Genomic DNA, 57,671 nt, shown 5'->3' with positions numbered 1-57,671 from the left:
CACGAATCATGCCGGCCATCGGGCCAAAGTGGTATTTGATCGCTTTAAAGATACTTTGACGGTACTCAATTGCGTCCTCAACATCATCTGCAAATGAAAGCGTCGTCGTGCTCAGCAACAAGGCGGCTGCAGCAGTTAGTAGCGGCTTTTTCATCATCACGGTCTTCCTTTATGTCGTTAATAAAAATGTCGCTCTCTTTTCAGAGTTAGCTCATCTGTAAGCCAACAATGGCGAAGCGATCATAGTGGATCAGTTTTTTATTTTTCTTGCCGTGCTCGCAACACAACAAGAAAACCTACATTAATAATATGACTAATTTCCTTTTACAAGGTTCCTGTCATTAACGTAATTAACATGACAATTAGACCTATTATAGACACAAAAAAAGCAGCTTAAGAAACTGCTTTTTTATTGAATGGGTCGTATGAACCATGAGTTACTTTGGCATAAATCCATTAAAACCTTCAGCTGTGATTTTTTCGATTTCTTCACGCGCTTCTTGTAAGGCTTTCATATTATGGGCGCTGGCGCTATTTAGAGTTTCCTCTAGTTCCTTTGCATAGGCCTGCTGCAAGGTGACTAAGTCGCTCGGCGTTTGGCACTTAGTTAGCTCTTTGGTTTGCTGAATGGTCGCTTCTATACATGAGTTCGTACAATCCATTTGATGTCGCGTTAGCTCTTCTAACATCTTGGTTTGCACATCAATTAATGCTTTGAACGGCCCCATTGATTCGGTCATTTTTTTACTCATATCCTGAAACATAGTGTTGTTACTCCCTCTTGTGCACATCTTTAACGTGTACTTGGTTATACTTAAGCACGCTATTGAGTTTTCAGCAAACATGTATAGCCCTTTATAACAATTTATTGACAGGAACCAATAATGCGCATACTTCACACCATGCTTCGCGTGACTGATCTGGAGAAGTCCATCGCTTTCTACACAGAAGTGCTGGGCATGACACTGCTACGAAAAAACGATTACCCAGAAGGGCGCTTTACTTTGGCCTTTGTTAGCTTTGGTCCCGAATCACAAGAAGCTGCCTTAGAGCTCACTCACAACTGGGATACCGACAACTACGACCTTGGTAACGCTTACGGACACATCGCTATTGAAGTGGATGATGTTTACCAAGCATGCGATGCCATAAAAGCCCGCGGTGGTGATGTGGTCCGAGAAGCCGGTCCAATGAAAAATAGCAGCTCAGGTACAATCCTCGCATTCGTTAAAGACCCTGACGGATACATGATTGAGCTACTAAGCCCGCAGCGAAAAGATTAAGAAAAGATTAATCGACATCAATATTCCGGCTAGTAATACAAAAACGAGATGGCTTTTTAGAACCATTTCTATATATTAGCACGATCTAATTAATGACACCTTGGTAGCCACTCACTAAGGTGTCATTTCTACCATAAAGTAGCTTATGTATACTGACGCTCTTTATACCCAGACAAATTGTAAGGTAGAACCTGACATGAACAGAAAGGTGTTATTAGGCATTTTAGGCCTAGTGATGGGATTACAGTCCATTTCAAGTATGGCTGCCGATATTTCTACGGCTGAAAAAGCCATCGAATCGCGTGATTACGCAACCGCTATTAGCGAGTTACAGCCACTTGTTAAAGAAGGCAACACCGATGCACTTAACCTGATGGGCCAGCTTTACGAAAACGGCTGGGGTGTAGATCAAGATATCGCTTTAGCCGAAAAGCTATACGACCGCGGTGCTCGTGTGGGTCATATAGGTAGTGTTAATAGTTTGCGCGCACTCAAAAACAAAGCCTACCGCATCGAATTAGCAGGCTTAGCGCCGCAACTGGAAGCGGGAAATCCGTCAGCTCAAAACAGAGCCGGTGAGATGTATGAATTTGGATATGGCGCTAAACGCGATGGCGTAAAAGCATTTGAATTGTATAAAAAAGCCGCTGAGCAAGGCCTAATTGTTGCGCAACACAACTTAGGCCGCAGTTATAACTTTGGTACAGGCGTAGAACAAAACTTTGAGGAAGCCGAACGCTGGTATCGTATTGCCGCACGCCAAGGCCATACTGATTCTATGTTCTACCTAGGTACTCTATATTCAAATGGCTATGGTTCAGACACTAGCCACGAACAAGATATTATTGCCTACGCCTGGATGCATAATGCATCAGAGCTTGGCAACCGCACAGCCAAAGCCATTGAGAGCCGCTTATTAATGAAGCTTAAAGACTCGCAAATGGCTGAAGCTAACTCGTTGGCCAGTGAATACGCAGAAGACTACGTAAAACCGTTCAAGTAACCCGGTACCACCGCCACGAGTTTTTGTTTCTTTAACACGTCATTTGCAGAGGAAATCGCAATGAAATGTAATGTTGGTAAAGCAGACAAGATCGCCCGGATTATCATTGGCTTATGCATTATTGCCGCCGGTGTTTATTTCAACTCGTGGTTCGGTGTTATTGGAGTTGTTCCTATAGTTACCGCTATACTGGGCTGGTGTCCGCTGTATATTCCTTTTGGGATATCTAGCTGTAAAAAATAAACACGGAGCCTCCTAATGATTGGCAGTCTCCCACAAACGGCGATGTAATAGATCGCCGTTTTGATGTAACGGATAAAGTCATGCCACGCCAATTAGACCAAACAGGCACTCAACAAGCCTCACTAGCTAAACGATTTGCTGCTCTGATTTACGATTTGTTAGTTCTGATAGGCTTACTCTTCTGCGTAAGCGCTTTGTGGATTGTGTTTAACAACGGAGAAGCCGTTTCTGGCCCGTTTTACAATACATCTTTGTTTTTAACCGTCTTCTTATTTAACGCATATTTTTGGACGCGCTCCGGGCAAACCATCGGTATGATGGCATGGCGATTACGTGTTCAAACGGTTGATGGCTACACCCTAAATTGGACGCAATCATTAATTCGCTTCTTTAGCTCATTATTCTCTATTGCGTGTTTTGGTGCAGGCTATTGGACGATGCTACTCAATGACGAACGCCTTACCTGGCATGATCGTTTTTCAGATACCCGCGTTGTTGTTTTACCTAAGCGCGAAACTAAAAAACAACCTAAATAAACAAGCATGGTAGCTCCTTCGCTAGCTAGCCCTGCGCAGCAATAGCAGCCCCACCGCAAAGCAAATTAAAATGGGGATTAACGAAGCAAGCAGTGGTGTAAACCCTAAGATTGCGCTTGCCGGAGATAACAGGTCTTGCGAAAACTTAAAGATTAACCCGACCACCACGCCGGCAATCACCCTTTGCCCAACAGTTACACTGCGTAAAGGGCCAAAAACAAACGAGATCGCAACTAATACAAGCGCTAAAATTCCTGCAGGCTGGAGCACTTTACTCCAGAAGGCCAGTTTATACTGTGTCGCATTTAGACCTTGCTCACCCAGATAACGGGTATATGCCCATAATCCACTGATGGATAAATCCACAGGCTCGACGACGATTACCGACAACAATGTGGGCGTAAGTCCTGATACCCAATGTTCGGTTAACTGCTCGTCAACCTCTGTATGATCCTCAAATAACCGCGTACGCTGAATATTTTTAAGATCCCACCCATCACCTGTAAAGCGACCTTGTTCAGCAAAACTGGTACTAATCAGTCGATTACTCTCATCAAAATCAAACCGAGTAATACCAAAAATCGTCCCTTCTAAATCAACCGCATTGATATGGATAAACTGATTATCTTGACGATGCCAAATACCGTGCTTTGACTGCAACGCCTTACCACCAGATTGCGCTAAAGCTCGGGAGCTTTCTGCTATTTGCTCGGTTTTAGGTACAACGAACTCCCCCAAAAGCAGCGCAGCCACTGCCAGTAATAAAGCAGGCTTTAAAACGGAAATAACAATCCGACTAATTGATATACCCGCGGCCCTCATGACCGTTAACTCGCTATGGCTAGCTAACATACCTAAACCAACCAAGGCCCCAATCAAACTAGCTAAGGGCATAAATTCATAAAGCTGGCTTGGGATTCGCAAGCCCAAATAATAGAGCAAATCACCGATTTGATAGGTGTCGTTTAAGTCCTCAGTCTGATCAACAAACTCAAAAATAATATCTAAACCAACCACCACTAATAAAATGACGAAGACAGCAGAGAGCACCTGCGCAGCGACATAACGATCTAAGCGTGTAAACATTAAGACTTACTCCGCTTAAAAGAAGGCATCGAGGGCAAACGGTTCATCAAACTCTCCCAAAAATGACCTGCAAACAACATCGATAACGCCAGTGATAAAAATGCGGCATGAATAAGCCACAGGGTAAATAACGGCAAGTCCCCGTCCTCCATTTTACCTTTCGCCGACGTGAGTAACGTGAGATACAACATATATAGCAAGATAGAAGGCACGAGTTTCGCGTAACGACCCTGCCTAGGGTTTGTTTTAGCCATTGGGACTGCGATCATAGTTATGATAAGCACCAAAAACGGCAGCGACAGGAGCCATTGAATTTCGGCTTTATGTTTAACAGAATCAACAGCCAACAACTCGGTTATGGTCAGCGCATTAACATCGGCACTGCGTCGACGCAAATTAGACGGAGGTAATTGGAAGCCATACTCATCAAAGCTAACAGCTTGATAGTTCGCTTGTCCAGGCACCCCCTCATAACGAACACCATCCTCTAACACTATATAGCGCAAATCGCTATTTTGCTCATCCACTTTACGGCCGGAATCAGCCATCACCACACTAATTTGCCCTGTTTTTTCATCGCTTTCAGACACAAAAATCAAGCCCAGTGCATCACTACTTTCCGCTCCACTGGTATAAATCGTTCGATGGCTACCGGAAAAGTTCTGAAAGCGCCCTGCGCTAAGCATATCCAGCTCACTGGCCTCACTCTGCTTTTGATAAAGAATGTCCATTTTTTTCCACGCATAAGGTGAACCATACATCCCCAAAAAGGCTACCAACACAGCAACCCCTAATGCGGCCCCTAATGCATAGCCAGTCAAACGTTTAGGGCTAACCCCTCCTGCCTGTAAAACGACCATCTCACTTTCGAGGTACATACGCCCATAAGCAAGCAACACCCCCAAAAATAAGCCCAATGGCAAGATAAGCATGAGCATGCCCGGTACTCGATAAGCCACCGACTGCAACACAAACTCAGGCGACAATTCTCCAGCCGCGGCATAGGTTAAAAACTTAATTAAACGGCCACTGACAATGACCAACGTAAGCACGGCGGTAACCGCTAAGGTGCTCATTAAAATCTGACGAGATAGATAACGAAAAATAATCAAAACAAAATGCCAGTCAGGTAAAGGGTTTGTGAAACAAAACGCGAAATAGTTTATAGTGCCAAGCAACCGATTTTGCCTGAAACTTAGGACGGCATTATCACTCAAAGCCGGTGTAAAGTCTTGTTTGGAGCGATCATGGATTTTGAAATTGTTAACGGTTCAGTAGTCTCACTAGAAACCGAATGTTTAGTTATTGGTATCGAAGCGGATGCACAGCTATCTCCTTCAGCAGCGGCAGTCGATCAAGCCTCTCATGGTTTTATTAGCGCACTCACAGCGGCAGGCGACATTAAAGGAAAAACAGCAGAAACATTGTTACTGCAAAAAATTGATGGTGTAACGGCTAAGCGCATCTTACTAGTAGGTTTAGGTAAAGCGGACGAGCGTCACGACCGCAACCAAAAGAAAATCATCAAAGCCATTTTAGCCACGGTGAAAAGCCTTAGCTTAACAGGCATTACAGTAGCGCTAGACGGGCTCATTTCAGAGCAAGATGACACCTACCGCCAGGTGCGCCAAATTGCTCAAGTTGCTACCGCTGAGCTATACCAATACGACCAAACCAAAAGCAAAAAAGCCGACCCTTATGTCATTGCACGTTTTGAAATTCACCTAGCAGACGATGTTACTGAAGAAGGCGAAGGTGCATTAGTTGACGCCACTGCTATTGCAAACGGGATGAATGTTGCCCGCGACTTAGGCAACTTACCGGGTAATGTATGTACGCCTTCATACTTAGCACAACAGGCCATTGAGCTCGCTAACCAATACGACTCTGTCACCTGCGAAATTCTAGACGAAGACGCGATGGAACAGCTCGGCATGGGATCATTGCTATCGGTAGGCCGTGGCAGCGTAGAACCTTCACGCTTAATTGTTGTGAAATACAACGGTGGCGACGCGGATATGCAACCCCATGTTTTGGTGGGTAAAGGCATTACCTTCGATACCGGCGGTATTTCGCTCAAACCTGGCGCCAAGATGGATGAAATGAAGTTCGATATGTGTGGTGCTGCATCCGTCATGGGAACCATGAATGCGGTCGCTGAAATGGAGTTGCCAATCAACATTATTGGTGTCATCGCATCGGCTGAAAACATGCCAAGCAGTAATGCAACCAAGCCGGGTGATATTGTCACCTCTATGTCAGGCCAGACTATTGAGATCCTCAATACTGATGCCGAAGGTCGTTTAGTATTGTGTGATGCACTGAGCTATGTCGAGCGTTTCAACCCTAAAACAGTGGTTGATATCGCTACACTCACCGGCGCTTGCATCGTGGCCTTAGGTAATGTTGCTTCAGGGTTATTAACCAATGATGACGAACTCGCTGCCGAGCTAACCTTAGCGGGCGATTATGCGGATGATCGTACATGGCGCTTACCTTTGTGGGATGACTACCAAGAACAACTGGATAGCAATTTTGCAGACATCGCCAACATAGGTACTGGCGGTGCAGGTACGATTACGGCAGCCTGTTTCTTATCTCGCTTCACTAAAGCGTATCGCTGGGCACATTTAGACATCGCCGGTATCGCGTGGAACAGTGGCGGCAAAGAAAAAGGCGCGACCGGCCGTTGCGTTCCTTTGCTAAGCCAATACCTGCTTAACCAAGCGGCTGAAGAAGTAGCCGACGATGATGAGCACGATCACGCGCACTAATCATCAATAATTTTAACGGTTCCTACCGCGTCTAAAGCGTCAGGAACCGTTACTATTCCTATTTCCAGTAAAACCGATTTTACAGAGACAACCATGGCGCAAGCTGACTTTTATATTTTACCAGCTGCTGATGAAGAGAGCCGCTATCGTTTTTTAGGTAAACTCGCGACTCGCGCTATTGGCGCAGGGCACCAACTGTATGTTTTAACGGACTCCCGACAGCAAGCCGAGATCATTAGCGAACGCTTATGGCATGCAGGGCCAGAGACATTTTTACCTAGCCATTTAGCCAACACCCCAACAGCAAGCCAAGCACCCATTTGCTTAGGCTGGGATACCGCTCATTTCCCACAAAAGCCAGACCTGTTGGTAAACCTATCTTCCCACTACCCCTCGCAAACCAAACAATTTAAGCGCGTCACAGAAATAGTTATTCAACAAGACAATATTTTAGAACAAACTCGCCAGCGCTATAAAAGTTACCAACAAGATGGTATCAAACCCAATATGCATGACATGAGAAACCGATCTTAACCAGACATCGCCGCCGTGTTTACACGCCTACAGCAGGCTCGACTTAATCATGTCAAAGCTGTCCATTAAGCGAGCAACAAACTGATCTTTAGGTCTAAAGCTCCCCTGAGTCTCGTTCAGCAAATCGTGTTTCAAATCATCCAGCATCTTTACCAAACGGCGTTGGTGCAAACCGGTAACGGCCTGTACCGGATCAATAATCACACCCGATAGCGCAGCAAACGCCGCTAAAATTGCCATCACTATGGCCATCACTGCGGCTGTGAGTGCCAGTGAAGGTTCTGGTGGAAAAATTGAAAAATAGACAGTGCCCAGTGTCTCGCCAAAAATGAAATCACGAGCAGCAACGGCTTTACTGACTAATGAAGCCACGATAAAGGCAATCCCCATTCCTCCAGGCGTAAATTTCTGAAATGTAAACGCACCCAACAAAGTACAAGACAAACTATTGGTAATATCGGCGGAGGCGGTTCGTGTTACTTGATATTGATCCAACGCCTCACTAATGAGCGGCTCAAGTGTCCGATTTAATTGCTGATCAGTCAGCCCGTTAGGCGACTGGGCATTATATAGGGCGCGTAACTCTTCCAATATATAGTCGTCTAGTTGGCGTGATTGCCCATCACCGCCTAACAAGTCCTGCTTAATCAAGTTCGCTATATGGATCTGCACCTGAGTCGTCAACCCGCTAGGCGTGCGAGCCAACTGTTTAACACACCAAACGGCAACACGCTGGTTAGGAAACGCCCTCTTCAGTAAAAAACGAATTAAGCACACTAAAGCATAGATAGGTGCCCAAAATAAATTAAGTGGAGCCCGCAACAAATCCCAACCCCACGCCACCTTATTCGTTGCAATCGCACCCGGCCACCCAAAATGCTGACGAATAAAAGACGGAATCCGAGCATGGCATTGTGCAAAATAGCTATCAACACCTCGTTGAATAGCGGCTTCGATGGCCTGTTTTTGCTCCACCTGTGTATCCATTTAGCGCGAAACCTTAAAAAAATTAAGAAAAACGATCATAACTCATCAATTTTACATGTTTATAACTTCCCAGCTCTAACTTGCATGGGTAAAATTTCGCCCCTACTGTCTTATAAGATTGTCAGTTTATAAGAGTTTACACACTATTTATCGGAGCACACCTATGGGCAGGGCCTATCAGAACCGCAAAGAGTCGATGGCAAAAACATCAGACATGAAAGCTAAGATTTATAGCCGTTACGGTCGTGAGATCTATATGTCGGCCAAAACTGGCGGTTCAGACCCTACCGGAAACTTATCGCTTCGATCACTCATTGAACGTGCTAAAAAAGACCAAGTGCCAAGCCACGTTATCGACAAGGCGCTCGCTAAAGCCCAAGGCGGTGCAGGAGAAGATTTCTCTCCAGCGCGCTACGAGGGTTATGGCCCCGGTAACTGCATGGTGATTATCGATTGCTTAACCGATAACCCAAACCGCACCTTTGGAGACGTTCGTAACTGCTTTACGAAAAGCAAAGCCAAAATTGGTACCCAAGGGTCAGTCGCACACATGTTCGACCACGACGCTATTTTCGTGTTCAATGGTGACGACGACGAAGTCGTGCTAGAAGCCCTGATGGAAGCGGATGTCGATGTTACTGATGTTGAAGTTGAAGACGGCAAAGTAAGCGTTTTCACTCCTAACACAGAGTTTTTCGCTACAAAAACAGCGTTAGAAGAAGCCTTCCCCGATATTGATTTCGATGTAGCCGAAATTCAATTCATTCCCAAAGTGTCCACCACCTTGGATAACGAAGACGATATCGCAATGTTCGAAAAGTTTATGGGCATGTTAAACGAGCTGGATGATGTTCAGAACGTTTACCACAACGTAGAAGGCCAATAAGCCGATTCCCTCACCTCAGAGGGAGCTAAACCGCTCCCTCTTTTGTTATCCCCTGAGTTTCCCAACTTTATCCTCACCAATCTGGCGCCATCCCTTCTGTGAACAGGCCTGTGCAGGTATAATCTGCGGTCTAATTTAACAAACATGCACAAGCAGACAGACTAACGGGCTTTATTTACCGTTGTTGCACGTTTTTATCATCTGCTTAACTGCGCTTATAGATATTGATGCGACCCGCTCGCTAAGAGATTACAGCCACCATGGAAAAGACTTACCAGCCGCACGAGATCGAGAAATCCTGGTACAAAATCTGGGAAGACAGCAACTACTTTACACCCAGTGGTAAAGGCGATAGTTACTGCGTCATGATCCCGCCGCCTAATGTTACGGGCAGCCTTCATATGGGTCATGCATTCCAGCACACCATTATGGACTCTTTAGTGCGCTACCAGCGTATGAAAGGTAAGAACACACTGTGGCAAGTAGGTACAGACCACGCGGGTATCGCCACACAAATGGTGGTAGAGCGAAAACTAGCAGGCACCACTGGAGAAACACGTCACGATTTAGGCCGTGAGAACTTCATCGAAAAAATTTGGGAATGGAAAGAAGAATCGGGTGGCACAATTACCAGCCAAATGCGTCGCTTAGGTAACTCAGTAGACTGGGCCAACGAACGCTTCACTATGGACACTGGCTTCTACAATGCGGTGCAAGAAGTCTTCATTCAACTGTTCGATGAAGGGTTAATTTACCGTGGCAAACGCCTCGTTAATTGGGATCCAAAGCTACACACTGCTATTTCTGATCTCGAAGTAGAGAACAAAGAAGTCAAAGGTAAGATGTGGTATCTGCGCTACCCTCTCGCGGATGGCGAAACAACAGCCGCTGGCGACAACTACATTGTGGTTGGTACAACCCGCCCAGAAACAATGTTGGGTGATACAGCCGTTGCTGTTAACCCAAATGACGAGCGTTACACAAACTTAGTCGGCAAATTTGTCGAACTACCACTCGTTGGGCGCCGTATTCCAATTATTGCCGACGAATACGCAAACATGGAAAAAGGCACAGGTTGTGTAAAAATCACACCGGCTCATGATTTTAATGACTACGAGGTTGGTAAACGCAACCAACTTCCAATGATCAATGTACTGACTCTTAGCGCTGATATAAGAGATGAAGGCCAAACCTTTAGCTTTGATGGCCGAGTAACTGATGCCATTGACGGCACCATTCCCAAAAAATACCGAGGCATGGAGCGCTTTGCAGCACGTAAAGCCATTGTTGCAGATTTTGAAGCAGCCGGTTTGTTAGTCAAAATCGATGAAAATGACATGACTGTACCTTATGGTGACCGTGGTGGCGTTGTTATTGAACCCATGCTAACCGATCAATGGTTTGCCGATGCCAAAACATTAGCCAAGCCAGCTGTCGAAGCGGTTGAGAATGGTGATATTCAGTTTGTACCTAAGCAGTACGAAAATATGTATTTCGCTTGGATGCGCGACATCCAAGATTGGTGCATCTCTCGTCAATTATGGTGGGGGCACCGTATTCCTGCCTTTTACGATAACCAAGGTAATGTATACGTTGCGAACAGCGCCGAAGCGGCCCGTGAAAAATACAACTTACCTGCTGATACCGAGTTAAGCCAAGACAACGATGTACTAGATACCTGGTTTAGCTCTGCGTTGTGGACATTTGGTACGCTAGGTTGGCCAGAAAACACCGAGCGTTTAAAAACATTCCACCCAACCGATACCTTAGTCACTGGCTTCGATATTATCTTCTTCTGGGTTGCTCGCATGATCATGATGACCATGCACTTTATGAAAGACGAAGATGGCAAACCACAAGTGCCGTTCAAGACGGTCTATGTTACCGGCCTTATCCGTGATGATCAGGGCGATAAAATGTCCAAGTCTAAAGGTAACGTTCTTGATCCTTTAGACATGATCGACGGTATCGACCTGCCTACGTTATTAGAAAAACGAACGGGCAATATGATGCAGCCACAATTGGCTGAGAAAATTGGTAAGCGTACCGAAAAAGAATTCCCGGAAGGTATCTCTGCGCATGGTACAGACGCACTGCGCTTTACCTTGTCAGCGATGGCAACCACTGGGCGTGATATCAACTGGGATATGAAACGTTTAGAGGGCTACCGTAACTTCTGTAATAAGATTTGGAATGCCGCCCGTTACGTATTGATGAACACGCAAGGTGAGGATTGTGGTGTCAATGGTGAGGCCGTCGAGCTGTCATTGGCTGACCGCTGGATTGCAAGCCGTCTACAAGTGCTAGAAGCTGATGTTACTCGCTATTTTGATGAGTACCGTTTTGATCTAGCATCATCCGCACTTTATGACTTTATTTGGAACGAATACTGCGACTGGTACCTCGAGCTATCCAAGCCTGTTTTATGGGATGAAAACGCCAACATTGAAGCAAAACGAGGCACACGTCGTACCTTGGTACGTGTTCTTGAAGTCGTTTTGCGTTTGGCCCACCCCATCATGCCTTACATTACCGAAGAGATTTGGCAGCAAGTGAAGGGGCTAACGGGTAAGGAAGGCGACACCATTATGCTTCAGCCTTATCCAGTAGCCGACCTAAGCAAGCGGGATGAACAAGCCGAGTCTGATATTGACTGGTTAAAAGGCGTCATCGTGGGTATCCGTAATATCCGTGGCGAAATGAATATTTCACCGGCTAAAGACCTGGATATCCTCATCAGTAATGGCAGCGCTGAAGACCAACGCCGCCTAGAAGAGAATCGTACGTTTTTAACAAAACTGGCGAAATTAAGCTCTATCACTTGGTTAAATGCCGGTGACGAAGCGCCTATGTCAGCAACTCAGTTAGTCGGCGAAATGGAAGTGCTAGTCCCAATGGCCGGATTAATCGACAAAGACGCAGAACTTGCCCGCCTTAAGAAAGAGATGGAAAAGCTCGGAAAAGACGTGGCCCGAGTGGAAGGTAAGCTAAACAATGCCAAATTTATGGCAAATGCGCCCGAAGCAGTTGTTGCGAAAGAGCAGGAGAAAATTGCGGATGCTAAATCAGCACTCGACAAATTAACCGAGCAATACAGCAAAATTGAAGCGCTCTAAAGCTACCCGTTAACGCTCCCTAAAAAAACCGGCAACTGCCGGTTTTTTTATACCTATATTTTTTTATACCTATAATGGCTCAAAGCACTAAGCTTTGATTTTGCCATAATCGACCATTTGATAGCCTTTGGTCTTTTGAAAATCCTTATCAAGCAGCATAACCGTGTCACCGGCTTTAAGGCTATGCTCTGCTTCAACATGCTCAGCTTTAAACTGCTCCCAATGCGCTGAAACGTAATGATGCAAACGCGTATCAAAATGATGCTTTTCAGCAAGCTGCTGACGTAACTTATCATCTATCACATCAACAATTTTCTTCTTCGTTATATTGAAGCTGGTATATGCCACGGGCGGCCAGCCATAAAGGCTTACTAGTACATTGAGGACTTCGTCTGTTTTTTCAGATGGCCCATACAGATTGAAGTGCGATTCTAAATTCTGGATTGCTTGCTGATACATCGCTTCATCACATGGCCCCGACATCGATGAGGCTCCAGCAATCATTCTTACTTGAGGGTTATCCACCATACGTAAAGCAAACTCGGTAAAATCATCATCTTTCTCAATAGCACCGGTTTGGTAAAGGTAATTAAATGTGGATAACTCTCTAGCAATGGGCTCACGCACAACGGTGAAATAATTATATTGGCCGCCCAAAATAGAGTGCACACCAAACGGAAAATGCCCACTAATAAGGTCGGCATCTACAAAATAACGATCAGGACGATCTTGGACATTACTCCACGCACCTTGCCAACCTGGAATAATAGCAATTGGCGGGCGATAACCTTGAATAACCGCTCGCGAATACGCCGACTTTGCTTCTATCATCTCGGCTTCCAGTATAGCGATGACAGTGCTGCCTGCTGTTTTAGGAATATGAAGAAATATAGAAGGGTTTTCACGTTTTTCAGGGGGGATACCTTTCAGCGTGCATCCAGGTAAAAAAACTAGCTTATCATCAGAGAACTGCAGTTCTGAATGGCGGCCCGCCAATGCCGTAATATTTAATTTATCGGCAATATAATTACGTAATTTCCATATCAACATGTTGACATCCATGATGGCTTATTTTGGTTATGGGGAGTTAGGGGCCATAGTACAGCTTATTAAATGAAGTCACTATGAACCGTAGCAATACATTATGCCTTGTCACCCAGCCAAGCTAACAAATTGCGTGCGCAACGCAAAAATTCGATTAGCTTTATGATTGAATCAAACTGACTCGTATAACAGAATACATGAATAAATACAGAGCAGAGGTTTTTATGGACTTAGGTTTATCCGGTAAAAAAGCACTTATTTTTGGCGCCAGCACTGGCTTAGGCCGCGCCATAGCCATTGAGTTTGCGATGGAAGGTGCACAGGTTACTCTATGCAGCCGCAGCGAAGACAAACTTGCGTCATTAGCTGAATCCTTAAGTGAATTAGGTTGTAGTGCTAACTATTTAGTAGTCGATTTATCCTCCAAAAAAGCTAGAGAAAAGCTAGTAGCTAACTTAAAAAGCGCTCAAGATGGGTATGATATTCTCATCAACAACGGTGGAGGGCCTCCGCCTTCAACCACCAGCGAAACAACCACTGAGCAATGGCTCTCATCTTTTAATACCATGCTGTTGTCGACCTTTGAAATTACCCAGGCGGTATTACCTCATATGCGCAAAAATCAGTGGGGTCGTGTTATCAACGTGGTGTCGAACGGTGTTATCCAACCTATACCCAACTTAAGTATTTCTAATACATTACGCGCAAGCGTAATTGGTTGGGCCAAAACACTATCCAATGAAGAAGCAGCCAACGGTATAACCGTCAATTCTATTCTGCCTGGGCGTATTGATACTGACCGGCTCAAAGTATTAGACGCTAACAAAGCGGCCCGCACAGGAGCCTCTGTGGAGTCAGTAACGCAGGCATCACTTAAAACCATTCCTGCAGGCCGCTACGGCAAGCCTGATGAATTTGCTGCCGCCGCCGTATTCCTTGCCAGTGACCGCGCCGGCTATATTACGGGCAGCATGATGCGTGTAGATGGCGGCTTAATTAAGAGCGTCTAATTCAAATCAAGTGTAAAGCTCTCTTCGGGTTGGCTGGGTGGTTCCCACTCAACCCGGTTTCGGCCATTTTTCTTAGCGCGGTACAGCAACTTATCCGCCTTGCTAAGCAAGTGATCCTCATTCAAATCTGCACAGGGGATTACACTTACAACCCCAATACTTACTGTCATCATGATTTCGGCGCCCGCATAAAAAATCTTAGCTTCGCGAAAACGTCCTACAATCAGCTCAGCGATACATACGGCTCCATCCAATGCCGTATTAGGTAACAAAACCACAAACTCCTCTCCGCCATATCGTGCAACTGTATCTTGTGGTCGCCGGACACAACTTAAAATATGTTTAGCGGCCTCGATCAAACAGGCATCTCCAAACTGATGACCATAGGTATCGTTGATATGTTTAAAATGATCTATATCTAATAAGAGTAACGAGATGGGTTCTTTTTCTCGATGGCATTGCCTAAAAGCAAGCCTATATAACTCATCAAAATAACGTCTATTTCCCAGTTTAGTTAATGGATCTGTGGTGCTGAGTAACTTAAGTTTTTCATTCACCTGCTCCAGCTCATAAGTTCGAGCTTGTACTAAATGATCTAAATCCTCATTCGCTTTTTGCTTAGCATCTAATAACGCTTTATGAACCAACGCAAGCTCGGCTCTATTCATATTAATACGTTGAGACAGAGCAAAGGCGTGCAACATGGCCATAAAACTAACACCAATAGACAAGGCATTTTCAGTAAAAAAATTGCTAGGCAGCGCGCCCACTTTTACAAAAACAGTCACCCCTAAACCAATGGACGCAAAAAAAACTGACATCAGCATGTATTTAGCGGGAGGATAACCATCAAGAAAACGAACGATATACACCATAAAATTAATGACGATTGAGCAAAGAACAGCCGCTAGCAACAGTTTTAAAGCAAACACGTAAGGCAGAAAAGACGCGATACAAGCTATGAATAAACCCGCAAAGCCAAAACACCTCATCGTAAAGCCTAAGGTTGGTCTTGAGGTTTTAACAGCCAGTACTTCAAATGCAAACATGCAAGGGAAGTAAATACTTAGGCCCATACACATAATTAAGAAAGTATCGGAAACACGTGGGCTCATAGGCCAAAAAAAGACTCCGGGTATGCCATTCAAACAGGCATAGACCCCCAATAAGCTTAAGTAGAACAGCGAGTAGTTAAGGTAAGCTCTTTCTTTAATCGATATAAATAAAAAGAAGTGATAGACACTAATGGTCAATAGCAGCCCGAAAAAAAGGCCATATAACAAGCTACTTAAATGATCAGACTCGACAAACGATTGACTATCCCAAATAGCTAAGGGGATTTGCATAGCGCCTTTAGATTGAACACGAACATACAATTCGATCTGTTCTGTAGGGTTTACATAAAAAGGAATTAGGTGCTGAGTGTGACGGACAGGTCGTTGACCAACCGGAATCGTATCCCCTGTAAAAAGGGACTCAACACCCGTTTCGCTAACAAAGTAAACCTGTATATCATCTAAAAAAGGGTTATCAACCTGAAGGTAGAGTAGTCGATGCTTATCTAATGGGTTAACTACTTTTGTTTTTATCCAAAACGCGGATGTAGTAAACCCAAAACTTAAGCCATTGCTTCCTGAGACCTTCCAAAGATCCTCTTGCAACATCTCGTCATAAGTTCGTTGAGCGGTTTTATCTTCAAAATACTGGCCGCCAATGCCAAGCTGCTGATGCTTAAAGTCTTCATCCAACACCACATCCGCAAACGCGGGAAATACTGCACTCAAAACCAAGCAAAGTGTGATGAAAACATGACCCCATTTATTCATATAGTTAGGGAATCTCTACTGACTTTCTAAAAAAGTGATTATTAATTGGAGCGTTACAGTTATTGTAGACCCCGATGCCGGTTTTTGCTTATGGCCTTCCCCACATAGATAAAACAAGTCTTAATGAGTGACGACCGTGAATGTTCGGATCTATTAGCAATACTTCAGGAAACACTAGACTCCCAACACGCCAATATTTGCGTTTCTCTTTTTGCTATTAAAAACCTACACCAAAGGCATTTAACACAACAACGCAAAAACGCTCTGGATTATCTTTTACACTATTCCAGCGACTTAACTTATTTTCTTAAAAATTGGATAGCTCTACGCCACGGTGAGTAGGTTAGCTAGCATTTAGCCTTCTATTTGGTCTAACCAACACAGCTTTCATTTGAAATCCCTATACGGTCAGTTTACTGTCATAATCTGTCGGTATACTTTTGGAACAACAAAGGATTGCGTGCAATCCACAGAAAGGATTTATAGTCAGATGAGCATTATTCATTTAGTGGGTGGCGAAAAAGGCGGCGTGGGTAAATCGGTCGTTTCACGCTTGTTGTCACAATATTTTTTAGATCAATCTCTCCCTTTTACGGCATTGGATGCTGATCAGTCTCACAGCACGCTGACGCGCTCTTACAGTGACTACACAAATGCGGTAAATCTTGATCAGTTCGAAAGTGCTGATCAGATCATGGAAAAAGCTATCGAAAACGACCAACAAGTTTTGATCGACCTACCCGCTCAAAGCGAACGCTTCCTTGAGCGCTGGATGGAAGAAAATGGCGTATTAGAAATGTGCGACGAAACGGGCGTAACCCTCGTTTTTTGGTACGTTGTTGATGATGGGCGTGATTCAACGTTACTGTTAGACCAGTTCCTAACTAAATACCAAAACCGCATGACATGTATTGTGGTTAAAAACCAAGGGAGAGGTTCAGACTTCAGCCACCTCGACCAATTGGCCGGGGCTAGTTACGACAACGTAATGATGATCGACTTGCCAGCACTGCACTCGCCTACCATGCGTAAAATAGACAAACAGAGTTTTAGTTTTTGGGCCGCGGCCCACGTAAAAGAGGGTGAGGGACACCTCGGTATGATGGAACGCCAGCGTGTACGTGTTTGGCAAAACAAAGCCTATTCAGCATTCAAGCATGTGTTTGATCAACTTCCCGACACCTATGTAGAATAATTCCCTTATCGACAAAGCGGCTATGAATGCCGCTTTGTATTCCTCCCTGCTCTCCTATAGAATGGCCACACTTTCTGCTCGCCATCTTATACCCCTAGGCTTAAAACCTTAGCCTGGCGATCGATTTATTTTGCTGCTCTCCCAGTTCCTACTGCGGTAATGGGCGGCTATGCCCTCCATGACAACACTGTGAGAACACACAACTATGAGTTTTGATTCCCTTGGACTTTCTGCACCTATATTACAAGCCGTTGCAGAACAAGGATATAACACGCCATCCCCGATCCAAGCACAAGCGATACCAGCCGTTCTAAACGGAAAAGACGTGATGGCTGCAGCGCAAACAGGGACAGGCAAAACAGCAGGCTTCACCCTGCCCGTTCTAGAGCTATTAAGCCGAGGCACCAAAGCGGCACCCAACCATATTCGCGCCTTAGTACTCACGCCGACCCGCGAACTCGCTGCTCAAGTCGGTGAAAACGTTGCAAAATACGGAAAACACCTACCCCTGAGGTCTCAAATCGTCTTCGGCGGTGTTGGCATCAACCCTCAAATGATGCAATTGCGTAAAGGCTGCGACATTTTAATCGCAACGCCTGGTCGCCTAATCGACTTGTACAATCAAAAAGCGGTTAAATTCAACCAGCTGGAAATATTGGTACTGGATGAAGCCGACCGCATGCTAGACATGGGTTTTATTCATGATATACGCCGTATCATGACCTTATTACCCAAACAGCGTCAAAACCTACTATTTTCAGCCACATTTTCTGAAGATATTCGCGCTCTGGCTAAAGGCATTATCAACGACCCTATTGAAATATCCGTCACACCACGAAATGCAACGGCGGCTTCTGTCGAGCAGTGCATACATCCAGTCGACAAACCCGACAAATCTCAATTACTTGCCCACTTAATTAAGCAAAATCAGTGGTCTCAGGTACTCGTTTTTAGCCGAACCAAACATGGTGCAGATCGATTAGCACGTTTTCTTATTAAGAAAAGCATCCCTTCTGCAGCGATTCATGGCAACAAAAGCCAAGGCGCCCGAACACGTGCATTATCAGATTTCAAAGATGGCCGAGTTCAGGTACTGGTCGCCACAGATATCGCCGCTCGCGGAATCGACATCGACCAATTGCCGCAAGTAGTCAACTTTGATTTGCCCAATGTATCCGAAGACTACGTACACCGCATTGGTCGCACAGGCCGCGCTGGTGCTGTTGGTAAAGCCGTATCGTTAGTCTCTGCCGAAGAGTTTAAGTTACTTTCTGATATTGAACGGCTGACGCAAAAGATTATCCCGCGTGAGATTATTAAAGGGTTTGAGCCTGACGAAAGATTGCCTGAATCTCGTCTGCGCCCGCCGGCAGGTGCCAAAAAACCTAAGAAGCCTAAAGATCCATCAAAAAACACATCGTCTCCCAATCAAGGGAACCGAGCACAGGCCCAAAACGGCAACTCAAACAAACCGGCGCAAGGCGATAGAAAGCGTCGTTTTAGGAAACCACGCACAAGTACGACAGCTGCTAAATCGTAAGGCCTGACGTATTTCTGAGAACATCACGTGAACCACTTCCGTGGTTACCACCGGTAACCACGGATTCTCCTTTTGTTGAATTCTCAAATAAGTGTATTCCCTCACTTCCTAAGCCCCCCACCCTTCCTCTGAGATGATTCAATTCTTGTTCTTTTATAGGGCTTAGCTATAGTTACACTATATATGGCGCTCAACCCTTTAGCTCTATACATAAAGATCTAGTCTACCCATACAAAAGTATACTAGCAGATAGAACAATTAAAAAAGCTGATCTTTACCTTCAATTAAACGACTGTGTATTTTCAGCATATTATAAAAGCTATAGCTATTAGGTTACGTAACGGAGTACTACGAATGGCTACCGGGATAAATGGGTCAAAAGATGAAGAAATTACCTTAGTCGGGATTGGGGCAAGCGCTGGTGGTTTAGAAGCACTAACACGGTTTATCCGAGGCCTGCCGCATGGTTTAAAAATGGGCTTTTTAATTGCTCAACATCTCAGCCCTGCCCATAAAACAATGCTGGTAGAGTTACTCACCCGGGAGACAGAGCTTACCGTAACCGACGCGGTCCATGGACTCGCGATACAAGCAGATACCATCTACGTAACGCCTCCAAACAGAAATATCGAAATTAACGCTAATTTTGAGATTATCTTAACAGATCGAGATCTAACCACGTTTGGCCCTAAGCCTTCAATAAATCACCTATTTAGCTCAATCGCCGAGTTTAAAAAAGAACATGCCATTGGAATTATTTTATCCGGCACAGGTACCGATGGGGCACAAGGCATAAGAGCGATTAACGCGGCAGGAGGCATTACTATGGTGCAAGATCCTGCAGATGCTAAGTATGACGGAATGCCCAAAGCCGCTATTGATAGCTGTAATGTAGATATGGTTTTAAAACCCTTAGAAATTGGTAAAGAGCTCCTTGCTTTACAAAATATGCCACGCGACAAGGTTTTGCTCCGTTACTCAGCAAACAGCCAACCAAGTGAGCTAGACAGGATTTTTGAATTACTTTACCAACACCGGCGCGTTGACTTTTCCTCCTACAAAAGAAATACAATAAATCGTCGAATTGAACGCCGAATATTAGCGACTAAGTCTGCTACCCTCACCGAATACTTAGCGCTACTCGAAAACAATGCCGAAGAAGTGTCTGCTTTATATAAGGACATCCTTATTGGAGTCACCCGCTTTTTTCGCGACACAGAATCGTTCACCGGCTTGAGAAGAGCTTTCGCAAACTATTTAGACCGCAACCCAGACTTAAAAGAAGTGCGGATTTGGATTCCTGGCTGCTCAACCGGAGAGGAAACTTACTCTATACTCATTTTATTAAAAGAACTATTAGATGAGCGCGAACAGTGGATTAATATTCAAATTTTCGCGACCGATATTGATGACGATGCGCTATCAAAAGCGCGTCGAGGAATTTACAGCAGTATTTCTTTAGAAGGCGTTCATAAAACGATTCTAAATAAATACTTTAAGTTTTCTGACAATCAGTTTGAAGCACGTAAAGTTCTACGAGAAAGCATTGTTTTTTCATTTCATAACTTATTATCTGATCCCCCATTTCGCAATTCAGATTTAGTCATTTGTCGTAATTTACTCATTTATTTTACTAACGAAGCTCAAGAATATGTTTTTCCGGTTTTGCATTATGCGTTAAAACCAGGAGGGTTATTGTTCCTAGGTAATTCGGAGAACATTCCAGCCGGTATAGAGCTATTTTCAACTATCGACAAATCAAGCAAAATTTTCAAAAAAGTCACCATAGACAAATCAGCTTATGCGCTCACTAATCTAAAACCGACCAAGAATAGCCCTTCAAAACCTAAGCTGGAAAACGCTAACAAAAAAACCGCGTTGAGTTATCTGCAAGATATCATCATTAGCGAAGCCACTAAGCTATTAATCCCGCATGTGGTTGTAACCAATGAAAATATGGATGTCATTTTCAAAAAAGGTGATATTGACTTTTTAACGCTTCCGGATGGCTACGTCTCCTATAACTTATATAAAATGACATCCCCGAGCATCGCTGTCGAGGTTCGTAAAACCGTTCACCAAGCTCTTAAAACGGAACAAGTTAGTAGCAGCCGATATTTTTCATTTACAGGCTCTACAAATGAATCTCGCTTTATAAAAGCTCACGTTGTACCTTATTTACAACACTCTCAGCCTATGTTTGTTATCTACTTTCAACAAGTCAACCTAAGCGAGCTTCCCTATATTGACGTAGAAAAACTAGACTCCACCGCAACGCCGGACAACTTACTCCAGCTGGAACTCACCCATACACGAGAGCATCTACAAACACTGGTCGAAGAACTAGAAACAAGCAATGAAGAGTTACAATCACTTAATGAAGAACTTCAAAGCTCTAATGAAGAACTCCAATCGACTAACGAAGAGATGGAAACGAGTAATGAAGAACTACAAGCCACAAACGAAGAACTTCAGGCTGCCTATGCTGAACTTAAAGACATGTTCGATAATAAAGCAAAGATGGAGCAGCAATTAAATCATTTGAATCAGCGTTACGAGTCCCTGCTGGATAACGTTAATGATGCCATCGTACTCACTGACATTGACGGTAATATATTAAAAACCAATGCCAGTATGGTAGCGATCGCTCAACTCCCGCAAAGCACGCTGCTCAAACAAAACTGGCACGATATCATCTGCAAACTCCCACCAGATAAAAATGAGAGCCACTTAGACCAGCTACTGACCAATAAAAAATATGGCCCTTACCAAGCAGTTATTCATGTAAATAACGAGAAGAAAATTCTCAAGATCACCGATTATCTCTCTACGGGCCAAGAAAGTGATATGAAGATATGGAGCTTTGCTCAAGATGTCACCGAATCTTACAAAGTACTCGCCGAGCTGAAACTAAGTAACCAAAAATATCAAACAACGTTTGAGCAGGCTAACATAGGTATTGCTCACGTAGGCTTGCAGGGTGAATGGCTAAGCGTTAACAGTAAATTATGCGAAATGCTGGGGTATTCACTCGACGAGTTTATGACTCTTACCTTTCAAGAGATTACTCACACGGAAGATTTAGAAGCCGATTTAGAATTACTAAACCAGCTGCTAGCCGGCGATATCACCCACTACTCAATGGAAAAACGTTACTTAAAAAAAGACGGACACATTATATGGATTCATTTATCAGTTGCCCTAGTCAGAGATGATGAAAACAAACCGCTATTCTTTATTTCCGTTATCCAAAATATTGACCAATCAAAGCGCTATATTAGCGAGCTTGAACAAGCGAAAGTGGTGCTAGATAGCACACAAGAAGCTATTTTAATCACCGACCTCGATCTAAATATCATTAAATTAAACAGCGCGTTTGAAATAATGACAGGCTACAAAAAGGATGACGTAATAGGAAAAGGGATTAGTTTGCTGTTTTCCAAAGATATTAATGAGCGCCTCCTTGAAGAAATCTCAAATAAGCTACCAACTCGAGGTCAATGGTCTGGGGAAGTGGTTAGCAAACATCAATGTGATGAGCTGTTCCCTGTTTATATGAATATCAACGCCGTCAAAAACAGCCGTGATGAAGTGATGCGTTATGTTGTCACAATGACCGACATTACTGCGCTTAAAAATAGCCAAGAAGAAATCACTTATCTAGCAAATCATGATGTTCTCACTTCCCTACCTAACCGCTCTTTATTAACCGATCGCTTAAATCATGCGATTGCCAATTCAAAACGCAATGGCCAGATTCTTGCCATTTTATTTATTGATTTGGATCGTTTTAAAATCATCAATGATAGCTCCGGTCACCAAGTTGGAGACAATGTACTTAAAGTTATTGCTAAGCGTTTAACCAATGCCTTACGCAAACAAGATACCATCGCACGAATTGGTGGAGACGAGTTTGTCGCACTATTGGAAGGTATCGATAGCCCATTAAGCGCAGGCAAAATTGCCCAAGGCCTCATCCAACAATTATCGCAACCTGTAGAGGTAGGCTCGCAGAGCTTTAAGTTAGGCGGCAGTGTTGGTATTAGTATTTACCCTAACGACGGCATGACCAGCGATGACTTGCTGCGTCAAGCTGACATCGCGATGTACGACGCGAAAGAAAAAGGCGGGAGTAGATTTTGCTTTAGCTCACAAGATATTTCGAGCTCAGCATTAGAGCGCGCCACACTTGAAAATTCAATTCGCAAGGCACTTAAAGACAACGAGTTTGAAGTCTTCTACCAACCCATTATCGACCTACAAACGGGAGAGGTTGACTCTTTAGAGGCACTCATTCGCTGGAATCAGCCTGAAATGGGACAAATAATGCCCAGCAAGTTTATTCCGATAGCCGAGCAGTCCGATTTAATTATCTCTATTTCAGAATACGTTATACACACAGTAATCAAAGACTTATTAGAAATAGGTGATCGATACAAAGGTACGGTGTCGATCAATTTATCTGCAAAAGATTTTGAAAACGAAGGGTTTTATCGTTGGTTTGCAGGCATTGTGAACAACTATAACTTTCCAGTAGAACGCTTAAAATTTGAGCTAACTGAAGGCTTGATCGTCCCTGAAAACGATGACTTCCAGTACAAATATAAGCGCTTTGACCGCCTTGGCGTTAAGCTAGTTATCGATGATTTTGGCACGGGTTATTCGAACTTGCTCTACCTTCGCAAGATGCCTTTCAACTCCTTAAAAGTCGATAAAGGCTTTATTGCTGACATAGGTAGCAGCAAATCATCTGAAGAAATCATAAAAGCCTCTATTGCCATGGCGAAAGCACTAAACCTGCTAGTGGTGGCCGAAGGTATAGAAACAGAGGAGCAATATATATTCCTCAAAGAGAACGGTTGCGACTACGGGCAAGGTTACCTTTTGGCCATACCCCTTCCAATCGAAGCCTGTTTAGAAAAGATGAATAAGAATTAACTAATAATGTGTAAATCTAATTTCTATACTATTGTTTATATAAATGCGCGTTTGAATACTACTTTATAACAATGGATTTAGTGGCTAATGATGGACAAACATGAATTAAATCAGCCTGCCCCCCCAACATTAGCCAATATCACTGATAAGTTTCATTGGTATCATTGGTTAGTACTACTTGCTTCTTTTTTACTAACATTAGCCGCTTGGTTTGTTAGTTCCGAACAAAGCCACCAAAAAATGGAGCAGCAATACAAGTTCCAAGCTTCGCACTTAATCGAATTGGTCGAGGAGCGCATGAATCGCTATGAAGATACACTGTGGGGGAGCGTTGCAGCGTTAAAGTTTTCTGATGGAGAAATCAACGCCAAACAATGGAAATCCTACAGCGAGCAATTATCCCTCGCCTCTAAATACCCAGGTATTAACGGCATAGGCGTCATCTATTATGTAAAACCTGAGGGCCTGAGTTCATTCATAACTCGACAGCAAAGAGACCAAACAGACTTCCGGGTGCACCCGCCGCACAACAAGCAAGAATTTTGGCCCATCACCTTTATTGAACCACTTGAGTCAAATCGCAAGGCGCTTGGTTTGGATATGGCCCACGAAACCAACCGTTTAACCGCAGCTAAAAAAGCAAGGGACAGCGGCTTAGCTCAAATCACCGCTCCAATTGTTCTTGTACAAGATTCTCAAAAAACACCCGGTTTTTTATTCTATGCTCCCTTCTATAAAACCGAGAACATACCCGACACGTTAGATAAACGCCGTGCCAATTTTATTGGCAACGTCTATGCACCCTTCATTATGAAAAATCTAATGGACGGTACACTTGAAAATGAGAACAGGCTACTCAACTTTTCTATACGTGATGGAAACTACTTACTTTACGATGAGCTGTCGGCTGACTCCACAGACTTTGATCCAGACCCTATTTTTTCAGAGCAACACAAGATCAACCTGTATGGCCGAACGTGGGATTTTAAAATACAAACGTCGCTCCTTTTTCGTTCGCAACACAACAATAATCAGCCTATTATTATTTTACTAGCCGGTATTGCCATAGAGATAATGCTGTTCTCTTTATTTCTTATTTTAGTTAATGCCAATCATCGTGCTGTATCCTATGCAAAAACAGTCTCTAAAGACCTTATTCAAAAGCAAGAAGAGTTAACTGGCGCTTATACCCGCATGAGTAGAGCATTTGACACAATGCTCGATGGCTTAGTTATTGTATCCAACACAGGCATTATTTTAGAGGTCAACAATGCCACTCTTATGCTATTCCACTACCACAGAGATGAGCTAGTTGGACAAAACATACATTGTTTATTACCGACCTCTTCAAACGATGAATCTGAAAACGCAAATCCACTGCTGACAGTCGGTGAACAACGGATTATGGGTAAAAGGAAGAATAATTCTCAGCTGCCCATCCACATACAAATCAGTGAAGACCTGGAAAATAACCAACCTATTTTTATAGGTATTATTCATGACCTCACAGACAAGCATCAAGACGAACAACGATTAGCCGAACAGGAAGCATTGCTAACAACAGCGATACACTCCTCGTTATCCGGCTTTGCCCTATGTGATGTCGCATGCAATTTCACGGAAATCAACGCAGGTTTAGCTGAATGGCTTGGCTACAGTACGGAAGAACTAATAGGTCAACCTGTCAGCACCATTATTGCAGACCACGAAAAAGTACAAACCCAACACGGCCTTGATATGCTAATCAAAGGCGACATTGAATCTATACGTCGAGAGAAACAATACAAAAGAGTCGATGGCTCACTGGTATGGGGGCTTTTATCGTCATCATCTATACGTAACTCGGCAGGCCAAGTAACCTCTATATTTGCTCAGATTCTTGATATTGATCGAGCGAAGCGGTTATCTCTGCAACTAGAAACACGTAATGCAGAACTGGTCAGGAGTAACGCAGAGCTTGACCAATTTGCTTATGTCGCCTCTCATGACTTGAAAGCGCCACTCAATGCCATTAATAAGCTGGCCGGCTGGATAGAAGAAGACTGTGAAGGTCTTTTACCCGAAAGTGCTCAGCAGCACTTTGAGTTGCTCAAAAACCGTAGCAAGCGCATGGGGAAACTCCTTGACGACCTCCTACTCTTTTCGCGCGTGGGCCGTGTAAACTATCAAGTAGAAAGTGTTGGTTTACGCCCATTGGTACTCGACATCGTTGGGCTGATGGATATACCAAGCACCTTTAACGTGACGGTGGCTGATATAACGCTCAACGTCGCCAAAACGCCTTTTGAACAGGTCATACGAAACCTGATAGGCAATGCAGTTAAACACCACCCCAATGATGCAGGTAACATTGCCGTCTTGGCGGAAAAAACAGTCAATGGTTTTACCTTAAAAGTAGCTGATGATGGTACGGGAATCCCACCTAACCTTCATGATAAAGCATTGGAAATGTTTCAAACCCTTCGACCTCGCGACGAGGTCGAAGGAAGTGGATTAGGCTTAGCTTTGTGTAATAAGATAGTGGAATATAATGGTGGATCTCTACATATTGAGTCTACAAATCCAGAATTCCTCGATAAACCTAATCAGCTGTCGGCCGATAACCTAGGGACGACAATAGTCATCTTTTTACCTATTAAGCAAAATATGACTGATTAGATGACACGGAGTCATGTATGGACGACATGAAAAAAGAAGCAACGCTCTTTCTTATTGAAGATGATGATGTAGACGCCCAAACCGTAGAGCGCGCATTCAAAAAACTACGCATTAGTAACCCAATCGTCAGAGCTCGAGATGGTGTAGAAGCGTTTGCTATGCTGGAGAGCGGCGAGGTCACTAAGCCGTTTGTCATATTACTCGATTTACAAATGCCAAGAATGAACGGCTTAGAGTTTTTGGAAGCCGTGCGTGCATCATCTCGCTTTAGGGACAGTGTCATTTTTATATTGACGACTTCTAAATCAGAAGAAGAAAGAACAAAAGCCTATCAAAATTTAATTGCAGGGTACTTCTTAAAAGATGAATCAGGTGAAGGCAGCATGGATGTTTCTGCTCTTCTTAACGGTTACTGGAAAATTTCTTTTTTACCGACGTAAGTAACGTTGTAAAGCAGAGGCAAGCTTAATGCGCGTTTTGATTGTAGATGATGATATTGTAGATAGAGAGAGCGTTAAGCGCTCACTGTTTAAATCATCATTTGACTGTACAATTTCTGAAGCCTTAAACGTAGACTCTGCCCTAGCTGCATGCGAGCAGAATACGTATGACATTATTTTGTTGGATTACCAATTGCCACAACGCAATGGTATCGAGTTGCTTCTAGAACTAAGACAAGCACCTAAGATACGTTACGAAACCATTGTAATGATGAGCAACTCCGAAGATGAAGCGGTCGCTCTACAATGCATTCAAGCAGGCGCTCAAGACTTCTTGCTTAAAAACGAAATCACCGCCACCAAGCTGCGCCGTACAATCATACAAGCCCAAAAGCGCTTTGAACTAGAGCGCGAACTAAAAGATAGTTTTGATCGTGTAAAGCGCCTAGCTGAAAGGGACGCTCTCACGAACCTTGCTAACCGCCATCTCTTCGATGAAACATTCAAAGTAGCCGTCTCAAATAATCATCGTAATCAAGCCTGTTTAGCCCTGATTTTATTTGACTTGGATAACTTTAAGTTAATTAATGATAGCTTTGGCCACGGCGCTGGCGACGGTTTACTGATAAAAGTGTGCAAACGCATCTCGGCGGTTTTGCGTGGAAGCGAGCTTTTTGCTCGCTTAGGTGGTGACGAGTTCATTATTTTACTCACCAACTTAAACTCGCCTTACGATGTAGCTCGAATCGCACAACGTATACAAGTTGCCATGCAAGCGCCGTTTGAGATAGATGGTAAAGAATTTAATGTATCTATTAGTATCGGTATTTCTATCGATAACGCTCAGACTAACCACTCCTCAGAAGAGTTATTAAAATACGCCGACATAGCGATGTACCGATCAAAGCAAAGCGGCCGAGGGCAAATCAGTTTTTTCGAAGAAGCCATGCAACATGAGACGCAACGCAGGCTCGCTCTTGAGAACGGTATCCCAAAAGCCTTAAAAGACAACGAGTTCTTCTTAGTCTATCAACCGGTTTTTTCAGTCGATGATTCCCAGCTATGTGGCTTTGAAGCACTCATTCGCTGGCAGTCTCCAGCGGGGCTAATTCCGCCAGATGAATTCATCCCTATTGCAGAGCAATCTTTCCAAATTGTTGAGATTGGTCGTTGGGTAGCCGAGCAAGCCATACAACAAATAAGCGCTTGGAATAAACTACGTTCAAAAAACAACCTACTCAGCATAGCGATTAATTTATCGCCTACGCAATTAAATGATCTGGAATTTCCAGCTATTGTTAAGCGCATTTGCAATGCCCATCAGTTGGCTCCCAGCCTAGTAGAGTTTGAATTAACGGAAACCGCTATCCTAGAAAGCAACTCCTCTACACTTGCCGTGCTAGACCAATTGGTTGAATTGGGTTGCACCCTCGCGTTGGATGACTTTGGTACTGGGTATTCGTCAATATCTCATTTAAACAGCATACCGCTGACGACGGTTAAATTAGATAAATCGTTAATGCCGTTAAATGAAAAAAGAAATAAAACCGATGCACTGGTAACGGGGTTAGTGCAAATGTTAAAAATTTTGGAGCTGGATATCGTCGCTGAAGGTGTTGAGACTGAACAACATAAGACATTATGCCAAAGCTTAAATGTGACCCGGCAGCAAGGTTATTATTTCGATCCGGGCTTAACAGCTCATGCCGTTACCGAGCGCTATCTTAAATAAGCTGAGCAAACGCCTCATCGTTACCTTTCTCATAAGCTACCCTCAGCCGTTCGGCACCGGAATAGCTGATTGCATATTTCGCTTTAGCTATAATGAAAATTTAGCCACCATACTTTGCAAACGTTGGGCAATTAAACGTATATCGTCGCTGGCAACCACCGTCTCATTCGTAAATTGAATCCCCTTTTCTGTGACGTCACTTACATTACTGACATTTCGGCTAACACTATCAGCCACTCGACTTTGCTCGGATACCGCTGAGGCTATCTGCGTATTCATCTCATTAATGGTTTGCACAGCAAGCGTAATTGCATCAAGAGCATCCCGTGCATTAGCGGCTTTATCAACGCTTTGCTCTGCTTGTTCCTTACCTTGCCGCATGGCTATCGCTGCGCTGTTTGTTCCTTTTTGTAAGCCTTCGATCAAGTTCTGAATTTGCTCGGTCGATTGTTGAGTTCTTTGTGCTAACACTCTGACTTCATCAGCTACAACAGCAAAACCACGCCCCTGCTCCCCTGCCCTTGCAGCCTCTATGGCCGCATTCAGTGCCAGTAGATTAGTTTGCTCTGCAATGCTACGAATAACATCCAAGATTCCGCCAATATTGACACTTTGCTTTTCTAAGTCGCTGATACGTTCCTGAGTTTGCGTAACACTCGAAGCGAGCGCTCTGATGCTCGCTTGTGTATCTTCTACAATATTACGCCCAGTAGTCGCATCATTATTAGCGGTTGCGGCTGCCTGAGCGGCTTGTTGTGCACTATCCGATACATCTCTTACCGATACCGCCATTTGCTCCATTGCTACCATCACTTGATCAGTTTCACTTTGCTGGCTAACCACACCCTGCTGAGACTGGTAAGTGGCATTTGCCATTCGTGTTGTGGCTTGACTCATTTCAGAGCTAGCGAGTGATATTTGGCTGATCATGGTTTTTAAACTATGTGCCGTATTTTGCAGGGCCGTTAGCAAGATACCGACTTCATCTTTACGCTGTCGTGTTTTCGGTATTGCCAAATTCCCGGCTGCAAGGTTATTCGCTATAGTGACAGCCGCTCCTATAGGCTTACTAATAGCTCTCGACATAGCGACGGCAAACACACTTCCTAAAATTAAAGCCGCTACAGTCACCCATAACATCACTCCGATTTTTTGTTCTACTTCAGCTTTTAGCCCAGCGCCTAACTGTGTTTGATCAGCTAAAACCGATTGTTTTATCCCCAAAAGGTGACCAATCATTTGCTGCTCGGCAGCTTCTAGCGCCGCGGTGTCTGACGCCAATGCTTCGGTCATTTGGAATAGGCTGTTTAAATGCTCAATATAAGCTTTGCTTTCAGATTGATAGTTACTGTATTTAACACGGATGTCGGCAGTTGATATATTGCTACCCAACTCTATAGCTAGTTCGTCTACATCATTTTCTATCGACATTAGCGCTCGATTATAGTCTCCAGACAAACCGCTGTTTAAATACTGGCTCGTATATAAACGGGTTGCCATTAGAGCCTGCTGAACTTGTGCCGCATCAAACATCACCATAGAGCTATTATCATCTCTAGCTCGCTCAATGATTTCACTCATACTAAGGCTCATTTCTTCTCCACGCACCAGTAACTTGGAAGAGACCAACTCATCACTTGCAGTAATACGATCAATTAAGCGCTGAACTACGTCTTGATAGGTTTGCATGGCAGCTAAAGCTTGCTGAATGAGGATTTGTCGGTCTGGGTTTTGGGTTATCTTCTGAGCATGGTCGAGTTGAGATGCCAGTTGTGCCGTTGTCTGAGTGTACTGATCCAGCTCGTGTTCGCTATGCGTTATAAGATACGCTTGAAAATCAGATCGCGCACGCAGCATCGTTACTTGAATATCACCGGCAAGCACAGTGATATTTGTCATACGGCTGTATGTCTCTACACCTTTCTCCGCTTTATTGAGCGAACCTATCCCAAAAAAAGAGGCTATGGCCATGAGAATCATAACAACACCAAAACCTAGCCCTATTTTCCAACCTAAGCGAAGATTGCCTAACATCATATGTACCACGGTAGAAGAAGTCAGAGTTCAATCTAGGACAAGATATTGATTTTTCAACGAAGTCAGTACTAAAGAAGGTGCTTCAACGACCTAAGTAGCTCATCAATGCAATGAGTTAATGAGCTAACCAAAACGAAAGCTAGACGCCGTGATACTGCCAAACAGATCTTCTTGATGATATATACATTCAAACGTGTCGTTTTCGGCCGCACCAACAGCAACCATTAATGGGATAAGATGATCTTCACGTGGGTGTGCAAAGCGAGCCATAGGTGCCGATGCCCATTGGCACAAACGGACAGTACGATCTTCTCCGGTAAACGATAAGCTGTGCTGTAACCAATTATCAAACCGCTTTGAAGGTTGTTGCGCGCCGGGATCCATACGACGTAAGTTATGGTAGCTTAGCCCGCTTCCAATGATAAGTACGCCTTGATCTCGCAACGGCGCCAGCAAACGCCCCACATCGATATGCTGTGCTGGATCTAATGAAGCGTTTAATGATAACTGCACAACCGGTACATCTGCATCAGGGTACATAGGCTTTAACATAGTAAACGTCCCATGATCTAAACCTCGCGTGTTATCGAGCTTCACATCCAAACCCGCTGCCGCTAATAAAGCATGGACCTGATCAGCTAATTGGGGAGACCCAGGCGCAGGATAGCTAATATGATAGGTGTGCTCAGGAAAGCCATAATAGTCAAATACCATCCCCGGTCGGCTGGCGGCTGAAATACTAAAACCTTGTGTTTCCCAATGCCCACTAATAACCAATACAGCCTCTGGCGCTTGAGGCAAATTGTGAGGGATTGCACGCAATGAAGCCTCTAATTGAGCAAATAAAGTGCCTTGCTCTTTTTTCATCCACGGCCATGGGCCACCGCCATGTGATAAAAAATAGGTGGGTAAACGCATACCATCTCCTGACCGCTGCTATTAAGAACAGAGAGCAGTGTATATCAGAGCTAAAAAGAACAATCATGCATAGTTATTAAGCAACCATTCCACTAGACGCATACTATTAAACTTGTGACTAGGCTATGTGAAGCCTGTTTAGCCTCAGAAAGGTTACATTGGATGGTAAAAAGCGCGCAATGAGTTATCAACCTCTTGATAACGCTTTAGAAGATTACGAAGATTGTTGGGCAACTCTTTATCGTCCACAAAAATAAACCCCGCCGCCTCATAAAAATCGTGCAGATGCGGTTGCGCAAAACAATAGCTATGCGTTAACCAACCTTCCTTTTCTATGCAATCTAACAACCGGATACCGTAACCTTGACGCCGAAATTCACCTTCGATCCAAACACCCCGAATAATACGCTCACCTGCCTGTAAAGTGATGCGGGCAACCGCAATAATCAGATTAGATGCGTCAATTAATACGGCAACTGTTTCGCCGTTTCGCGGAAAGCCTTCGTAATTATTACGTTTATAAAAAGGGTGCAGCAAACGCCACTGAGAAGGTGATAACGCTACAAAACGGATGTTGTTGGGGCTAGAAGAGTTATCCAAAATGGATACTATCCTTAGTACTTGCTAGTGACTGGGCACGCTTTTTACCGCAAGCGGCCCTTTAATTAGAAAACATAGCAGAGGACTCCTTCCTAAGCTATGCCTCTGATCTCCTGATCAAGGTAAACCATAATGTTTGCCAAAATCTATCGTTGCTTTTAAGAAAGCACTTTACAGGTACTTATCTTCAAGCGACTCATTATAGGTATAGCCCATTGTCAGGAAAGTGCAAAATACAGGCATAGAAAAATGCCAAAGCGTTCTTCCACGGACGACTCCGTACCAAATTGCCTTGGCCTTAATTTTTACCCTAGTAACAGTAAGAAGGTTTTATCTTAGCCGTCATACAAACCGGCTATTCAATGCGTGATTGAATGCGACTAGGTGAACAAAAAAGTGCTTTACTTTTTCTTGATGTCATCATTCATCAAATGCCGAATTTTTATAAAGCCCCACACCATAACACTAGCCATTGCAGCGACACCTAACAAGCTAGGCCACAGTGTTTCAAACGCATAAGGATCAATACCAAACATAATACGTGCCTCTTTTCTTTACGATTTCAGTACAGATTAGAGACCTTATTTGAATAAAGAATTGACCTAACTCAACATTTAGCTGCCGTGCAATACTGCTATCTAAAAACAGAAATAAACCATTGATTTAATTAATAAAAAATAAAACCATCACCCACACCATATGCCGATTACTTGATCTATATCAAACCGCTTTCATTATCGCTTAAGCCTAGCAAATTACCCTATGTTCTCCCTCCTAAAACCCATATATAGCCCTCCCCAAACCTGGCATCAACCTGCAAATCACAAATTTGACTAACGAAAATTAAATACTGGCTTTCAATTTATCAAAAATAGATTTCAATCTATTTATTAACAACTAAAACTATTAATAATCATATAGCCATAAAAATAACTAATAGCGAGAACACCACAAAAAAACCAGTAAAAACAAACAGTTACAAAGCATGAAAAAGCTTATAAAAAAAGACAAGAAAAGCATAAAAAGCCGTTTATTTTCAACAACTTACACAATGAAAAAGTTTGTGAAAATCTTGCCAACAATCATAATTAGATATATACTTATCAATAAGTATTTAAGATTAATCAATAATGGTATAAGACTATGCAGGAACGAGAAATAAAGTTGCTTTTTAATGCGGGTGTTTTTGAATCTTGCCATGCAACGCCCATCGCCATGTCACGCGGATGGACGTTAAAATTTATTGCGAAAGATGAAAACGTGATTACGCTCGACCTTCAGCGCAGTAAAAAAGAAAGGGAGTTTAAAAGCTTAGATGGGGCAGCAGCCGTGGCAAAACGCATAGGTTTTGAGTGGCTAAATGTGCATATTGGAGATATGGAATGGCAAGAAAAGGTATAAAGCGCTTTAAGTAACGCTTCATACCAATGAGATGATTACTGTATCGACTAACCGATGCCGTTTTCGAGCTCAGTCTCAGTAGCTTCTCGGACTGACGTAATCTCTATAGCAAACGTTAATACTTGACCTGCAAACGGGTGGTTGGCGTCTACCGTCACCACCTCGTCACCTATTTCGGCAACGGTTACTACTTCGGGCTGACCTTGTTCATTGGTCATTTCGCACATTGAGCCCACTGCCAAATCAGCCATCCCTGCAAATAGGGCTCTATCTACATCAAATAATTTATCTTCATCATGCAGCCCATAGCCTTTCTCGGGCGGCACACATACATCAAATTTATCGCCCGCTTTATGACCTAACATGGCCTCTTCAAGGCCAGGTACAATTTGTTGTTTCCCATGAATATACGGAATAGGCTCTTCACCTTCGGTCGTATCAACGACTTCGTTTTGATCGTTTTTTAATTCATAGTGAAAAAAAACAACTGAATTATCAGCTACTTGCATGAAATACCTCACTTAGATAGGCGCTGTGAAATCCAGCTACCCAATGTTTTTAATGACTCCACTGAGACTTCGTGAGCCATTGCATATTCGTAAAACTCAGGATCAAAGCCCGTTTGCTTAAGTTGCTGTTTAGCCTCTTCAGCCATCGTCAACGGCACCACATCATCATAGGTTCCGTGCAGAATTAGCACAGGTAACGATGTAGCAGCCGTCACCGCGAGGCTAGACAACGGCCTTGGCAAGTAGGTCGACATCGCTGCTATTCCTCCTATCGAAGAGGAACCTTGCAGCCCTGTTTCATAGGCGACAGCACCGCCTTGAGAAAACCCCACCAGCAAAATACGTTGAGCATCAATGCCTTGTTCGATTTGATCATCCACCATTTTGTTAATGCGTATAATCGACTCATCTAACTGGTGGCTATTTATTTCGCGGCCATTATCCATGCTGATAATGTCGTACCACGAGCGCATCTCAAATCCACCATTAACCGTCACGGGCCGTACCGGAGCATTCGGGAATAAAAAACGAATTTTCAATGATTCAGGCAATAATAGATAAGGCAATGTAGGCGGAAAGTCGGCCCCATCAGCCCCTAAACCATGCATCCAAATAATTGCAGCATCGGGTTGAGCTGCTGTTTCTACCGTAATAACGTCACTCATGGCTGAATCCTTTGTAAATCCCACCCATTATTAGCATTACGTGTGTAAATTAATCGATCATGCAAACGACTTTCTCGGCCTTGCCAAAATTCGAACTTTTCTGGAATAAGACGATAACCACCCCAGCGAGCAGGCCTTGCTACACAATCATCAACCGTATGCTCGGCCAGATCTTCTACCTTAGCCTCAAGAACTTCTCGGGACGCAACAGGATGACTCTGATGCGACACATGAGCGCTCAGGCGGCTCCCTAGTGGACGCGAATTAAAATAATGATCCGCTTGTTCAGGCAGCAGCTTTTCTACCCGTCCTTGAATCCGTATTTGTCGTTCCAGCCCATACCAATAAAATAAGATCTCAGCATAAGGGTTATCAGCTAATGCCTGGCCTTTTTGACTTTCGTAGTCGGTATACCATGCAAAGCCCGACTCATCGAAGTGCTTTAGCAACACAATGCGAGCCGAAGGTCGTCCTTGCTTATCTGCCGTGGCTAACGTCATCGAACTTACATCATCAGGACGCACTTGACGCGCGACGGCAAACCAGTCGGCGAATTGGGCAATAGGGTCGCCTTTCATCATTGATTTTGTAATACCTGTCGCTACGTACTCGCGGCGCAGCGCCGTCAAATCACCTTGCTCTTCTGCCATGGAAACCTCTCCTCTTAATGGCGCTAACTATAACGAAATCATCTCATTAAATCAGTGCGTATACTTACAAAACGCCCTCGTAGTTTCTGATTTACTGCGTAAAGTCAGTTACCTGCAATCTTGCTAACCAAGGTCAAAGGTAAATTCGTACACCCAGCACGCTTAGCTGATTCAAGGTTAGCACCCTCCATGAGTTATCTGGCATACTGAGCTTTGTAAATTTAGGTTAAATGTAAGGCATGTCAGATACGGAAATGTCCACGATTGATCACAACAAGGTACTCGTATGCCCAGCCTGCGACCTACTTATGGAAAACCGCGCGGTTCCTAACCGTCACGAGGCTGAATGCCCTCGTTGCCAAACGGTATTGATATCCAGCCGTCACCATACATTTGAATGGACGCTAGCTTTAGCTATTGCGGGCCTTATTCTGTTTTTTCCTGCAAATTTGTTTCCTATTTTATCCCTTAAAGCTTTAGGTCTTGTGCAATCTGAGACTATATTTGAGTCCGTCGCGGCTATGTATAGCAACGGTCTTTATGTGGTTGCAGGTTTGGTGCTCTTCTCAGCAATCATTATTCCTTTCATAAAACTCGTTTTAATGGCCTATTTGAGTACCTGCTTGTTATTTCACTACCCGGCCCCTTTTCTCGCTTGGGCCATGCGAGGCTATCAACAACTCGATAGTTGGGGCATGCTCGAGATTTACATGTTAGGCGTACTCGTTTCGATCATTAAACTCATTGATGTTGCTGCGGTGACGCCGGGGATTGGTTTATACAGCTTAGCCGCTTTAATTATTGTGACTTTGCTCACCTCAACACAGTTAGATAGCTACCGCTTTTGGCGACGCATAGAACAATTGGAACGCCGCCTATGATCCCTGAAGACTTACGTAAGTCCGCTATAAATTTTGGTATTATTTTATGCCACGATTGTCGCAAGCCCTTTCCAGAAACGATGGACCATCACTCATGCACACGCTGCGGAGCTAGCCTTCATAAACGCAAACAGCATTCCATTGCTTACACATGGGCTTTACTCATCGCCTCTGCTTTTATGTTATTGCCTGCCAACATGCTCCCAATCATGACGTTAACCTCTTTAGGGCAAGGGGGGCCTTCAACAATTCTGGGCGGCGTATTGCAACTGATGGATCACGGCATGATGGGCATTGCGTTAGTAGTGTTGACGGCATCAATCATCATCCCAGTCATGAAAATTATTGGCCTTATTATCCTGCTACTTGCCGTCCAACTAGGCTGGACAACTAATATGCGCCAAAAAATGTGGATGTACCGTTTTGTAGAATGGATTGGCCGTTGGTCCATGTTAGATATTTTTGTAGTAGCCATTTTAGCCGCCATTGTGCAGCTCGGTAGTTTAGCCAGTGTAACAGGCAACTCCGGTGCAACTGCCTTTGGTGTCTCCGTTATACTCACTATGTTAGCAGCCCATAGCTTTGATACTCGGCTTATATGGGATAAGCATTTGGAACAATTAGAGGTTTTTCCATGAGCGACAACACCCCTGTCATTAAACGCCGGCGCACCCCCTCGGCCGTTTGGTTCTTACCCATTTTAGCTGCCATCATTGCCGGCTGGCTGGTGTATCAGAACTATAGGGATCAAGGTGTGCTGATTGAAGTAATGTTCGATTCTGCAACAGGGCTAGAGGCTAACAAAACCAAGGTTCTTTACCGTGGTTTGCCCACAGGGGTGGTCAAAAGCCTAAAAATTGATGAAGACCTGCGTCGTGTGCGGGCGGTCATCGAAATGGTTCCGGAAACGGCCGATACCTTGACCGATGAAGCGCAGTTTTGGTTAGTTAAACCTCAAGTTTCTTTATCAGGAGTGCGCGGTTTAGAAACACTGCTCTCCGGCCATTACATTGGTTTTCAACCAGGCATGTCAGGTAAAACGACAGATACCTTTATTGCTAATGATCAACCACCTCCACCGCTCAAAGATTCAGACGGACTCTACCTGACACTTACAGCCGACAACGCTCGTTCGGTGTACCAAGGCGCTAAAGTATACTACCGCGATATTGAAGTTGGCGAAGTGCTAAGCCACACGCTCAGCCCCAATGGCCAGCGTGTGCTGATCGAAACATACATAGAACCCCGTTATACAGGGCTAATTAAAGAAAATACTCGCTTTTGGAATGCAAGCGGTATTCGTATTAAAGCGGATTTGCCAAAAATCGACATACAAGTTGATTCTTTAGCTTCCATTATCGCTGGTGGTATTCATTTTTCGCCACCCGATGAAGATGCAAAACCAGCGACTAACGGAACGCGCTTTAGCTTATTCGACGATTACGAAGCCGCTCAAGACGGGATTAATGTAAAACTTCGCTTCCCTAGTGCAACTGAAATCAGCGAAGGCACGGTTGTCATGAGCCGCGGTGTACAAATTGGTCGTGTCAAAGAGGCAACCGTCACCGATGACTTCAAATACTTGGATACCGTGCTGTTTCTTGACCCTCGCGCAAAAGATTTGCTCCGCGAAAGCTCCCGTTTTTGGTTACAAAAGCCGCAGCTATCCATCACAAATCTATCCAATATTGGCGATCTATTACGTGGCAGCTTTATAGAATTAGATCCAGGCCAAGGGGCAGAGAAACTCTCGTTTACTGCACTCAACTTAGCACCGGCCAAACGCCAACTAGCGATGGGTAAAAGCTTTGAACTCAAGACCGATACACTCGGATCAATTACCAAAGGCTCTCCTATTCTTTATCGCCAAATGCCTGTGGGTGAAGTGTTAAGTTATGAGCTTGGTAGTGATGGCTCTCACATCATCATCCATGCGGCTATAGAGCAACAGTACAGTCACTTATTAAGCGGCAATGCACGTTTTTGGAATGCTAGTGGCATCAAGGTTAATGCAAGCCTACGCGGAGTATCTGTCTCTACAGAGTCGGCCACCAGCTTATTATTGGGGGGGATTTCGTTCTTTAACCCCGGTGATGGTAAAAAATCAGCGCCTAAATCCAGCTACACTCTTTATGATGATTATCAATCCGCCAGCGACAACGGAAAACTGTCTGATCAACGCTTTGCTGGTGCTCTAAAAATCCGATTGCATGCTGAAGAAACAGGCTCACTCAAAGCAGGAGATCCCGTACTGTATAAGCAGATCCGTGTTGGTGAGATCACTGATGTAACGCTCAATAAAGACGGTAATGCGGTCACCCTCTACGCCCTCATCGAAAAGCCTTATAAGCATTTAGTTCACGAAGGTACTCGCTTCTGGAATGCCAGCGGTATTTCCGCCGATGTATCCCTACGCCAGCTAGACTTAAAAATGGAATCCTTAGAGGCTCTAATTAGCGGTGGTATAGCCTTCGCGAACTTCGAAGAAGGCGCAGCCATTAAAACAAACCACCTATTCACTTTATACCCCAACGAGTCGCTCAGCGAACTACAACCTCTGGGTATTATTGTGACGTTCCCTGCCGGAAAGGATCTACAACCCCTCGCCGATATTCGATATAAAGGGCAAACCGTTGGTAAAGTACGGAACGTCAAGGTAATCGAGCAAGGAAAGCGGATTAAGGCCTTTATTGACTTATATCGTGATGGTCACTTTTTGGCACAAGAAGGCAGCCGTTTTTGGGTAGTTTCCTCACAAATACGCCTTAGCGCTATTGAAAACCCCGAAGGGCTAATATTAGGTAATTACGTAGAAGCCTCCGAAGGAAACGGTAAAGCACAGTTTCAGTTTAAAGGGCTAACCAAACCTCCTGCTTTTCGTAACTACGAAGGCTTAAACTTAATTGTGCAAGTACCTGAGTTGGGCTCACTAATGAAAGGCAGCCCTGTGTTCTTCCGCCAGGTCCCTGTAGGTCGTGTCACTAACTTTGACCTGCCCTCCGTGGGACAACACGTCAATGTATTCGTCAATATTAACCCTGAATATGCATCGTACGTGCGAGCCGATAGCGAATTTGAAAATATCAGCGGCGTCCGGATGGACTTATCATTGTTTGGTGGTTTGAAAGTGAAAGCGGAGAGCTTGGAAACAATTATTGGCGGCGGTTTAAGCTTTACCTCGCCAACTGACAGTCCAAAAGCCGCATCAGGTGCTATCTTTACATTAAAAGATGACTAAGAAGCCCAACCATGTTTCAGCCTTTACGACATACACTCGCTCGTAATAGTCGCAAGCGCCTGCCCCTTATCACGGCAGGTTTAGCCATTGCGGTTGTTACGAGCCTAACGGGTTGTCAAACATTGAACGACAACCGTAAGCCCTTCGCCCTTAAACAACTTGCCAAGTCTGAAATAGACATGGTGACCGACCTCAACCTTCAAACCGTGAATAAACTATCGCGGAACTTACTCGTCAAGCTTTATAAGCTCAACCCACGAGAGCTAAAGAAAGCGCCACCAGGCATGACAGTAAAAAAGCGGATTAACCAACTATTTAGTTATCCGCGCACAGTACGATTTAGCGAACTTGGCGATTACTATTCAACCACGGCGATCACACGGGCCTTTGATCCAGACTTTAACGGAGATCGTGTTTTTGCGCTGATGGTCGGGGTAACAGGCATGATCCATACTAGCTACAACTTTCAAAATGAGTTTTTCATGCTCGACTCAATAGACCATCAAAAACTTTACAATAGTGCGCGTAACTTAGAATCCGTTGCTTGGCAAATAAACCACAAGAAAGACAAAAACAACGAGCTGCTGCTTATTAGCAACAGCATTTCGCCTCAACTAAACGAGGTTAACCTCAGTACCGAACGGCTATTTAGCAAGATGATTGCTCTACAAGATATGATGGCGATGATAGCGGCCGACCAAAACAACCGCACCATCAATAAAGTAGTGCACGGCGTAGCGTCTACTACTTTTTTACCTATCTAACTAATGTCTAAGCTAAGTGACATTAGCCGATATTATTGGCCTGTTTCCATATCACGAATAAACGCATCGGACTCTTGTATCGCTCGCTCCATATCGCTAATTAAGCGATCTATGTTTTGCTGTAAACCAGCAAACTCTCCTTTGAGCGCGCCTATGGCCCGAGCATTTAAGTTATGCTTTAAATACAAAACATTATCGTTCAATGCGCTCAGCACTGGAGCCATCCGCTTTTCTGCCTGTCTCATCGTCCGTAACAACGCACTATAGCGACGTTGCGTACTCTTAAGCTGCTGGGCGCTTTGCGCACGTAAAGCTGCATTTTGATATTGGGACAGCTCATCCGTCCACTCATCAAACAGCGCCTCTGCCACTTGCTCCACTTGATTAATACGATCAGTGACTTCTTGCGCAGCGGCCGCGCTATCGTCATATTCATCCTTAAAACGATTGTAGAGAGTCTCTAGTTCAGCGCCGTCAAACTGTATAACCGCTTGGTATTGCGCTAATGCATCAGCAAACTGCTCTTGAGCATCGTCCTGCGCATCGCGTGCCTCTTCTACACGATCTACCAAGATATCCCGTTTATGCACACCGACCTTTTCCATCGCCGCATAATAAGCACTCTGACAACCACTCAAGGCTATCAATGCGGTTATCACAACCAAGATCCGCTTAGTCATCTACCTCTCCTACACCGTCTCAATACGATTAATTGCTTCATCCATTGACGTGTCAGCCGCTGTGTCCAACAAGACCGGCTCTGTTCTCTCCAATGGACGGTTAATTTCTATTTCGCTAATTTTATGGTTCTCGTTTAGCTTCAAAGTAACATCAGCACGTTCTGGCATTTCTATCAACATTTGTCGTGTTAAGCGTTCATAGTGCTGAATAAAACGCTGTATTTCCTGTTCATCCATAATACGTAGATGATCCGTAGGTTGCTGAGTATCAAAAATATACTTCACACGCTCAGCCAACTTTTTTTCTTGCAGTGAGCGCCACTCAAATACCGCTTCCATGCTCGGTACTTTGAGCATGACTAGCGTATCGATTAAATCAAAGAGCGCTTGATAAGGCCCAGCAAGCTGATCATTTACATACCGACGCCAATCACCATGAGGGTCCTCATTAGATTCTAATGCATTAATAGGGACTACCAACGCCGCTTCATCTTGAGGTAACGCTCCAACACACCAGCCTTCAAACACTATAATATCCGCAGGCCCTAACCACTCTTGCCACACCGCTGACGGACATCGATCATCTATCGACTTATCGAATACCGGAATTTTAGTGGGTTGTTTGGGATCACCGTTCTTGAGTGAGCGAATAATATCGATGCCCAACTGAACATCATGTGTACCAGGTACACCTCGTGTTAATAACAATGGATGGATTTCCTGAGCTAAGCGCTCACGCTCTTCACGAGTTTTGTACAAATCATCCAATGAAAATCCGACCACTTTTAAATCAAAGGCTTCGCTTAAAATAACCTCAATCAAATTAAACAACGTGGACTTTCCAGCCCCCTGAGCACCATTAATCCCAATAACCAGTGGCCCCGCTTGTTGCTGCTTACGGCAATACAACCAGGTGCCTAAAGGCACATAGATTGACTCAAACATTTCGACCAACCCAATATCGACCTTTAACGACGCCAACGCCGATGCAAACGCTTTTTCGACGACTTTAACGGCCTCGCTGCGCCGTTCAGCCGATAAGCACAACTGCTCTTTTGGCCACTGGGAGATCACTCTCATCAACCGCTATCCTCTATTAGTTACGTTTAATTATTACGAAGCCATGTTGTGATCGTTTCAATATGCTCTTCTTCCATGAGCGAAGGGACATGTTCGATGTCCGGCAAAGCATACAAAGATAACGCGGGGTTAAGCTGTTGCATCTGTTCTACCGTGTCGCGCGTTAGTACATCCGATGCTTCCCCCCAAATCAATAATTGCGGGCACTGAATTCCTTGCCAAAACGGCCACAAATCTACATCTTCAGATGAATTAGCACGCGCCATATCGCCGATAGCGGGATCATAATGCTGCGTCCAACCTTTTGAATCCAACCGATAGCCATAACGCACAAGGTGCTGCCATTGTTCTTCTCGAATGTAACGCAGCGCCGGATAATTAGCTTGCATCGCCGCTTTAGCGTCTGCAACACTCTCATAACAGCTCGGTTTTAGGTACTCACCTATTCGTTTGAGCGCTTCTTTAGATACAAAGGGCCCTACATCATTCAATATCAGCCGCTTGATGGGCGAATTTGGATAAGCCGCCAACATTATGCCCAAGAGCCCTCCCATTGACGTACCTAACCAGTCAACTTCCTTGACATTGAGCCGCGCTAATAGAGACATGATATCCGACAAATACTGCGCAAATGTGTAGCCCGTTGGATCCTTTAGCCAATCACTCTCTCCACGACCGACAATGTCAGGACAAATCACTCGATAGTGTCTGGATAAGGCCTTAGCTATATCATCAAAATCTCGACCATTACGCGCCAAGCCGTGCACGCAGACTAATACCCGCTCATTATCAAGATGGCCCCACTCTCGATACGCCATCTTATGATAACCCGCCGTACTAAGCCCTAAGACATAATCCGTTCGCATCGACTGCTCCTTTAAATTTCGTTAGTGCTGGGGATAACTCATAGCTACACAATCAACAACTCTTTGGTCAAGCGCAGTAGCCAAAGTGTGCACACATCACAGAATTAACTTAACACGCCAAACTCAAATGTGAAATTGAACGCACCGAAACTTCTGGATCTCAAAAATGCAAAAAGCCTCAAAATAGTGATGAAATTTCGGCATCACGACAGAAACAAATAACCCATTGATTTTATTGGAAATAAATTAAATCCTGTTCATGAAAATATTTTTGTATCCATTAAGATACACTATAAGTTATTGATTTTAATAGGCAACGCATAACAAACAGATCAACAGTCTCCGTTCAGTAACAGTATTTTAAAAAATAACTAGTTTTTGTTATCAAAAGCTTATAAAAAACCCGAAAACTCAGAACATTAATAAGTAATTCATTGATTTCAAACACAATTTAAAAACTTGGCACAAACTAAGCAAAGTATTAGGTGTTCTAAATCGAAATGAGGGTTAAGCCATGAAAACATTAACGACCTTAGCTACGTTGGTTGCGCTATCAAACCCAGTCATGGCTGAACACCATGAACACTCCATGGATTTATTCATGTCCTTAGACACAAACGGGGATCAACACATATCCCCACTAGAAGCTAAAGGCCACGAAGAACTCCTAGAGCAATTCGAAACGCTCGACCTTGATACGGACGGGCAGCTTAGTAAAGCGGAACTTGATTTATTTAAGATGCAGTAATAAATGATCACGAATAAGGAGATCACACCATGAAACAGTTATCTGTATTAGCATCCATCAAAAAAGCATCACTTGTATTAGCTACCGTAGCAGCGACTACAACTTTCGCTACCCTGTCCACCGCTGCAGTATCAGATGAGCAAGTCGAAGGTGGCACGGATCTGTTCTCCACTCTCGACGCTGACAACAACGAAGTTATCACCCCAGATGAAGCCATTTATCTAGAACCTTTAATGGCCCAATTCAATGAATTAGATACCAACAAAGACGGCATGCTCACTCAAAAAGAGTTTGATGCCCTAAGCCTTGGCTAAGCACACATCCGCCAATGAGTGCTTATCAAGTACGGTTATAACTACATAACCGTTACGAACGACCGTCGCAGGTCTTTTAAACCGCAACTATCTTGTTGCACCGCTCTTTTCTCTCGTAACCTTGCCCCGGTGAGCCGCCCGAAGCCCCGGGGATTTTTTTATCTAAATCCAGTTAACGCTTAATCCTGAGCACTCCTTCCGGTATACTTTTCTGCCTATTTTTGAGGAGCCGAACGGCTGAGCAGGAATCATTTCTATGAATCGGGATTTAGCGCACCTACAACCTTATCCATTTGAGAAGCTAGCTAAGCTAAAAGCGGCAGTGACTCCACCGACAGATATGTCACATATTGCCTTTTCAATAGGCGAGCCCAAACATGCTTCACCAGACTTTGTTGTAAAGGCGCTAGCCGACAACCTCAATGGGCTGTCTGTCTACCCTACAACCAAGGGCTCACTGGAGTTACGTACTTCCATTGCTAACTGGTGTACTCGCCGTTTTCATCTCAGCGAAGGTGTGCTGAGCCCTGAAGACAATGTATTACCAGTCACTGGCACACGCGAAGCTATTTTTGCTTTCACTCAAGCCGCTGTTGACCGTGTACCTGGTGCGTTAGTTGTATCACCTAATCCGTTTTATCAGATTTATGAAGGTGCGGCGTATCTAGCGGGAGCCACACCACATTATTTAAACTGCCTTGCAGACAACAACTTCATCCCCGATTACGACGCCGTTGCGGATGATGTTTGGGATAACTGCCAAATTCTATTTATCTGCTCACCCGGCAACCCGACAGGCGCCGTTACTCAGTTTGATACCCTCAAGAAATTAATCGCGCTGGCTGATAAGCATGACTTTATCATTGCCTCTGATGAGTGTTATTCAGAAATATATTTTGATGAAGCCAACCCACCTATTGGTTTATTAGAAGCCTGTGAAAAATTAGGCCGTCACGACTTTGATAAATGCGTGGTAATGCACAGCTTATCAAAGCGTTCTAATTTACCGGGCATGCGCTCAGGCTTCATTGCTGGTGACGCCAAGTTACTGGAGCCTTTCCTAAAGTATCGCACCTATCATGGTTGCGCCATGCAAGCTCAGCATCAAATAGCCTCTATCGCCGCATGGGATGATGAAGCCCACGTGCTCGACAACCGGAATAAGTATCGCGAAAAATTCCGTGAAGTTGTTAATATTTTATCGCCTGTCATGGAAGTGAAACAACCCGATGCGAGTTTCTACTTATGGGCCAAGACCCCAATTGCTGACGATGAATTTGCACAACGTCTATTTGCCGAACAGCATATGACCGTACTGCCAGGCAGCTACGTATCACGAGAAGTCGATGGCATTGTTCCTGGTGCAGGCTATGTTCGTATGGCACTGGTTGCCACACTGGACGAATGTATAGAAGGTGCTAAACGCATCCGAACTTTCGTTGAAAGCTTAACCTAAACACTATTAAGTAAAAGGCGAGATAATGGCGGTTACTTTATACGGCATTAAAAATTGCGATACGATTAAAAAAGCGCGCAAATGGTTGGAAGCGCACGCGATCGAATACCGTTTCCACGATTTTAGAGTAGATGGCCTAGAACCTGATTTACTGGATCAGTGGTGCCAAGAATTAGGCTGGGAGTTAGTCCTTAATAAACGCGGTACAACGTGGCGCCAACTCCCAGACGACACAAAGAATTCGGTAGACGAAACGTCAGCTAAACGTTTGATGCTTGAAAGCCCAGCAATGATTAAGCGCCCTGTGCTGGACACCGGTTCTGAACGAAAGATCGGCTTTAAAGAAGCCGACTACACCTCTTTATTTTCACATCAGGTGTCGTAAGGCATCTTAGGCGGAGCATATTATGAGTTATTTTGCATTTGGTTTAGGTATCGGCACTCAATCTTCAAACGATGAATGGCTAGAAATTTACTACAATAAGCCGGTTATCAATCCATCTGAAGCGCTGGTTTCAGCCGTTGCAGCAACACTAGGTTACGAAGGTGGCGATGCCGCTATCGAAATCTGCGCCGAACAATTATCCGACTTAGAAGCCGCGTTTCTTAGTGTAGGCGCTGAAGACCAAGCCGAAGTAGTAGAGATTTTAAAAGGCACAAAGCAACCATTAGTTGTCACTATTCTAGAAACAGACTCTGAACCCGCTACAACCGCTGAAGTTTACTTAAAACTCACCCTGTTATCGCAGCGTATGGTTAAGCCACACGGTATTAACTTAGCCGGTATGTTTGGTTTGTTACCCAATGTTGCTTGGACTAACGAAGGTGCAGTGTCGCTAGAAGATTTACCAAAGCGCCAACTGGCTGCTCGCGCTCAAGGTAAAGTGCTCGACGTACAATCGGTTGATAAATTCCCGAAAATGACCAATTACGTTGTTCCTGCAGGCATCCGTGTAGGCGATGCATCACGTATCCGCCTTGGAGCTCATGTAGGTGAAGGCACTACCGTAATGCACGAAGGCTTTATCAACTTTAACGCCGGTACTTTGGGTGTAAGCATGGTTGAAGGGCGTATTTCAGCAGGTGTTGTCGTTGGCAACGGTTCTGATTTAGGCGGCGGCTGCTCTACCATGGGAACACTTTCTGGTGGTAATAACGTAGTAATTTCTGTTGGCGAAAACTGCTTACTCGGTGCTAATGCTGGTTTAGGTATCCCATTAGGCGATCGTTGCACTATCGAAGCGGGATTATATGTCACTGGTGGTTCAAAAGTAGTTGTACTGGATGACAAAAACAACGAAGTAGAAACAGTTAAAGCTTCTCAGTTGGCTGGCACCTCTGATTTACTCTTCCGCCGAAACTCACAAAATGGCCGTATCGAAGTAAAGACCAACAAATCAGCTATTGAGCTGAACGAAGAGCTTCACAAGCATAACTAAGTGCGCGCTCAGCACCCTTATATGCTTGTTACACCTCTTATTACTCTATAGAAGCCGGGATATCCCGGCTTCGCCCATTTACTGATCGCTACTATTTTGGAGCCTAACATGTCGATCCAATCCCCTACCGTCGAACTGACTAAAGAATTGATCTCTCGCCAATCGGTAACGCCTGAAGATGCAGGCTGCCAAGAGCTGATGATCAGTAAATTGGAAGCATTAGGCTTTACGATTGAACGTTTAGTATTTGAAGATACCACCAACTTATGGGCGCGCCGCGGTACACAAGCCCCATTATTTTGCTTTGCGGGGCACACCGATGTTGTTCCGACAGGCCCAGCTGAGCAGTGGACATTCCCCCCTTTCGAACCCACACTTAGCCAAGGCTATCTATACGGCCGCGGTGCCGCTGATATGAAAGGCAGCATTGCCGCATTCATGACAGCGCTAGAGCGTTTTATTGACCACCACCCAGATCATTCTGGCTCTATCGCGCTATTAATCACCAGCGATGAGGAAGGCCCTTTTATTAATGGGACTACCCGAGTTATCGATCACCTAGAAGCGCGTAACGAAAAAATTGACTGGTGCATTGTGGGCGAGCCATCTAGCACTAACTTAGTGGGTGACATCATTAAAAACGGCCGCCGTGGGTCTTTGAGTGGAAAACTAAAAGTAACCGGCATCCAAGGACACGTGGCCTATCCGCACCTTGTTCGTAACCCTATTCATGAAGTAGCGCCGGCTCTAGCCACGCTTGCTTCAACCGAATGGGATAAAGGGAATGAATTTTTCCCTCCGACTAGTTTCCAGATATCAAACATCCATTCAGGCACTGGGGCGACCAACGTAGTGCCCGGCGACATCGTAGTTGATTTTAACTTTCGTTTCTCAACAGAAGTCACCGCCGACCAACTCAAAGAACGCGTCACCAAGATATTGGATCAGCACACAACCGAATGGAACATTGATTGGATTTTATCAGGCAATCCATTTATTACAGCCGAAGGCAGTCTTGTTAATGCGGTGCAAGCGTCAATTTTGGACATAACAGGCCGTGAAACCGAATTATCCACATCGGGCGGCACTTCGGATGGCCGTTTTATTGCTCCTACTGGCGCCCAAGTCGTAGAGCTTGGCCCGGTTAACGCTACTATTCACAAAGTGAATGAATGCGTAAAAGCAAGCGACCTAGACTTATTGAGCGATATATACGAAAACGTGTTGGCGCGACTGCTGCCTAAAACTGTTTAACGAGAGTGTAACGGCGGCAACCCCGCCGTAAAAGACGAGATCACCTCCCAATCACGGAGCTATTCACTGTGCCTACGCAAGCCACTCATGCCCCCGTCAGCACTCCGGCATTTATTTGCCCCGTATGCCAACTCGGCCTCATACTGACTGATAATACATTGCGCTGTGAACAGGGACATAGCTTCGACAGAGCAAAACAGGGCTACTGGAACCTTTTACTCGTTCAACGCAAACGATCTAAAGATCCAGGTGACAACCCCGACATGGTCCGCGCAAGAACCGCTTTCTTAGACCAAGGTTTTTATCAGCCACTAGCGGATCACATGTGCAAGCTAGCTTCAGAGTACACGGCCAAAACACCTAAGGGTTCTGTACTAGATCTTGGTTGTGGTGAAGGATTTTATACCGCTCAACTAGCACAGGCGCTGCCTAACACCCATGTTTACGGCTTAGATATATCAAAACATGCAATACGCGCAGCCACTAAACGATCGAAACCACTGAACAACATTCATTGGTTAGTCGCAACCGGTGCTCAAATACCGCTTGCTGCTCACAGCCAAGATTTACTCATCGTTATGTTTAGCCGATTAATGCCAGTGCACTTTGCCCATATTCTCAAGCAAACAGGAAAACTCATTTTAGTTTGGCCGGCCGCGAACCATCTCATTGAGCTAAGGCAACAAATTTATCAGGACATAAGACCGTCTACCTTTGACCCTATTAACGAACTTAAGACACACTTTACACTTGATAAGGTTGAGCAATTAAGCTTCACCTTTACGTTAGATAACCGAGAAACACTAGACGCATTGATAGGAATGACACCGCACAGCCAGCGTATTAACGACGATAGCAGAGAGCGTCTTTTAAAAGCGGGGCCTGTAACTTTTACCTTTGATGTGCAGATTGGCACTTTTATGCCTCGTACTGAATGATGAAAAAAGTAAAACATGAGGGCTTTTTCTTCATAAAAGGGCTACAAAAAGCCTACCACTGGCTACTCAACTTTTCACAACATACCCAACGTAACCTAGTTATCCTCATTAGTGGCTTTAGCGTTACGTTACTCGGTTTGTTGTTGGTGATTCTTGCTGAGTTCTTTTTTGGCCAGTCCATCAAGCAAGAGATTCTTGCACTCATTGGCGTTGCATTGATTGTTATCGGCTTAACAGCCGCCGCAATAGGGTATTTCTGCCTAAGCGTCTTGGGCTTAGTGCGGTATATTTTGCACAAGCCAAACAAGAGCAAGCCAACATCTACCCCCCAACCTCCTCCCTCTAAAAAAGACTCACCTTAAAAAGCGAGGATTCTAGTACCCCCATCCTATTCCACTCTATCCCACTCAGCCTCTTTATTAGTACTCACGACCTATTTCAAGCTCTACTTTCACTCCCAAACAAAGCTATTTCGTCCAAGACATCCTCTTCAAAGATAGCTCAAACAATTAACTCGGCAGGGTCAAACCACATCAACCGTCCTTCAAAGCATTTCACAAAAAATAACTATCGACCTAGTTTGTTTTTCACACACCAGCAAAACCCACTATTGTTTTTTAAATGGAACAATAAGATTTAAAAATCGAACTGAACCATTCCACAACAAAACTAAAAGTTATTAAAAATAACAGGTTATAATCAAAAATAAATAAAACATCTACAAATTAGATATAAACAAACTAAATTTAGCTATTTCACATTGCATTTAACTATATATAATGGCCTCAATCCTGTAGCGGTGCTTTAAAAAATATTTAAGCATTAATTGAACTACACAGAGAAAAAATGGACCAAGAAGCAAGTTTGTTGCAAATATTCACCAATAAACCAACTTCGGTCATTTATTAATGTAATACCAAATTAAGGGTTTCAACTAACAAGCCCTTAATTAGAAAAGAGGTAAATATCATGAAAACTAACACTCAACTTACTCTTACTGCTTTAGCTGGCGCCCTAACACTAACAGCTGCATTACCAACTTTTGCTGCTGATCAGGGATCTGCATCAGATCTTAAATGGATTAAGAAAGTTCAATCAGCTTCAACACACAACGCTCAGGATGCTGTGTTGCCAACGGCAGGTGCTGATTTCGCTTCTAACCAGTCTGCTGGTCAAGACTTAAAGTGGATAAAAAAAGTACAATCAGGTACAGACTTAGCCTCTAACCAGTCTGCAGGCCAAGATCTAAAATGGATCAAAAAAGTGCAGTCCGGTTCTGATTACAACCAACTGGCTCCTGTAACAGGTGATGAGTTAGCTGCAGACCAAACCGCTGGCCAAGATCTAAAATGGATTAAAGGAATTCAATCAGGTTCTGATCACAACCAATTAGCTCCATTCACAGGTTCTGACTTAGCATCTAACCAATCTGCTGGCCAAGATCTAAAATGGATCAAAAAAGTGCAGTCCGGTTCTGATTACAACCAACTGGCTCCATTCACAGGTTCTGACTTAGCATCTAACCAATCTGCTGGCCAAGATCTAAAGTGGATCAAAAAAGTACAGTCTGGTTCTGATTACAACCAACTGGCTCCATTCACAGGTTCTGATCTAGCATCTAACCAATCCGCGGGCCAAGATCTAAAGTGGATCAAAAAAGTGCAGTCTGGGTCTGATTACAACCAACTGGCTCCTGTAACAGGTGCTGAATTGGCTGCTGATCAGACTGCTGGTCAAGATCTACAGTGGATTAAAGGTATTCAGCAAGCAGTCACTGCTTAATTGTTGAACCTGATAAACAAAAAAACCCGCTATAGCGGGTTTTTTTATGTTTCTTTTTACCGTAAAGGTTAGTTAGAACAGCGGGAACTCACTTCCGTTTAGCAAAATTTTTCCCTCTTCAACTGATAAATTTGCGGTGTAATCTGTATCGTTCAATATGAAAAAGCCCTGCTCTACTAGCATCTGTAACTGCATACGCTCTTCATCCCCAAGCTTATCACTCATCGCAACAGGCACAGATACATCAGCTTGAAGTTCCATGTACTGTAACAGCATCAACGGGCTCATCATTAAATCAGATGCCGTAAATGGCACTAGGTTTAAGTCAGCTTTGGCTTGCGCTTTTTCGCCTTCCATTTCGAATGATAGATCATTCAAATCGATCCCAACGCCTTCTTGCGTAACACGATCTAATGTTTCAACTATTAGTTGCATTTGCTCAAATGCAGCTTCTGGATCGTCAGCATCAGGTTGCATAGATTGTGTTACTTCGGCTAAATCCCGAACGGCCTGGTAATCAAAATCAAATGTCATGCTTAAGTTAGGCACTTCCACCACAGAAAGTACATCTCCTTGCTCAAGCGTCGCCTTTTCAGCCCCGTAGCCAACAGATAATAAAACTCTGCCGCCATCTAAAATCTGATCGACTGTGATAGCTAAACTATCCAACGTCGCCTGCTGTTGAGCATCACGGAATACAATCTGTTCGGCACGAACAACGGCATTGAACTCTTCTGCCATAACAGCATCTTGTAAAAAATCAGAGTCCAAAACTCCAGTTTCTTCTCCGGAGACCCCTTCAATACGCAACTCACCATCTTCAGCGGTTATATAGGAGTCATCCATGGTAAGCGTTGCGGCAAAGTCTCGACCCGACTGGTTAAACTCTACTTGTGCAGCCCCTACTACAAACGTTGCTCCATCTTCTAAATTACCAGACATGCGGGCCGTTTCAGCTCGCGCATTAACACGGCTTGTTTGTGATATAGGATTAAAACTTTGTGTAGACTCTAAAACGAACGGGGCTTGATCGCTATCATCCAAATAGCGTTTTAATACATCTAGCAACTCACCTTCTGCCAACACCACGGTTGAATTAGCAGAAAGGAAGCCGTGCTTCACCGTTAAGTCCATTGGTATCTTGTTGGTTTCCAACGCAGGAAAAATCGGTTCAGGATAATCGCTCAATGTATATTCAATACGGTACTGCGACTCAAAAAAACCTTCCGTCGCTGTTACCGCGATATCACCCTGATCACCTAATTGCTGTTTTACAACGTCTAACTGTTGTTGCACGAAGCTATCAGCCTGCTGACCAGTATATGCAACCCCTCCTAAATATGCCCCCGACCCCAACACAACTAAGGCGCCAATCATCAGCCCTTTATTCATAATCTATCCCTATAAAAACAATTATATAAAACACAAAAAGGAAGCATACACGAAGTCACCAAAGCTTAACTAGCATTCCCCGATAATGACTATTGAACATCTGTGAACTAATGCTCATACTCTTCGTTTTTATCATATAAGCACAGGTTTTATCATGAGCGAGCAGCGCCCACCCGATATCGAGATCTATGTAAAATCTTGCTCAGTCAATCAACTTGAGCAATGGCTTGAAAGCTGCGGCTCATCTTTACAACCCATCCTCTCTCAAGGGGCTGCTCATGAATATAAGCTCACGACCAATCAAGTCGACATTACCGTTTTAATCCATGAGAAAGTTGCTGGTAAAGCGTGGACAAGCGTGTGGTTCAAGTCTGATAAAACACCCTGGATGAACGATTTAGAATGCGCACGACAAGCAACAGCGGCTTTGAACACTCAAATCCGCTGTATTGCCGGTGGTTGGAGTGAAGGCGATGATCCAGATGAGTGGTGGAAGCTCGAAAAAGGGGAAGAAGAGCTAATCAAGTGGCTAACAAATTAAACCTAGTTTCCCGCTGTTACTGAGCGCTGCGGTGTGCAGCCACTTGTTGATAGATCACGGCAACAATAATTAAACTGAGCCCAATGTAAGTGGCTGGAACGATATCTTCACCCAATATCCAATGAATAAGTAATAAAGATAAAAATGGCGAGAGAAAAATTAAGTTACTCACTCGGCTAGCATGCGTCGCTAACTGCATGGCACCTAACCACAGTAAAAACGTGATACCCATTTCAAAGACACCCACATAAATAGCGCTAGTCACTCCTTGCCAATCATTGGGCAAGCCTGTTGTGTACATCATCATCCCCCACACCAACGGGCTTCCATGTATGAAACATAACAATAAAGACACCTCTGGCGGTGCCTTTAAGCGTGCGTTATACAACCAATAGACCGCCCACAATACGGTGCTACTTAGCGCCAACAACACACCTTTACCGCTATCAAATTGCAGCGCTAAAACATCGCCCCGAGTTGCTATCACGATAACGCCAAAGAAACCTACCAACAACGCAATAATATCGGCTCGTTTTAAAGCCTGACCTAACAATGGCACGGCTAACAAGGACAATACTAATGCCCAACTATAATTCAGTGGCTGGGCTTGCTGGGCCGGTAGCAAGTCATATGCATTGAACAAAATAACGTAATATAAAAAGGGGTTGATAGCCCCTAACAACGCGTATTGAACAGGAGCGGCTTTCCAAGCTTCGTAAACAAAGCGCATAGAATAACGTTTAGCAACAACCGCCAACAAAATGAATAGCGAAGTCGCCGAGGCGATACTCAATAGCTGTACAGGTGCTAAATGCGCCAATGATAATTTAAAGGCCGTTGCAACCGTAGACCAGCACAGTACAGCGAGTGCTCCGAGAAGCATCGCTTTGGGTTGGTTTTTAGTCAATGCTGCTGCCGTTTCCATACGCCTTCCCTTAGAAAAACGTCAGTCTATTCGCCAACAACTAGGCTGTCACGGGGAAAGTCATTAAAGAACAGTGCGTTGCGCTGTTTGTATTTGATCGAGCATTAAACTTCCCGATGCCATCAACGCCATTTTTGCAAAGTCATCGGATGGAGGAGCTGTATTGGTTGCATTTTCTGCTCGTGTTGCAATCATGCTTTTTAAATACGCAAAATCACCTGAGCGATGTTGATTAACCGCTTGATTCAAACGCTCTATCACTGCTGGCGGCTGTGTTTCATCAAGGGTTAAATATCGAGGAGTCGGTAATGAGAAATCACTGCCAGTAGCGTCGGTAGTATTAGCCTGCTGTATAGTTTGGAAAGACGTATTTTTTTGATAAGTGTCTAGCAAACTAATCAACATAGCAAAATCAGCACCATGCGACGACTGGACCGCTTGAGGAAGCGATGCCGTCGTTGTCTCGATACGATTTTGTATGGTTTCTAATTGCATGATAAACACCTTAACGCGATAGGTGTTTATATCGGCACATCGTCAGAAATCTTAAAGAAGAACGCTATTATGATTCGCCGACATTATATTCTATTTGATTAATATACCAGTAGGCCTCGCCTGCAGGTGTAATGACGGCAGCTTCATCACCCACTGACTTTTTAAGCAATGCACGCGCCATGGGGGAATCGATCGATATATAGTCTTGACGACCAAAAATTTCATCATAGCCAGCGATACGAAACCGTTTTTGCTCACCGCTCTCACTTTCGATACTAACCCAAGCACCAAAGAAAACACGGCCTTCTTGTTCTGGCGAGTAATCAACAATTTTTAGGTTTTCGATACATTTACTTAAGTAACGAACACGCCGGTCGATTTCTCGTAAGCGCTTTTTATTGTATTGGTAATCGGCATTCTCACTTCGATCGCCGAGGCTTGCGGCCCAAGTTACCTTTTTCGTTACCTCAGGACGCTCCTGGCGCCATAAATAATCCAGCTCTTTTTTAAGGGCGTTATACCCTTCACGGGTGATCAGTTGTGTTCTCATCGACTATATAAACTCTACTTCTGTTCGCGAGAGATTAACCTAAACAGGCACCCACTACACCGTTTTAATCGAGATGAGTGTGCTAGTTTCTGATCAAAACACACTTTCTCTATACCAAATGCCTAGCACTTTTTTATAAACACGAGTAAGGGCGCTTTCCGGTTGTACATCAAACGTCACCATACCTTGTTGCACAACACCTGAAATACCTCTCTGATCGGCGGGTGCTAATGAAACTTCGTACAGGCTAGCTAATGGTTTTAACTCCCCTTTTTCATTTTCCAGTACATCGATACGCCCACCAAAACGCTTCGCCATTTCAGGGCGATCCAACTGAGATATTGGATGCATTGCGATACTGTTTATCATTAACGGTATAGGACTGGCGGGGTGATCATCTTGATAAAAACTCGCGTGGGTCCCTTTTGATAACAGCAACAAACTCGATTCATCCACCCAAGCTATGATGGTCACCGAACTAGGGGCAACCAGCGTAAGCAAGTGCTCACCTTTGCTCACCCAATCGTGCATCTGAATATCATCATTGATATCAGCAACCGTGGCATTTATGTCAGCTCGAATCTGACCTACATCCAGTTGGCTCTGTAGGTTTTTGACTCGCTCGCTCTGTGTGGATAGCTCGGCCCGAACTAGGGGGCTATTATCCAAAAAACGAGCATCTAGACCTTGGGATTCTAATTGCCAATTAAGCTGCTCTTGATAATCGACACTGTTTCCAAGACGGAAACGAAGATCGGCATTCTCAATAAACGCGAAGGTGTCTCCCGCACTAACGGTATCGCCCAGCGAAGGCAGTGCTAGAAGCTGTCCACCAATTGGAGCCGTCACTCGTTGTGATTCATAAGCCATTAAAGCAGGTGAGCGCACCCCAGTTTTCCAAGGAATGCAAAAGGCTGCCACCAGTAAAATTAGGATAAATAATGTTCGTAGTTTTGCTCTATTCCATTTCATCAAATGCTTTTCCTGTTTCCATCGCCCCATCTCCCGCATGACTGGACGAGCAATGAAATACCAAATTTCAACACAAAAAAGAGCTAGGCCAAGCAGCTTAAAAAAGAAAAGGTAAACGGCAACGGCTATCCCTAAAAAGAGAAAGAAGCGATAAACCCATACAAAAAAAGCAAACCAAATAACAGCTTTATTGGGTCGCTCTGGTGGCGTGCGGTTATCCCCAAACAACCATTCGCGCAATTGCCAGCGTGCGAGCGCTTGTGAACGCGACTCTAAATTAGGAAATTGAAAAGCATCGGTTAGAATGTAATAACCATCAAAGCGCATCAGGGGATTAAAGTTAACAAGTACCGACATTATCCAAGTGGTTGTTGCCAACCAAAAACATATATCTCGTAGCCATCCGGCTGGTAAAATATGCCAAGCGATAAGCGCTAGGACGGCTACATAGAGTTCAACCCATATTCCTGCTAGCCCAACCCTGAGTCGAGACCTCGCATTTTGTATACGCCAAACATCGGTCGTATCTGTATATAGAATCGGCCAACCTACAATAAACGATAAGCCGATTACAGGCACTTTGCAGCCTAAATATTTAGCCGTAAACGCATGACCTAACTCATGCAGTATTTTCACAAACACTAAAGCGAAAAAGAGAGACCACCATCCAGCAGCTTCTTTCAAGGCTGCAAAACTTGCTATGAAGCTATCCCACTGATGAACAGTTAGCCACACACCCCAAACCAACAGCGCACAAATCACTATGCGAACAGCATAATGCCCCATCCATGCGACTTGAGTCACATGATTAGACAACCAACGATCGGGGTTCGAAAGCGGCAACTTAATAAATAAATAATGCTGTAATAACCAACGAATCCCTGTCGGCTTTGCCTGCTTTTGTTTCTCAAAGTAGGACTTTTGTTGGTCGTCTCCCCATACCAAATGGTGTTGACGTAAAAAAGAAGCAATATCGAGCATTTCTTGTGTATCGACCGTTCGCTTTAATGCCTGCCCTGCGGCCTCTAAAGCTTCAGACAATAACTGCCCTCGAAAAAAAGGCAATAAGTCGACAACAGCCTCACCGATACGATGGAAACTCTGGGTAACAGGGTCTTGAAGTAACCAGCGCCGATGCCCATCAGGCTCATTCGTCAATGCAGTAAGGTGAAGGTCTTGGCGTAAAACAGGCAACTGGGGGTTATTGTCCATACTAGACTCCCAACCAGCTCCGTAAACTCGCTAGGGGACGCCTAAAGAAGTAAAAGAACAGACTGACTTTTTCTCCTTCGATTCTAGCGATACCTCGCCAACCCGCAATAGGGGGGTTATTGCTTTCTAACAGCTTAGCTCGACCTCGGTATGCCACAACACCGCTGGGAGACATTTCTGCGCGATAGTTCACATGTAGCAGCTGAGCATGCATTACTGTGGATGGGTCAACATTCCAATACAGCTTAATGGGAGCACCATCAGGAAGAGGAATGTTATCCGCACTGGGTATCCACAGCTCAACATCTTCACCGTGACTACCTGCTACGGCCATTATCTTTTCACCCAAAGCAACTGGCTTACCTAACCAGTCATTAACTGAACTGATCATGGCTACACCCGTTTGCGGGGCGATGACACTGACACGCTTTAGCTCACCTTGTAAAAAATCAACTTCGCTTTGCGCTTGTTTCACTCGCGCTGCTAACAAAGGCACTTCCGCATTGCTCGCTGGGTTACTCATCGCCTGCTGC

At 44.3% G+C, this 57,671-nt stretch carries 53 protein-coding genes (2 of these 53 only partly in view); 30 read left to right on the top strand and 23 right to left on the bottom strand.

Annotated features, from left to right (window positions below; translation table 11 throughout):
• Together BS617_RS15235 and BS617_RS15230 are read right to left on the bottom strand one after the other, a co-directional pair.
• On the bottom strand, positions 1-157 hold the 5' end (the start) of the coding sequence (locus BS617_RS15235) for a c-type cytochrome (protein WP_083610131.1). Its footprint begins 293 nt before the window's first position; the window shows 157 of its 450 coding nt (coding positions 1-157); its start codon is at positions 155-157; its stop codon lies off the left edge, out of view.
• A 280-nt stretch (positions 158-437) separates the two neighbouring features.
• Positions 438-764, bottom strand: a complete 327-nt coding sequence (locus BS617_RS15230) for a phasin family protein (RefSeq protein WP_075173833.1) — start codon at positions 762-764, stop codon at positions 438-440.
• A 120-nt stretch (positions 765-884) separates the two neighbouring features.
• Here BS617_RS15230 and gloA point away from each other — a divergent pair, with 120 nt between their 5' ends.
• The 4 genes from gloA (at position 885) to BS617_RS15210 (ending at position 3,065) form a co-directional block, all read left to right on the top strand.
• Positions 885-1,283 carry a lactoylglutathione lyase gene (gene gloA / locus BS617_RS15225; RefSeq protein ID WP_075173832.1) on the top strand — a complete coding sequence of 133 codons (399 nt, stop codon included), beginning with the start codon at positions 885-887 and terminating at the stop codon, positions 1,281-1,283.
• Positions 1,284-1,479: 196 nt separating this feature from the next.
• Complete coding sequence (locus tag BS617_RS15220; RefSeq protein WP_075173831.1) at positions 1,480-2,286, top strand: tetratricopeptide repeat protein; 807 nt, start codon at positions 1,480-1,482, stop codon at positions 2,284-2,286.
• A 60-nt stretch (positions 2,287-2,346) separates the two neighbouring features.
• Positions 2,347-2,529: a YgaP family membrane protein gene (locus tag BS617_RS15215; protein WP_075173830.1), complete on the top strand. Its 183-nt coding sequence runs from the start codon at positions 2,347-2,349 to the stop codon at positions 2,527-2,529.
• A gap of 80 nt (positions 2,530-2,609) precedes the next feature.
• The gene (locus tag BS617_RS15210) at positions 2,610-3,065 is read left to right on the top strand and encodes an RDD family protein (RefSeq protein ID WP_075173829.1); all 456 of its coding nucleotides are present in this window, start codon (positions 2,610-2,612) and stop codon (positions 3,063-3,065) included.
• Between the two features lie 21 nt (positions 3,066-3,086).
• Here BS617_RS15210 and lptG read toward each other — a convergent pair whose 3' ends face one another.
• The gene (lptG, locus tag BS617_RS15205; RefSeq protein WP_075173828.1) at positions 3,087-4,151 is read right to left on the bottom strand and encodes an LPS export ABC transporter permease LptG; all 1,065 of its coding nucleotides are present in this window, start codon (positions 4,149-4,151) and stop codon (positions 3,087-3,089) included.
• Positions 4,151-5,263 carry an LPS export ABC transporter permease LptF gene (gene lptF / locus BS617_RS15200; RefSeq protein ID WP_075173898.1) on the bottom strand — a complete coding sequence of 371 codons (1,113 nt, stop codon included), beginning with the start codon at positions 5,261-5,263 and terminating at the stop codon, positions 4,151-4,153. Before lptF ends, lptG begins: the two co-directional genes overlap by 1 nt.
• A 135-nt stretch (positions 5,264-5,398) precedes the next feature.
• Here lptF and BS617_RS15195 point away from each other — a divergent pair, with 135 nt between their 5' ends.
• Together BS617_RS15195 and BS617_RS15190 are read left to right on the top strand one after the other, a co-directional pair.
• Positions 5,399-6,925, top strand: coding sequence for a leucyl aminopeptidase (locus BS617_RS15195; RefSeq protein WP_075173827.1), 1,527 nt, complete (start codon positions 5,399-5,401; stop codon positions 6,923-6,925).
• A gap of 93 nt (positions 6,926-7,018) precedes the next feature.
• Complete coding sequence (locus BS617_RS15190) at positions 7,019-7,459, top strand: DNA polymerase III subunit chi (RefSeq protein ID WP_075173826.1); 441 nt, start codon at positions 7,019-7,021, stop codon at positions 7,457-7,459.
• A gap of 27 nt (positions 7,460-7,486) precedes the next feature.
• Here the strand turns inward: BS617_RS15190 and BS617_RS15185 are convergent, their stop codons facing one another.
• On the bottom strand, positions 7,487-8,446 hold the full coding sequence (locus tag BS617_RS15185) for a DUF6635 family protein (protein WP_075173825.1): 960 nt from the start codon (positions 8,444-8,446) through the stop codon (positions 7,487-7,489).
• Positions 8,447-8,609: 163 nt separating this feature from the next.
• On the opposite strand from BS617_RS15185, the gene BS617_RS15180 reads away from it, so the two are divergent.
• Together BS617_RS15180 and BS617_RS15175 are read left to right on the top strand one after the other, a co-directional pair.
• Positions 8,610-9,332 carry a YebC/PmpR family DNA-binding transcriptional regulator gene (locus BS617_RS15180; RefSeq protein WP_075173824.1) on the top strand — a complete coding sequence of 241 codons (723 nt, stop codon included), beginning with the start codon at positions 8,610-8,612 and terminating at the stop codon, positions 9,330-9,332.
• Between the two features lie 260 nt (positions 9,333-9,592).
• Positions 9,593-12,448 (top strand): valine--tRNA ligase, encoded by a 2,856-nt coding sequence (locus tag BS617_RS15175; RefSeq protein WP_075173823.1) that lies wholly within the window; start codon positions 9,593-9,595, stop codon positions 12,446-12,448.
• Positions 12,449-12,535: 87 nt separating this feature from the next.
• On the opposite strand, the gene BS617_RS15170 is transcribed toward BS617_RS15175, so the two are convergent.
• Positions 12,536-13,498, bottom strand: a complete 963-nt coding sequence (locus tag BS617_RS15170; RefSeq protein WP_075173822.1) for a sulfotransferase family protein — start codon at positions 13,496-13,498, stop codon at positions 12,536-12,538.
• 191 nt (positions 13,499-13,689) lie between these two features.
• Between BS617_RS15170 and BS617_RS15165 the strand changes: the two genes are divergently transcribed.
• Positions 13,690-14,502 carry an SDR family oxidoreductase gene (locus tag BS617_RS15165; protein ID WP_249263630.1) on the top strand — a complete coding sequence of 271 codons (813 nt, stop codon included), beginning with the start codon at positions 13,690-13,692 and terminating at the stop codon, positions 14,500-14,502.
• On the opposite strand, the gene BS617_RS15160 is transcribed toward BS617_RS15165, so the two are convergent.
• Complete coding sequence (locus BS617_RS15160) at positions 14,499-16,328, bottom strand: sensor domain-containing diguanylate cyclase (RefSeq protein ID WP_075173820.1); 1,830 nt, start codon at positions 16,326-16,328, stop codon at positions 14,499-14,501. The genes BS617_RS15165 and BS617_RS15160 overlap by 4 nt on opposite strands.
• A gap of 490 nt (positions 16,329-16,818) precedes the next feature.
• Here BS617_RS15160 and BS617_RS15155 point away from each other — a divergent pair, with 490 nt between their 5' ends.
• The 6 genes from BS617_RS15155 to BS617_RS15130 all read left to right on the top strand — a co-directional run bounded on the left by BS617_RS15155 (position 16,819) and on the right by BS617_RS15130 (position 28,831).
• Complete coding sequence (locus BS617_RS15155; RefSeq protein WP_075173819.1) at positions 16,819-17,523, top strand: P-loop NTPase family protein; 705 nt, start codon at positions 16,819-16,821, stop codon at positions 17,521-17,523.
• Between the two features lie 205 nt (positions 17,524-17,728).
• Positions 17,729-19,063 carry a DEAD/DEAH box helicase gene (locus BS617_RS15150; RefSeq protein ID WP_075173818.1) on the top strand — a complete coding sequence of 445 codons (1,335 nt, stop codon included), beginning with the start codon at positions 17,729-17,731 and terminating at the stop codon, positions 19,061-19,063.
• A 354-nt stretch (positions 19,064-19,417) separates the two neighbouring features.
• Positions 19,418-24,001, top strand: a complete 4,584-nt coding sequence (locus tag BS617_RS15145; protein ID WP_075173817.1) for an EAL domain-containing protein — start codon at positions 19,418-19,420, stop codon at positions 23,999-24,001.
• A gap of 87 nt (positions 24,002-24,088) precedes the next feature.
• Positions 24,089-26,659, top strand: a complete 2,571-nt coding sequence (locus BS617_RS15140) for a CHASE domain-containing protein (RefSeq protein ID WP_075173816.1) — start codon at positions 24,089-24,091, stop codon at positions 26,657-26,659.
• A gap of 17 nt (positions 26,660-26,676) precedes the next feature.
• The gene (locus BS617_RS15135) at positions 26,677-27,099 is read left to right on the top strand and encodes a response regulator (RefSeq protein WP_139303217.1); all 423 of its coding nucleotides are present in this window, start codon (positions 26,677-26,679) and stop codon (positions 27,097-27,099) included.
• Between the two features lie 28 nt (positions 27,100-27,127).
• On the top strand, positions 27,128-28,831 hold the full coding sequence (locus BS617_RS15130) for a putative bifunctional diguanylate cyclase/phosphodiesterase (protein WP_075173815.1): 1,704 nt from the start codon (positions 27,128-27,130) through the stop codon (positions 28,829-28,831).
• 87 nt (positions 28,832-28,918) lie between these two features.
• On the opposite strand, the gene BS617_RS15125 is transcribed toward BS617_RS15130, so the two are convergent.
• From BS617_RS15125 to BS617_RS18500, 4 genes are all read right to left on the bottom strand, one after another.
• Entirely contained in the window at positions 28,919-30,868 is a 1,950-nt protein-coding gene (locus BS617_RS15125; protein WP_083610127.1) for a HAMP domain-containing methyl-accepting chemotaxis protein, read from the bottom strand.
• 123 nt (positions 30,869-30,991) lie between these two features.
• Positions 30,992-31,786, bottom strand: coding sequence for a DODA-type extradiol aromatic ring-opening family dioxygenase (locus BS617_RS15120; RefSeq protein ID WP_075173813.1), 795 nt, complete (start codon positions 31,784-31,786; stop codon positions 30,992-30,994).
• 153 nt (positions 31,787-31,939) lie between these two features.
• Positions 31,940-32,386 carry a GNAT family N-acetyltransferase gene (locus tag BS617_RS15115; protein WP_075173812.1) on the bottom strand — a complete coding sequence of 149 codons (447 nt, stop codon included), beginning with the start codon at positions 32,384-32,386 and terminating at the stop codon, positions 31,940-31,942.
• A 401-nt stretch (positions 32,387-32,787) separates the two neighbouring features.
• The gene (locus tag BS617_RS18500) at positions 32,788-32,922 is read right to left on the bottom strand and encodes a hypothetical protein (RefSeq protein ID WP_281363037.1); all 135 of its coding nucleotides are present in this window, start codon (positions 32,920-32,922) and stop codon (positions 32,788-32,790) included.
• Positions 32,923-33,529: 607 nt separating this feature from the next.
• On the opposite strand from BS617_RS18500, the gene BS617_RS15110 reads away from it, so the two are divergent.
• The gene (locus BS617_RS15110; RefSeq protein WP_075173811.1) at positions 33,530-33,787 is read left to right on the top strand and encodes a hypothetical protein; all 258 of its coding nucleotides are present in this window, start codon (positions 33,530-33,532) and stop codon (positions 33,785-33,787) included.
• A gap of 47 nt (positions 33,788-33,834) precedes the next feature.
• Here BS617_RS15110 and BS617_RS15105 read toward each other — a convergent pair whose 3' ends face one another.
• Genes BS617_RS15105 through pdxH form a run of 3 tightly spaced genes read right to left on the bottom strand, consistent with a single transcriptional unit; the run spans position 33,835 to position 35,611 of the window.
• Positions 33,835-34,296: an FKBP-type peptidyl-prolyl cis-trans isomerase gene (locus BS617_RS15105; protein WP_075173810.1), complete on the bottom strand. Its 462-nt coding sequence runs from the start codon at positions 34,294-34,296 to the stop codon at positions 33,835-33,837.
• A gap of 8 nt (positions 34,297-34,304) precedes the next feature.
• Positions 34,305-34,961 (bottom strand): alpha/beta hydrolase, encoded by a 657-nt coding sequence (locus BS617_RS15100; RefSeq protein WP_075173809.1) that lies wholly within the window; start codon positions 34,959-34,961, stop codon positions 34,305-34,307.
• Positions 34,958-35,611: a pyridoxamine 5'-phosphate oxidase gene (pdxH, locus tag BS617_RS15095; RefSeq protein ID WP_075173808.1), complete on the bottom strand. Its 654-nt coding sequence runs from the start codon at positions 35,609-35,611 to the stop codon at positions 34,958-34,960. Before pdxH ends, BS617_RS15100 begins: the two co-directional genes overlap by 4 nt.
• A gap of 239 nt (positions 35,612-35,850) precedes the next feature.
• Here pdxH and BS617_RS15090 point away from each other — a divergent pair, with 239 nt between their 5' ends.
• From BS617_RS15090 to BS617_RS15075, 4 genes are read left to right on the top strand one after another with little or no spacing between them, the layout of a single operon-like run.
• Complete coding sequence (locus BS617_RS15090) at positions 35,851-36,492, top strand: paraquat-inducible protein A (RefSeq protein WP_083610123.1); 642 nt, start codon at positions 35,851-35,853, stop codon at positions 36,490-36,492.
• The gene (locus BS617_RS15085) at positions 36,489-37,130 is read left to right on the top strand and encodes a paraquat-inducible protein A (RefSeq protein ID WP_075173807.1); all 642 of its coding nucleotides are present in this window, start codon (positions 36,489-36,491) and stop codon (positions 37,128-37,130) included. Before BS617_RS15090 ends, BS617_RS15085 begins: the two co-directional genes overlap by 4 nt.
• Positions 37,127-39,730: an MlaD family protein gene (locus BS617_RS15080; protein WP_075173806.1), complete on the top strand. Its 2,604-nt coding sequence runs from the start codon at positions 37,127-37,129 to the stop codon at positions 39,728-39,730. The genes BS617_RS15085 and BS617_RS15080 overlap by 4 nt, the downstream gene beginning before the upstream one ends.
• An 11-nt stretch (positions 39,731-39,741) precedes the next feature.
• Positions 39,742-40,494 (top strand): hypothetical protein, encoded by a 753-nt coding sequence (locus BS617_RS15075; protein ID WP_249263629.1) that lies wholly within the window; start codon positions 39,742-39,744, stop codon positions 40,492-40,494.
• Between the two features lie 32 nt (positions 40,495-40,526).
• On the opposite strand, the gene BS617_RS15070 is transcribed toward BS617_RS15075, so the two are convergent.
• Genes BS617_RS15070 through BS617_RS15060 form a run of 3 tightly spaced genes read right to left on the bottom strand, consistent with a single transcriptional unit; the run spans position 40,527 to position 43,120 of the window.
• Positions 40,527-41,174, bottom strand: a complete 648-nt coding sequence (locus BS617_RS15070; protein WP_075173805.1) for a DUF2959 domain-containing protein — start codon at positions 41,172-41,174, stop codon at positions 40,527-40,529.
• Between the two features lie 9 nt (positions 41,175-41,183).
• Complete coding sequence (locus tag BS617_RS15065) at positions 41,184-42,254, bottom strand: hypothetical protein (RefSeq protein WP_246283259.1); 1,071 nt, start codon at positions 42,252-42,254, stop codon at positions 41,184-41,186.
• A gap of 26 nt (positions 42,255-42,280) precedes the next feature.
• Positions 42,281-43,120 (bottom strand): alpha/beta fold hydrolase, encoded by an 840-nt coding sequence (locus tag BS617_RS15060; RefSeq protein WP_075173804.1) that lies wholly within the window; start codon positions 43,118-43,120, stop codon positions 42,281-42,283.
• Between the two features lie 514 nt (positions 43,121-43,634).
• Here BS617_RS15060 and BS617_RS15055 point away from each other — a divergent pair.
• The 9 genes from BS617_RS15055 (at position 43,635) to BS617_RS15015 (ending at position 51,051) form a co-directional block, all read left to right on the top strand.
• On the top strand, positions 43,635-43,868 hold the full coding sequence (locus BS617_RS15055) for a hypothetical protein (RefSeq protein WP_075173803.1): 234 nt from the start codon (positions 43,635-43,637) through the stop codon (positions 43,866-43,868).
• Between the two features lie 29 nt (positions 43,869-43,897).
• On the top strand, positions 43,898-44,182 hold the full coding sequence (locus BS617_RS15050; RefSeq protein WP_075173802.1) for an EF-hand domain-containing protein: 285 nt from the start codon (positions 43,898-43,900) through the stop codon (positions 44,180-44,182).
• A gap of 256 nt (positions 44,183-44,438) precedes the next feature.
• Positions 44,439-45,638, top strand: coding sequence for a succinyldiaminopimelate transaminase (gene dapC, locus BS617_RS15045; protein WP_075173801.1), 1,200 nt, complete (start codon positions 44,439-44,441; stop codon positions 45,636-45,638).
• Positions 45,639-45,663: 25 nt separating this feature from the next.
• Positions 45,664-46,023 (top strand): ArsC family reductase, encoded by a 360-nt coding sequence (locus BS617_RS15040; protein ID WP_075173800.1) that lies wholly within the window; start codon positions 45,664-45,666, stop codon positions 46,021-46,023.
• A 22-nt stretch (positions 46,024-46,045) separates the two neighbouring features.
• A complete protein-coding gene (dapD, locus tag BS617_RS15035) occupies positions 46,046-47,077 on the top strand; it encodes a 2,3,4,5-tetrahydropyridine-2,6-dicarboxylate N-succinyltransferase (RefSeq protein ID WP_075173799.1) in 1,032 nt (343 codons plus the stop codon).
• A 108-nt stretch (positions 47,078-47,185) separates the two neighbouring features.
• Entirely contained in the window at positions 47,186-48,331 is a 1,146-nt protein-coding gene (dapE, locus tag BS617_RS15030; RefSeq protein ID WP_075173798.1) for a succinyl-diaminopimelate desuccinylase, read from the top strand.
• Positions 48,332-48,399: 68 nt separating this feature from the next.
• Entirely contained in the window at positions 48,400-49,269 is an 870-nt protein-coding gene (locus BS617_RS15025) for a putative RNA methyltransferase (protein ID WP_249263628.1), read from the top strand.
• Entirely contained in the window at positions 49,266-49,631 is a 366-nt protein-coding gene (locus BS617_RS15020) for a hypothetical protein (protein WP_139303216.1), read from the top strand. The genes BS617_RS15025 and BS617_RS15020 overlap by 4 nt, the downstream gene beginning before the upstream one ends.
• A gap of 607 nt (positions 49,632-50,238) precedes the next feature.
• Entirely contained in the window at positions 50,239-51,051 is an 813-nt protein-coding gene (locus BS617_RS15015) for a hypothetical protein (RefSeq protein ID WP_075173796.1), read from the top strand.
• Positions 51,052-51,123: 72 nt separating this feature from the next.
• Here the strand turns inward: BS617_RS15015 and BS617_RS15010 are convergent, their stop codons facing one another.
• Entirely contained in the window at positions 51,124-52,443 is a 1,320-nt protein-coding gene (locus BS617_RS15010) for a DUF945 family protein (protein ID WP_075173795.1), read from the bottom strand.
• A gap of 154 nt (positions 52,444-52,597) precedes the next feature.
• Here BS617_RS15010 and BS617_RS15005 point away from each other — a divergent pair, with 154 nt between their 5' ends.
• On the top strand, positions 52,598-52,984 hold the full coding sequence (locus tag BS617_RS15005; RefSeq protein WP_075173794.1) for a hypothetical protein: 387 nt from the start codon (positions 52,598-52,600) through the stop codon (positions 52,982-52,984).
• A gap of 16 nt (positions 52,985-53,000) precedes the next feature.
• On the opposite strand, the gene BS617_RS15000 is transcribed toward BS617_RS15005, so the two are convergent.
• From BS617_RS15000 to BS617_RS14980, 5 genes are all read right to left on the bottom strand, one after another.
• Entirely contained in the window at positions 53,001-53,909 is a 909-nt protein-coding gene (locus BS617_RS15000; protein ID WP_212667468.1) for a DMT family transporter, read from the bottom strand.
• 63 nt (positions 53,910-53,972) lie between these two features.
• Complete coding sequence (locus BS617_RS14995; RefSeq protein ID WP_075173793.1) at positions 53,973-54,404, bottom strand: VC2046/SO_2500 family protein; 432 nt, start codon at positions 54,402-54,404, stop codon at positions 53,973-53,975.
• 67 nt (positions 54,405-54,471) lie between these two features.
• The gene (gene greB, locus BS617_RS14990) at positions 54,472-54,954 is read right to left on the bottom strand and encodes a transcription elongation factor GreB (protein WP_075173792.1); all 483 of its coding nucleotides are present in this window, start codon (positions 54,952-54,954) and stop codon (positions 54,472-54,474) included.
• A 93-nt stretch (positions 54,955-55,047) separates the two neighbouring features.
• The gene (locus BS617_RS14985; RefSeq protein WP_075173791.1) at positions 55,048-57,138 is read right to left on the bottom strand and encodes an HlyD family efflux transporter periplasmic adaptor subunit; all 2,091 of its coding nucleotides are present in this window, start codon (positions 57,136-57,138) and stop codon (positions 55,048-55,050) included.
• Between the two features lies 1 nt (position 57,139).
• Positions 57,140-57,671 carry the 3' portion of an efflux RND transporter periplasmic adaptor subunit gene (locus BS617_RS14980; RefSeq protein WP_075173790.1) on the bottom strand. 809 nt of this gene lie beyond the right edge of the window, so 532 of the gene's 1,341 nt are visible here — the last part of the coding sequence; its start codon lies beyond the right edge, outside the window — the gene reads right to left on this strand; its stop codon occupies positions 57,140-57,142.

The sequence above is a fragment of the Neptunomonas phycophila genome (assembly GCF_001922575.1).
In the GTDB taxonomy this organism is placed as follows: Bacteria; Pseudomonadota; Gammaproteobacteria; order Pseudomonadales; family Balneatricaceae; genus Neptunomonas; species Neptunomonas phycophila.
The sequence above is the reverse complement of the archived record's forward strand: the minus strand, read 5'-3'. Positions and strand labels throughout refer to the sequence as shown.

Bases quoted from the DNA above. Each gene is read 5' to 3' on its own strand.
- BS617_RS15005 (WP_075173794.1), top strand. From the start codon at position 52,598: ATGAGCGAGCAGCGCCCACCCGATATCGAGATCTATGTAAAATCTTGC.
- BS617_RS15190 (WP_075173826.1), top strand. From the start codon at position 7,019: ATGGCGCAAGCTGACTTTTATATTTTACCAGCTGCTGATGAAGAGAGC.
- dapE (WP_075173798.1), top strand. From the start codon at position 47,186: ATGTCGATCCAATCCCCTACCGTCGAACTGACTAAAGAATTGATCTCT.
- BS617_RS15105 (WP_075173810.1), bottom strand. From the start codon at position 34,296: ATGCAAGTAGCTGATAATTCAGTTGTTTTTTTTCACTATGAATTAAAA.
- dapD (WP_075173799.1), top strand. From the start codon at position 46,046: ATGAGTTATTTTGCATTTGGTTTAGGTATCGGCACTCAATCTTCAAAC.
- BS617_RS15145 (WP_075173817.1), top strand. From the start codon at position 19,418: ATGGCTACCGGGATAAATGGGTCAAAAGATGAAGAAATTACCTTAGTC.
- BS617_RS15220 (WP_075173831.1), top strand. From the start codon at position 1,480: ATGAACAGAAAGGTGTTATTAGGCATTTTAGGCCTAGTGATGGGATTA.
- BS617_RS15175 (WP_075173823.1), top strand. From the start codon at position 9,593: ATGGAAAAGACTTACCAGCCGCACGAGATCGAGAAATCCTGGTACAAA.
- BS617_RS15100 (WP_075173809.1), bottom strand. From the start codon at position 34,961: ATGAGTGACGTTATTACGGTAGAAACAGCAGCTCAACCCGATGCTGCA.
- BS617_RS15165 (WP_249263630.1), top strand. From the start codon at position 13,690: ATGAATAAATACAGAGCAGAGGTTTTTATGGACTTAGGTTTATCCGGT.
- BS617_RS15065 (WP_246283259.1), bottom strand. From the start codon at position 42,254: ATGAGAGTGATCTCCCAGTGGCCAAAAGAGCAGTTGTGCTTATCGGCT.
- BS617_RS15085 (WP_075173807.1), top strand. From the start codon at position 36,489: ATGATCCCTGAAGACTTACGTAAGTCCGCTATAAATTTTGGTATTATT.
- BS617_RS15180 (WP_075173824.1), top strand. From the start codon at position 8,610: ATGGGCAGGGCCTATCAGAACCGCAAAGAGTCGATGGCAAAAACATCA.
- greB (WP_075173792.1), bottom strand. From the start codon at position 54,954: ATGAGAACACAACTGATCACCCGTGAAGGGTATAACGCCCTTAAAAAA.
- BS617_RS15135 (WP_139303217.1), top strand. From the start codon at position 26,677: ATGGACGACATGAAAAAAGAAGCAACGCTCTTTCTTATTGAAGATGAT.
- BS617_RS15090 (WP_083610123.1), top strand. From the start codon at position 35,851: ATGTCAGATACGGAAATGTCCACGATTGATCACAACAAGGTACTCGTA.
- BS617_RS15120 (WP_075173813.1), bottom strand. From the start codon at position 31,786: ATGCGTTTACCCACCTATTTTTTATCACATGGCGGTGGCCCATGGCCG.
- BS617_RS15195 (WP_075173827.1), top strand. From the start codon at position 5,399: ATGGATTTTGAAATTGTTAACGGTTCAGTAGTCTCACTAGAAACCGAA.
- BS617_RS15215 (WP_075173830.1), top strand. From the start codon at position 2,347: ATGAAATGTAATGTTGGTAAAGCAGACAAGATCGCCCGGATTATCATT.
- BS617_RS15060 (WP_075173804.1), bottom strand. From the start codon at position 43,120: ATGCGAACGGATTATGTCTTAGGGCTTAGTACGGCGGGTTATCATAAG.
- BS617_RS15125 (WP_083610127.1), bottom strand. From the start codon at position 30,868: ATGATGTTAGGCAATCTTCGCTTAGGTTGGAAAATAGGGCTAGGTTTT.
- BS617_RS15185 (WP_075173825.1), bottom strand. From the start codon at position 8,446: ATGGATACACAGGTGGAGCAAAAACAGGCCATCGAAGCCGCTATTCAA.
- BS617_RS15055 (WP_075173803.1), top strand. From the start codon at position 43,635: ATGAAAACATTAACGACCTTAGCTACGTTGGTTGCGCTATCAAACCCA.
- BS617_RS15210 (WP_075173829.1), top strand. From the start codon at position 2,610: ATGCCACGCCAATTAGACCAAACAGGCACTCAACAAGCCTCACTAGCT.
- BS617_RS15010 (WP_075173795.1), bottom strand. From the start codon at position 52,443: ATGAATAAAGGGCTGATGATTGGCGCCTTAGTTGTGTTGGGGTCGGGG.
- BS617_RS15160 (WP_075173820.1), bottom strand. From the start codon at position 16,328: ATGAATAAATGGGGTCATGTTTTCATCACACTTTGCTTGGTTTTGAGT.
- BS617_RS14985 (WP_075173791.1), bottom strand. From the start codon at position 57,138: ATGGACAATAACCCCCAGTTGCCTGTTTTACGCCAAGACCTTCACCTT.
- BS617_RS15015 (WP_075173796.1), top strand. From the start codon at position 50,239: ATGAAAACTAACACTCAACTTACTCTTACTGCTTTAGCTGGCGCCCTA.
- BS617_RS18500 (WP_281363037.1), bottom strand. From the start codon at position 32,922: ATGTTTGGTATTGATCCTTATGCGTTTGAAACACTGTGGCCTAGCTTG.
- BS617_RS15075 (WP_249263629.1), top strand. From the start codon at position 39,742: ATGTTTCAGCCTTTACGACATACACTCGCTCGTAATAGTCGCAAGCGC.
- BS617_RS15040 (WP_075173800.1), top strand. From the start codon at position 45,664: ATGGCGGTTACTTTATACGGCATTAAAAATTGCGATACGATTAAAAAA.
- BS617_RS15110 (WP_075173811.1), top strand. From the start codon at position 33,530: ATGCAGGAACGAGAAATAAAGTTGCTTTTTAATGCGGGTGTTTTTGAA.
- BS617_RS15140 (WP_075173816.1), top strand. From the start codon at position 24,089: ATGATGGACAAACATGAATTAAATCAGCCTGCCCCCCCAACATTAGCC.
- BS617_RS15080 (WP_075173806.1), top strand. From the start codon at position 37,127: ATGAGCGACAACACCCCTGTCATTAAACGCCGGCGCACCCCCTCGGCC.
- BS617_RS15130 (WP_075173815.1), top strand. From the start codon at position 27,128: ATGCGCGTTTTGATTGTAGATGATGATATTGTAGATAGAGAGAGCGTT.
- BS617_RS15170 (WP_075173822.1), bottom strand. From the start codon at position 13,498: ATGTTGATATGGAAATTACGTAATTATATTGCCGATAAATTAAATATT.
- dapC (WP_075173801.1), top strand. From the start codon at position 44,439: ATGAATCGGGATTTAGCGCACCTACAACCTTATCCATTTGAGAAGCTA.
- pdxH (WP_075173808.1), bottom strand. From the start codon at position 35,611: ATGGCAGAAGAGCAAGGTGATTTGACGGCGCTGCGCCGCGAGTACGTA.
- BS617_RS15230 (WP_075173833.1), bottom strand. From the start codon at position 764: ATGTTTCAGGATATGAGTAAAAAAATGACCGAATCAATGGGGCCGTTC.
- gloA (WP_075173832.1), top strand. From the start codon at position 885: ATGCGCATACTTCACACCATGCTTCGCGTGACTGATCTGGAGAAGTCC.
- BS617_RS15070 (WP_075173805.1), bottom strand. From the start codon at position 41,174: ATGACTAAGCGGATCTTGGTTGTGATAACCGCATTGATAGCCTTGAGT.
- lptG (WP_075173828.1), bottom strand. From the start codon at position 4,151: ATGTTTACACGCTTAGATCGTTATGTCGCTGCGCAGGTGCTCTCTGCT.
- BS617_RS15150 (WP_075173818.1), top strand. From the start codon at position 17,729: ATGAGTTTTGATTCCCTTGGACTTTCTGCACCTATATTACAAGCCGTT.
- BS617_RS14995 (WP_075173793.1), bottom strand. From the start codon at position 54,404: ATGCAATTAGAAACCATACAAAATCGTATCGAGACAACGACGGCATCG.
- BS617_RS15050 (WP_075173802.1), top strand. From the start codon at position 43,898: ATGAAACAGTTATCTGTATTAGCATCCATCAAAAAAGCATCACTTGTA.
- BS617_RS15000 (WP_212667468.1), bottom strand. From the start codon at position 53,909: ATGGAAACGGCAGCAGCATTGACTAAAAACCAACCCAAAGCGATGCTT.
- BS617_RS15020 (WP_139303216.1), top strand. From the start codon at position 49,266: ATGATGAAAAAAGTAAAACATGAGGGCTTTTTCTTCATAAAAGGGCTA.
- BS617_RS15155 (WP_075173819.1), top strand. From the start codon at position 16,819: ATGAGCATTATTCATTTAGTGGGTGGCGAAAAAGGCGGCGTGGGTAAA.